The following is a 55,895-nucleotide window of genomic DNA, read 5'->3' as shown; positions in this document are numbered from 1 at the left end:
ATCGCCGCCGCGTCGCCCGGGTCGTATCCGGCCGCCCGCGCCCGCGCCACCTGCGTGGCCAGGCCCTCGGCCCGCAGCGCCCAGGTGACCAGCCGCGGACCGGTCAGCGCGTCGATGCCGAACCAGCGCGGGCCGTCCGGCTCCGGCTGCTCCGGGTCCGGGCCGATCAGCTCCAGATACGCCCCGGCGCCGAGCGGACCGGCCAGCCCCAGCAGGCAGTTGCGGGTGCCCCGGCCCGGATGGCTGCCACCCGCCCGCGCCCGCACCCCGGTCAGCTCCGCCAGCTCCTCGGCGGCGGCCGCCAGGTCCGGCGCCGCGTACACCAGATGGTCGAGGACGACGGCGCTCATCGCGCTCCCGCCGCGGCCCGCACCAGGCGGGTGGCCAGGGACGGCGTCGCCGCCCAGTGGACGTGCAGATACGACGCGTGCACCCCGCCCGCGGTGAAGCCCTCCACCCGGCGCGCCGGGTGGGTGACGCCCCACGCCGGGGACGCGCCCGCGCCCGGCTCCACGGCGGTGCGGTGGAACTCGTGGCCGCGCACCCGGGTGCCCGCCGCGGCCAGCGCGTTGTCGCCCAGCGCGACCGCCTCGCGGTAGCCGAGCGTCAGCCGGTCCGTCATCCGGGCGTCGGCGGGCAGCACCCCGCACATCGGCCGCCCGTCCAGCGAACGCGACAGGTACAGCAGCCCGGCGCACTCCGCCGAGACCGGTGCGCCCGACGCCGCCAGCGCGGCCACCGCCGCCCGCAGCGGCGCGTTCGCCGACAGATCCGGGGCGTGCACCTCCGGGAAGCCGCCGCCGATCACCAGCCCCCGCGCGGCCTGCGGCAACCGCTCGTCGTGCAGCGGATCGAACGGCACGACCTCGGCGCCCGCCGCCCGCAGCAGCTCGGTGTGTTCCGCGTACGAGAAGGTGAACGCGGCGCCGCCGGCCACCGCGACCACCGGCCGGCCGTCGACCGGACCGCCGGCCGCGGCGACCTCCGCGGCCGGGTCCCAGACCTCGTCCGGCAGCTCGCCCGCGCTGCGCGCCAGCGCCAGCAGCGCCTCCAGATCGCAGCCCTCGCGCACCCGCGCCGCCAGCTCCCGTACCGACTCGACCGCCTCGCCGCGGCGTTCGGCGACCGGGATCAGGCCCAGGTGGCGGGAGGGCGCGTGGACCGCGCCGGTGCGGCGCAGCGCGCCCAGCACCGGGACGCCGGACGACTCCATCGCCTCCCGCAGCAGCGCCTCGTGCCGGTCCGAGCCGACCTTGTTGAGGATCACCCCCGCCAGCCGCACCCCGGGATCCCAGGACGCGAAGCCGTGCACCAGCGCGGCCACCGACCGGGACTGCGAGGACGCGTCGACCACCAGCACCACCGGCGCCCGCAGCACCTTCGCGATCTGCGCCGTCGACGCCAGCTCGCCCTGCCCGGACGCGCCGTCGAACAGCCCCATCACGCCCTCGACCACGGCCAGGTCGCAGCCGCGCGCGCCGTGCCGGAACAGCGGCGCGATCCGCTCCGTCCCGCACAGATAGGCGTCGAGGTTGCGGCCCGGGCGGCCGGTGGCCAGCGCGTGGTAGCCGGGGTCGATGTAGTCCGGGCCGACCTTGTGCGGCGAGACCGCGAGGCCCGCCTCGGCGAACGCGGCCATCAGCCCCGTCGCCACGGTCGTCTTGCCCGCGCCGGAGGAGGGCGCGGCGATCACCAGCCGGGGGATCGTCCCGCTCATGCCGCGCTCACCATTCGATGCCCCGCTGGCCCTTCTGGCCGGTGTCCATCGGGTGCTTCACCTTCGACATGTCGGTGACCAGATCCGCGAAGTCCACCAACGCCTGCGGTGCGTTGCGCCCGGTGATCACCACATGCTGGGTGCCGGGCCGCTCCCGCAGCGCCGTGATCACGTCCTCGGTGTCGATCCACCCCCAGTGCAGCGGATAGGCGAACTCGTCCAGCACCAGCAGCTTGTACGTCTCGGCGGCCAGATCCCGCTTGACCTGCTCCCAGCCCTCGCGCGCCGCCTCCTCGCTGGAGGCCAGGTCGCGCTGGACCCAGGACCAGCCCTCGCCCATCTTGTGCCAGGCGACGGTGCCGCCCTCGCCACTCTCGCCGAGCACCTTCAGCGCCCGCTCCTCGCCGACCTTCCACTTCGCCGACTTCACGAACTGGAACACCCCGACCGGCCAGCCCTGGTTCCAGGCCCGCAGCGCGAGCCCGAACGCCGCCGTCGACTTGCCCTTGCCGACGCCGGTGTGGACGAAGACCAGCGGCCGGTTGCGGCGCTGGCGGGTGGTGAGCCCGTCGTTCGGTACGACGGACGGCTGTCCCTGCGGCATTACGCCACCTTCCTGGAGTCCTGGATGTGAGGTGCGGCGGCTGTGCCCCGCCCGCCGCGGAGGTTTCGTACGAGCCCCGAGACGCTGTCCGCGCGCAGCTCGTCGAGGGTGACGGCGGTGCCGCCCAGCTCCCGGGCGAGCGCTCCGGCAAGACCCAGCCGCACCGGACCGCTCTCGCAGTCGACGACGACCGAGGCGACACCTTCGGCGCCCAGCAGCCGCCCGGCGCGCGCCGCCCGCTCCAGCGGCGACGGCGCCCCGGAGCCGGTCGCCCGGCCGTCCGTGACGACCACCAGCAGCGGCCGCCGCGACGCGTCCCGCAGCCGCTCCACCCGCAGCACCTCATGGGCCTTGAGCAGCCCCTCGGCGAGCGGGGTGCGGCCACCGGTCGGCAGCGACGCCAGCCGCGTCGCCCCCGCCTCCACCGACGACGTCGGCGGCAGTGCCAGCTCCGCCTCCCGCCCCCGGAACGTGATCATGCCGATCTTGTCGCGCCGCTGGTACGCGTCGAGCAGCAGCGACAGCACCGCGCCCTTGACCGCGCTCATCCGCTTGCGCGCCGCCATCGACCCGGAGGCGTCCACCACGAACAGCACGAGGTTGCCCTCCCGCCCCTCGCGGACCGCCTCGCGCAGATCGTCGCGGCGCACCACCAGACCCGGGCCGCGCCGGCCGCGCGCCCGCTGGTGCGGCGCGGCCGCCTGGAGCGTCGCCACCAGATGCAGCTTGCCGAGCGCACCGCGCGGCCGCCGCGCCCCGGTCGTCCGGCCGTGCGCGGTCCGCGCCCGCGAGCGGCGGCCGTCCGCGCCCTCGCCCAGACCCGGCACGTCCAGCCGCCGGGTGGCGAACGGCTCGCCCGCAGCGACCGCCGCCTGCTGCGCCGCCGGGGCCCCGGCCGGACGCTCCGCGGGCTCGCCGCCCGGCTCCCCGCCGTCGCCGTCCCGGCCCGGTGCGGGCTCGCTCTCCTGCTCGCGCGGCCCGGGCACGGTCTCCTCCTTCGGCGGCGGCGCACCGCCCCCCTCGGGCCCGCCGCCGTCCGGGCCACCGCCGTCCGGTCCGCCCTCGGGGCCGCCCTCCGGACCCTCGGGACCGCCCTCCGGCCCGCCGTCCTGCGGACCGTCCGGCTCCGGGTCGTCCTCGGGGGCCGACTCCTCCAGGATCCGGTCGAGCTTCTCCTCGTCCAGGCCCGGCGCGTCGAACGGCGCCCGGCGCCTGCGGTGCGGCAGCGCCAGCAGCGCCGCCTGCCGCACGTCCTCGGTGGCCACATCCGTCCGTCCGGCCCAGGCGGCAAGCGCCGTCGCCGTCCGCGCCATGACCAGGTCCGCGCGCATCCCGTCGACCTCGAACCCCGCGCAGACCGAGGCGATCTGCCGCAGCGCCCCGTCGCCGAGCCGCACCGACCCCAGCAGCGCCCGGGCGGCGGCGATCCGCTCCCGCAGCGCCGTCTCCTCCGCCGCCCAGCGCGCCGCGAACGCCGCCGGGTCGTCGTCGAACGCCAGCCGCCGCCGGACCACCTCCACCCGCCGGTCCGGATCCCGGTCCGCGGCGACCTCCACGGTCAGCCCGAACCGGTCGAGCAGCTGCGGCCGCAGCTCGCCCTCCTCCGGGTTCATCGTCCCGACCAGCAGGAACCGCGCCGCATGCCGGACCGACACGCCCTCGCGCTCCACGTACGACGCGCCCATCGCGGCGGCGTCCAGCAGCAGATCGATCAGATGGTCGTGGAGGAGGTTGACCTCGTCGACGTAGAGCAGTCCGCGGTGCGCCCGGGCGAGCAGCCCCGGCTCGAAGGACTTCACGCCCTCGGCCAGCGCCCGCTCGATGTCCAACGCGCCGACCAGCCGGTCCTCGGAGGCGCCCACCGGCAGCTCCACCATGCGGGCGGGCCGGTGCGCCCCCTCGGCCGCACCGTGCGGCCCGTCCGGGCAGCCGGGGTCCGGCGCGGCCGGATCGCAGCTGAACCGGCAGCCGCCGACGACCGCCACCTCGGGCAGCAGATCGGCCAGCGCCCGCACGGCCGTGCTCTTGGCGGTGCCCTTCTCGCCGCGGACGAGGACGCCGCCCACCGCCGGGCTGACGGCGTTCAGCAGCAGCGCCAGCCGCAGGTCGTCCATTCCGACGACGGCGGTGAACGGATAGCGGGCGCTCATGTCGCGATCACTCCTTCGTAACGACCCAGGTCTTGGTTGCGGCCGGCACCGGCCGGCCGGTGGGCGCCGCCGGGCACCCGTGCCGCGCGGCCGCGCGTCCTCACGGCGCCCCCGGCGGGACGAACGGCAGCCCCGGCGGGACGCCCTCCTCGATCAGCCGCAGCAGCGCACCGGTGTCGGCGTGCTCCTCGATCAGATCGCCGAGCCGGTCCAGCTGCTCCTCGCGCAGCGCGCCGAAGCTGGTGTCCGGCGCCGGGACGAACGCCCGCCCCGCATCGGCCGCCACCCGCGCAAGGAACGCCCGCCGGAACGCGTCGCTCTCCAACGAGCCGTGCCAGTGCGTGCCCCACACCGCGCCCGACCGGCAGCCGTCCAGCGGCTGCCCCTCGTCGTCGGTGAAGAACGGCTCGCCGCCGCCCACCTCGGCCACGCCGTGGTGGATCTCGTACCCCTCGGCGGCCGCGCCCAGCGCCGTGCCGACCGGCCTGGCCAGCGTCTTGTCCGCCGCGAACCGCACCCGCAGCGGCAGCAGCCCCAGGCCCGGCACGGTGCCCGCCCGGGACTCCACCTCGTCGTCGATCACCTCGCCGAGCATCTGGTAACCACCACAGATGCCCAGCACCGGACGGCCCTCGGCGGCGCGCCGGGCGATCGCGTCGGCCAGCCCCCGCTCGCGCAGCCAGGCCAGCGCCCGCACCGTGCCGCGGGTGCCCGGCAGCACCACCAGATCCGCGTCGGCCAGCTCCTCGGCGCGGTCCACGAACCGCACCACCACGCCGGGTTCGGCGGCGAGCGCGTCCACGTCCGTGAAGTTCGACATCAGCGGCACCGCCGCGACCGCCACCCGCAGCACATCGGCGCCGTACGGCTGTGCCACCACGCTCTCGCGGACCGCGCCGCGCAGCGACACCCGCAGCCCGTCCTCCTCGTCGATGCCCAGCCCGTGCGCGAACGGCAGCACGCCCAGCGACGGACGCCCCGTCAGATCCCGCAGCATGTCCAGGCCCGGCTCCAGCAGCGCCACATCGCCGCGGAACTTGTTGACGAGATACCCGGCGACCAGCGCCTGGTCCTCCTTCGACAGCAGCGCCGTCGTCCCGAAGAACGAGGCGAACACGCCGCCGCGGTCGATGTCGCCGACCACCACCACCGGCAGCCGGCCGGCCCGCGCGATGCCCATGTTGACGATGTCGGTGCGGCGCAGATTGATCTCCGCCGGGGAGCCCGCGCCCTCGCAGATCACCACGTCGTGGGTGCGCCGCAGCTCCGCCAGACACTCGGTGACGGTGCCCAGCAGCTCCTCGCGGCCACCGGGCCGCGCCCCGCTCCCGGGACGCCCGAAGTACCCCTGCGCGCTCATCTCGCCGACCGGCCTGCCCAGCAGCACCACCTGGCTGCTGCGATCCCCGCCGGGCTTGAGCAGCACCGGGTTCATCAGCGCCGACGGCTCCACCCGGGCGGCCGCCGCCTGCATCGCCTGCGCCCGGCCGATCTCCGCGCCGTCCCGCGTCACGAACGAGTTCAGCGACATGTTCTGCGCTTTGAACGGCGCGACGTCCACGCCCTGCCGCACCAGCCAGCGGCAGATCCCCGCGGTCACCACGCTCTTGCCCGCGTCGGAGGTGGTCCCCGCGATCAGCAGCCCGCCGCCCGTCACCGCATCCTGCCCTTCCGCCGGGCGAGCGCCGGACGCACCGCGCCCGCCAGCAGCCGCCCGGCCACCGTCGTCGTCAACGCCAACGCGCTCACCCGGCGCGAGAGCCGCACCGCCCGCGCGATGTCCTCGGTCGCGACGGGACGGCCCTCGCCGTTCAGCCGCGGCCGGTGCTCGATGCGTCCGCCGTACGCCAGCGTCCCGCCGAGCCGTACGCCGAGCGCGCCCGCGAACGAGGCTTCCACCGGGCCCGCGTTGGGGCTCGGGTGCGCGCCGCCGTCGCGCCGCCAGGCCCGCGCGGCGCCGCGCCGGTCCGGGGCGGCGAGCACGGTGAGCGCGGCGGTCAGCCGGGAGCCGGGCCACCCGGCCACGTCGTCCAGCCGCGCCGACGCCCAGCCGAACCGGCGGTGGCGCGGCGACTTGTGACCCACCATCGCGTCCAGGGTGTTCACCGCCCGGAACGCCACCAGGCCCGGGACGCCGCCGACGGCGCCCCACACCAGCGCGCCCACCACGGCGTCCGAGGTGTTCTCCGCGACCGACTCGACGACCGCCCGCGCCATCTGCGGCCCGTCCAGCGCCTGCGGATCCCGGCCGCACAGATGCGGCAGCCGGCGGCGGGCCCGGTCGAGATCCCCGGCTGCCAGCGCCTCGCCGACGGCCCGCGCCTCGCGGCCCAGCGAGGTGCCGCCCAGCACCGACCAGACGGTCGCGGCGGTCAGCACGGTGGCGGCGGCGGTCCGCGCGGGGGAGGGGACGGGCGCGGCGCCGCGCACCGCGCGCGTCAGCAGCGCGGCGCCGGCGGTCACGCCGCCGGCGCAGAGCAGGGTGTGGACGGCGCCGCGGCCGCGGTGGTCGCGCCAGAGCCGGGCCTCGACGGCCGCCGCACCGCGCCCGAAGGCGGCCACCGGATGGCCGCGCCGCGGGTCGGCGGCGAGCAGATCGCCGAGAAAGCCCAGAGCCGCACCGCACGCGTAGGTGGCGTGTTCGGCACGCATCGGATCAGACCGCCGTCACGCCTCGGCGGAACGGGGAGGGCGCACGGAAGGATCTGAACGGGCGGCCGGGCATGGCGATATGTCCTCACTCAGGGTCCGCGCCCTGGTTCGACGTGACGGCGACAGGAGTCTCCTGGCTCCCGGATCGGCGCTTCCCCCGGCCTTCCGGCCCTGGCGCGCCCGTCGGGCGTGCACGAGGCGGACCGTGACCTTCGTCGGAGGAACGCTCCCCGGTGACAGTGGCGGGACCGCGCCGGATTCACACCGGACTTCCTCTGCTGTCGCCGATTGGCGTGGGAAGTCCACCACGCCCCGCCAACCCCGTCAACTCGCCCGTGACCTGCACCGCCGTGGTATCGCGTGGCGTGTGGCAGAGGCCACAGGGCGGCAACGCAACGGCGCCCGGCCACCGCGGAGCTGCGGTGACCGGGCGCCGGATGCGCTGCGGTACGGGTCAGGCGGCGACGATCAGATAGATGCCGTACGCCACCGCGGCCGCGCAGACCGCGTACGCGGCGAGGCCGCCGATCCGCGCGCCGGTGCTCGGGGCGCCCGCCGTGGCGGCCGCGCCCTCGGTCCGGGTGCGGGCCGTGCCGACGATGCCGACCGTGAACAGGCCCACGATCCCGACCGTCACCACCAGGGTGACGCCGAAGACCTGGCCGAGAGCTGCCCAGTCGATGCTCATGCTGCGGTTCCTCAGGTTCGGGCGGTCAGCCGGCGGCTGTCGCGGTCGTGGCGCGTGCGGCGCTCGCGGCGGGGGCGGCCTCCTCGTCCTCGGCGGGGTTCAGCGAACCGGCCGGGGGAGGGGTGACCGTCTGGAGGGCCGCGGTGACCACACCGGGCGGCTCCGTGGCCTCGATCTCGTTGACGTTGTGGTGGTCGATGGGCTTGCGGCGGGAGGCGGCCCAGATGGCGCCGCAGATGCCGAGCGCGAGGATCGCGACGGCGGTGACGCCCCAGTCGCCCTGGTCGGCCAGGAGCGCGGCACCGGCGGAGACCAGGCCCGCGGCCGGCAGCGTCAGGCACCAGGCGACGACCATCCGCACCGCCGTCGACCAGCGCACCACGCCGCCCTTGCGGCCCAGACCCGAACCCATCACGGAGCCCGAGCAGACCTGGGTGGTGGAGAGCGCGAAGCCGAGGTGGGAGGAGGCCAGGATGGTGGCCGCGGCGCCGGTCTGGGCGGCGAAGCCCTGCGGCGGCTGGATGTCGGTGATGCCCTTGCCCATCGTGCGGATGATCCGCCAGCCGCCCAGGTACGTGCCGAGGGCGATGGCCATACCGGCCGAGGCGATGACCCACAGCGGCGGGTCGGCGTGCGGGGCGACCACACCGCCGGTGATCAGCGCGAGGGTGATCACACCCATCGTCTTCTGGGCGTCGTTGGTGCCGTGCGCCAGCGAGACCAGCGCCGCCGAGGCGATCTGCCCGGCGCGGTACCCCTTGGCCGTCTCCTGCTCGTCGCGGCCCCGGGCCAGCCGGTACGTCAGCCGGGTCGCGGCCATCGACGCGATACCGGCGACCACCGGGGCGGCCACGGCCGGGATGAGGACCTTCATCACGACGGCGTCGCCGTGCACGCCGTTGGTGCCCACGGACACCAGCGTCGCGCCGATCAGACCGCCGAACAGGGCGTGGGAGGAGCTGGAGGGGAGGCCGGCGAGCCAGGTGAGAAGGTTCCAGACGATCGCGCCGACCAGACCGGCGAAGATCACTTCAGGTCTGATGCCGGCGCTTTCGTCGATGATCCCGCCGGAGATGGTCTTGGCGACCTCCACGGACAGGAACGCGCCGACGAGGTTGAGGACCGCCGACATCGCCACCGCGATTTTGGGCCGCAGCGCGCCGGTGGAGATGGTGGTGGCCATGGCGTTGGCCGTGTCGTGGAAGCCGTTCGTAAAGTCGAACACCAAGGCCGTGACGATCACGATCCCGATGAGAAGCGTGATGTGTTCCATTCACCCAGGCAATCAGTTCGATGGTCAGTGACGCCGGAAACGTACGAAGGGTGGGTGAACGGGAGGTGAACGCGGCCGGGCCCGGCAATGACGTGGCCGCAGTGTTCGAGAGGAGGTATCTCACACGTCACTTGCGCCCCATCTGTATGTGGCTCGAATGTGCCGCCGCGCGGCCCGAATCCGGCTTGTTCCCCGCCGCGTGCACGGCATCCGAACCACCCCGTCGCGGTGCGTCACCCCGCTGGTGAACGGCGCGTCCGCCGCCTCGCGCCCGCCCGGACCTGGCGCGATCCCACGGCCGCCGCCCGGTCCGCAACACCTGGCCGGATCCCCCGCACCCGCGCACGCCCCCGAGGTGCCCCGCTGTTCGAGCGCGGCGCACGCCGCACCGCGCCCCGCGCTTCCACACGCCCGCCCCGTACCGCACCGGACCACCGCGCACACGGGCCTCCGCGACGGCCGTGCCGGCCCCCGCGGCGACGAGTCCGCGCACGCACCGGCCGCCCGGCCCGTCCGCACCGCCAGGCCCGTACCGTGACGGCACCTCGACCGTTCGCCCGCCCACGCCCCGGAGGAACCCGTGACCCGAACCGGCGCTCCCGCCCCGCACCCGGACCGGCCCGGCGCCGACGCGCTCGCGGCCGCCTGGGAGGAGGTCGTCGCCACCGCCCGCCGCACCGTCGCCGACGGCCTCGTCGTCGGCACCTCCGGCAACGTCTCGGCCCGCGTCGGCGACACCGTCCTCGTCACCCCCAGCGGCGTCCCCTACGACCGCCTCGGCCCCGGCGACCTCACCGCCGTCGGCCTCGACGGCCGGCAGTGCGCGGGCACCCTCCCGCCCACCAGCGAACTCCCCATGCACCTCGCCGTCTACCGCGCCACCGACGCCACCGCGCTCGTCCACACCCACGCCCCGCACGCCACCGCCGTCTCCGTCCTCGTCGACGAACTCCCGCCCGTCCACTACATGACCGCCGCCCTCGGCGGCCCCGTCCGCGTCGCCCCCTACGCCCCCTACGGCAGCGACGAACTGGCCGCCCACGCCCTCGCGGCGCTGCGCGAGCGCACCGCCTGCCTCCTCGCCCACCACGGCACGCTCGCCCACGGCGCCACCCTCGGCCAGGCCCTGGACCGCACCGCCCAACTGGAGTGGATGTGCCGCGTCTGGCTCCTCGCCTCCGCCGTCCCCGGCCGCACCCCGTCCCTGCTGACCACCGCCGACCTCGCCGAGACCGCCACCCGCCTCCGCGGCTACGGACGCCACCCGCAGGAGTAGCCCGCGGCGGCGGGCCCGGCCGGCCGCGTCACCCGCTCGCCCGGCCCGCTGGCCGCCCCCGCCACCCCGTCCCACACTGAAGGGGTGCGCCTGGCTACTGCGGCGGCTGCGGCCGCCACCACCGTGATCGGTGCCGGGGCGGCCGCGGTGGCGGCCGGCCGGTACGCCGGGGGCGTCGCCCTCCGGCCCTCCCCCCAGGTGCCGTTCCCCGGGGACGCACGCCTGACCGTCCACGCCACCGGCGAGGACACCGTCACCCTGACCCGCAGCCTGGCGTCGCTGCGCCCCGGCACCTACGGCCTCGCCGGCCCCGGCTGCCACGCCATCGTCGGCCCGGTGGTGCCGCACGCCCCGCACCCCGCCGACACCGTCGTCCGCCGCCTGGAGCGGATCACCCACGGCACGCTCCCGCCCGGCACCCGGGTGCGCATCACCCCCCAGGTCCACGCCGGGAACCCCCGCGACGCCCTCGGCCTGACCTGCGCCGACGTCGACGTCCCCGGCGAACTCGGGCCGCTGCCCGCATGGTTCCTGCCGGGCGTGCGCGACACCTGGGTGATCGCCGTGCACGGCATCGGCACCACCCGCGAACACCCGATGGTCGTCATGCCCTTCCTCCACCGCCACCGGCTGCCGGTCCTCTGCCTCGCCTACCGCAACGACGCGGGCGCCCCGCAGACCCCGGACCGGCTCCACCACCTCGGCGACTCCGAATGGCGCGACCTGGACGCCGCGATCCGCTACGCCGTCCGCTACGGCGCCCGCGACGTCGTCCTGCACGGCTGGTCCGCCGGGGCCACCATGGCGCTGCGCGCCGCCGCCCGCTCCGGGATGCGCGACCGCATCCGCGGCCTCGTCCTGGACTCGCCGGTCCTCGACCGGCACGCCACCGTCCGGGCCCTGGCCGCCGCCCGGCACGTCCCGCGCGCCCTGCTGCCGCTCGCGGTCCGCGCCGCCGAGGGCCACACCGGACTCCCCGTCGACCGCCCCGGCGACGCCGTCGACCCGGACACCCTCGCCGTCCCCACCCTCCTCTTCCACGGCCCGGACGACACCCTCGCCCCCTGGTCCGCCTCCCGCGCCCTCGCCGCGCGCCGCCCGGACCTCGTCACCCTCCGCCCCGTGCCGCACGCCCCGCACGCCGCCATGTGGAACGCCGCCCCCGCCGCCTACGAGGAGGCGCTGCGCCGCTTCCTGACCCCGCTGATGTGACCGCCCGCGCCGACACCCCCTTCTGCGCGCGCGTACGAGGAAGCACGACGCGCGGGCGTACGGGGGGACAACTCCCCACAACCGTGATGGGTCGCCTGGATGAACCCCGCTGAGCGGGCCTTTTCCTGTCGTCCGATTGGGTTTTCGGGCCGTCAGCGGCAAGACTGCTCCTGTGACGTCCCGTACTCCGCGCGACTCCCGGCTCCGACTCGTCCCCAGGCAACCGATTGCCGCCGCCCGCCGGGCGGTGAGCACCCGGGCCGCCCGTCCGGCCCCACGCCCGCCCGAGGGCACCCCGCCGCCCGCGGAACTGGCGCGCCAGGCCCGCGCCGCACTCTCCGGTGCGGCCCGGCTGGCCCACTGGGCCGACGGCGCCGGCGACGGACTACGGGCCGGGCGCGACGGCGCCCTCCCGGCGGCCGACGTGGACCGTGCCGCCGAGGCCCTGGGCCTGCCCGCCGCGCAGGTGCGCGCCGACTGGGACCGCGCCCGCCTCGCCGGACTGATCGAGCTGCACGGCGGCCTGGCCCGCGCCGGCTGGCGGCTGCGCGCCTGGGACCGCGACGACACCGCCGCCCTCCGCGGCTGGGTCGCCCTCTTCGACGCCTGGTCGCTGGCGCTGCCGTCCCCGGAGGGCGCCGGCCCCGCCATCGTCGGCGAGGTCGTCGAGGCCGTCCCGCAGCTGCTGTCGCTGCTCCACCTCTCGGCCGGCCCGGTACGGCTCCAGGCGCTGCTGGACATGCTCGAACAGCGCGTCGCCGAGCTGCGCACCGAGCGCTGCGAGGTGCCCTACGGCCCCCGCACCGAGTCCGCGGACGGCGACGCGGAGGAGGCGCAGGCCCCGCTCACCGCGCTGCTGGACTGGGCGCTCGCCGCGCTGACGGCCGTCGGCGCACTGGAGCCCGCCGACGCCCCGGCCCCCGCCCCGGACGGCGGCGGCGACGCCCGCGAGGCGCAGCTGACCCCGCTGGGCCACTGGTCGGTGTGGGTCAAGCTGGAGCAGATCTGCGTCGCGGCGCAGAGCCCGGCGGGCAACATCGAGCAGACCGCCGCCGCCATGCTCCGCGGCTGCGCCCGGCTCACCCCGGGCCCGGCCCGCGCGGAGTACCGCGCCTGGCTCGCGGCCCGCTCGGTCGGCTCGGCCGTCGAGGAGCTGCTGACCGTGGCGCGCGGCGAGGACGCCCTGCTGCGCGGGCTGGCCTTCGAGGCGCTGCGCGCCGTCGGCGCCCCGGCCGAGGCCGCCGTCCGCGGCGCCGCCGACGAGGCGGCGCTGCGCCCGTACGTCCTGCTGTGGCTCTTCGAGCACGAGGGCGGCGACCCGGAGGACGCCGTCGACGTGCTCACCCGCGAGGAGTCGACCTGGCTGTGGGTGGACACCGCCGCGGCCGTCGCCGACCACGGCGAGAGTCAACTGCTCATCCGCCACCTCGACTCGGCGGTCCAGGGCTCCGTCCCGCGCCTGCTCGAAGAGGTACGCGCGGTGGGCCATCCGCGCACCGTCCAGGTCCTGGTGGCGCTCGCCGCGGCGCACCCCGACCCGGCGCTGGCCAAGGCCGTCCGCCGGGCGGCGTTCCAGGTGCACACCGGCGGTGTCTGACCCGGCGGCCGCCGGACCACCACGGCCCGGCGGCCCGCCACCGGCCCGGGCCCGGTGGCCGCCCCTCCCGAAAGCGCACGTCCCGTCCCGCGCGCCGCTCGCGCGGACGTCCGTGAGATCTGCCTCACAGTCCGCCGGGGGCCGCCGGCACCGCCCCCGCGGCGGCCGGGAAAAGCTGTTGCGCGGCACCGTTAGACTGCCCGCATGGCAGTTCTCCTCTGGGTTCATTAGACGGCGTAGACCGCTCTCGGACCGTCCGTCCAATCCGCCGTCACCCCTGCCCTGGAGTTTTTCCGTGATCACCGCTTCCGGCCTTGAGCTGCGCGCCGGCGCCCGCGTTCTCATCGATTCCGCTTCCTTCCGCATCGCCAAGGGCGACCGCGTCGGCCTGGTCGGCCGCAACGGCGCGGGGAAGACCACCCTCACCAAGGTCCTGGCCGGTGAGGGCATCCCCGCCGCCGGTTCCGTCGCCCGCTCCGGCGAGGTCGGCTACCTCCCGCAGGACCCGCGCACCGGCGACATGGACGTCCTCGCCCGCGACCGCATCCTCTCCGCCCGCGAACTGGACACCGTCCTGCGCAAGATGCGCGAGAACGAGGACCGGATGGCGAACGGCAAGGGCGCCACCCGTGAGAAGGCGATGCGCAAGTACGAGCGCCTGGAGACGGAGTTCCTGACCAAGGGCGGGTACGCCGCCGAGGCGGAGGCGGCCACCATCGCCGCCAGCCTGGGCCTGCCCGACCGGATCCTCGCCCAGCCGCTGCACACCCTCTCCGGCGGTCAGCGCCGCCGCGTCGAGCTGGCCCGGATCCTCTTCTCGGACGCCGACACCCTGCTGCTCGACGAGCCGACCAACCACCTCGACGCCGACTCCATCGTCTGGCTGCGCGACTACCTCAAGACGTACCGCGGCGGCTTCATCGTGATCTCCCACGACGTCGACCTCGTCGAGACCGTCGTCAACAAGGTCTTCTACCTCGACGCCAACCGCGCCACCATCGACGTCTACAACATGGGCTGGAAGCTCTACCAGCAGCAGCGCGAGGCCGACGAGAAGCGCCGCCGCCGCGAGCGGCAGAACGCCGAGAAGAAGGCCGCGGCCCTCAACTCGCAGGCCGACAAGATGCGCGCCAAGGCCACCAAGACGGTCGCCGCGCAGAACATGGCCAAGCGCGCCGAGCGCCTGCTGGCCGGGCTTGAGGACGTCCGCGCCGCCGACAAGGTCGCCAAGCTGCGCTTCCCCGACCCCGCGCCGTGCGGCAAGACGCCGCTCACCGCCGAGGGCCTGTCGAAGTCGTACGGCTCGCTGGAGATCTTCACCGACGTCAACCTCGCCATCGACAAGGGCTCCCGCGTCGTCATCCTGGGCCTGAACGGCGCCGGCAAGACCACGCTGCTGCGGCTGCTGGCCGGGGTGGAGACCCCCGACACCGGCGAGGTCCGCCCCGGTCACGGCCTCAAGCTCGGCTACTACGCGCAGGAGCACGAGACGCTCGACCCGGACCGCACGGTCCTGGAGAACATGCGCTCCGCCGCCCCCGACATGGACCTCGTCGCCATCCGCAAGACGCTGGGTTCCTTCCTGTTCTCCGGCGACGACGTCGACAAGCCCGCCGGGGTGCTCTCCGGCGGCGAGAAGACCCGCCTGGCGCTGGCCACGCTGGTCGTCTCGTCCGCCAACGTCCTGCTGCTCGACGAGCCGACGAACAACCTCGACCCGGCCAGCCGCGAGGAGATCCTCGGCGCGCTGCACACCTTCACCGGCGCCGTCGTCCTCGTCTCCCACGACGAGGGCGCGGTGGACGCCCTGGAGCCGGAGCGGATCATCCTGCTGCCGGACGGCGTCGAGGACCTGTGGGGTCAGGAGTACGCGGACCTCGTCGCGCTGGCGTGACCGGTGGCGGGCCACCAGGTCCGCGCATCGATCATTCGGCCGATGGGTGATCCATCATCTGAGTGAGAGCGGCTCGTACACCGGCGAGCCTCCGAGACGGAGCCGGGCCCTTGTGGCCCGGCTTCCGTCATTTCCGCCGCGCCCGCGCTGACCTGCGGTTTCCCCGGCATCGAACAGGAGGGTGCGGTGATTTCGGTAGGTGTCGGAGACCCTCGGCCGGATTGTCCGGACACGGACGGTCTCGGACGCCTCGCCACAGACCTTGCCGAATGGGTGGCCAGGAACGCGAGGAGGGGTGATCATGAGAGTCCAGAGCGCACTTCCCATGAGGAGGCACGGGTGGCCGAGACTCTGAAGAAGGGCAGCCGGGTGACCGGCGCCGCGCGCGAAAAGCTCGCGGCAGACCTGAAGAAGAAGTACGACTCCGGAGCGAGCATCCGGGCGCTGGCCGAAGAGACCGGTCGCTCCTATGGATTCGTCCACCGGATGCTCAGCGAATCCGGTGTGTCCCTGCGCGGTCGGGGCGGAGCAACGAGGGGCAAGAAGGCCACCTCGGCCTGACGACCGCGACTCCGACGGGTAGTCCCCCCGGTCGGTCGGGCAGACGACCGGGAGGTTACCGTTCAGTCACTTACGCACGCTGGTGTGCGACGGCTGACTCGGAGGCATTCTCATGACTCTGCTCGACAAGGACGGTGTGCGGCTCACCGTGGACGACACGCTCGCCACGGTGACCCTCACGGGCGCGGCCAAGCGCAACGCCCAGTCGCCCGCCATGTGGCGGGCGCTGGCCGAGGCCGGCGCGCTGCTCCCGGGGAGCGTCCGCGTCGTGGTGCTGCGGGGCGAGGGCAAGTCCTTCTCCGCGGGCCTCGACCGGCAGGCCTTCACGCCCGAGGGATTCGACGGCGAGCCGTCGTTCCTCGACATGGCGCGCGGCCCGGAGCACGAGATGGACGCGCTCATCGCCTCGTACCAGGAGGCTTTCACCTGGTGGCGGCGGAACGACCTGGTGTCGATCGCCGCCGTCCAGGGCCATGCGATAGGCGCCGGCTTCCAGCTGGCGCTCGCCTGTGACCTGCGGGTCTGTGCCGAGGACGCACAGTTCGCGATGCGCGAGACCAGCCTGGGGCTGGTGCCGGATCTGACGGGCACCCATCCGCTGGTCCAGCTCGTCGGCTACGGCCGGGCGCTGGAGATCTGCGCCACCGGGCGCTTCGTCCACGGCGACGAGGCGGGCCGGATCGGCCTGGCCAACCTCGTCGTTCCCGGCGAGGAGCTGGACGCCGCGGTCGCCGACCTGGTCACCGCGCTGCTGGCGCCGCCGCGCGACGCCGTCATCGAGACCAAGGCGCTGCTCGCCGGTGCCGCCGGCCGTGATCTGGACGAGCAGCGCGCCGCCGAGCGCGCCGCCCAGGGCCGTCGCCTGCGGGATCTGGCGGGCCTCGGCGAGTGACCCCGCGGGCCGCCCGCGACGCCGCGGCGGATACCGGACGGCGTCGCGGGCGATCCCGTTTCATCCCTCGTCCACGGCCGTGACCAGCACCGCCACCGGGGTACCGGCCGCGCCCGCCGCCGCGCGAGCCGCCCGGGCGACCTCCGACGCCCGGTGCCCCGGGCCGGTCATCAGCTGAACCAGCAGCCCGCCCGGCACCTGCCGCACCGGCCGGGACGTCCCGCCGAGCGTGGCGGCGAGCCGCACCACGCCGGGCACCGCCAGCACCGCACCGGCCACCGGGTCGGGCACTCCCGCCTCCTGCGGGCTGAGCCCGATGCCCGGCCCCGGCGGCGCGGGGCGCTCCCGGGCCGCCGTCCCGGCCGCGTCGAGTACGCCGGTGACCTGGAGGTCCACCGCCGCCACCGGCAGTCCGAGCGCCCGGTCGGCGGTCTCCAGCAGGGCCGTGCGCAGCTCCTCGGCGGCCCGCGGGAGCGGGCGGTCCGGGGCTGCCGCGAGGTCCGCGGTGATCCGCAGCGGGCCCGGCGGCAGCGCGCTCGGCGGCGCCGGTGCGGACGGCCGCGGCCCGTGGTGGTCCGCGAGGCCGATGCGCAGCGCGCCGAGACGCAGTCCGGGCAGGGCGGCGGCGCGGGCCCGCAGCACCCGCGCCGCCGCCTCCTCGGTGATCCAGCAGCCGTCCGCCGGTCCGCCCAGCGGCAGCACCCGGCCGCACCCCAGCTCCCGGCGCACCCTGTGCGCCCACTCCGTCGCGGCCACCGCACCGCCCCCAAGGCTCTGTCGTCCGGCTGTCCCTTCAGCCTGCCGCAGCCGGGGCCGTACGGCAGCGCGGTGCGGCCGGGGGCGCGGTGGCGCAACCCGGGTGCCGCAGCAGGCCGGGCGGGCCCGGGCCGGCGCCCCTAGCGTGGGTGGGAGCGGTCACGTCTCCCCCGGAAAGGGACGATCGGCGATGTCGGACGAACAGCGGAACCGGACCGAACCCGCCACGAGCGGGGCAACGGAGGCCAGGGCCCCGGGCGGCAAACGCGGCGGGGGCGATCCCGCGTCCCGCGGGCGCACCACCATCGCCGACGGCGTGGTGGAGAAGATCGCCGGGCTCGCCGCCCGGGACGTGGTGGGCGTCCACGCCATGGGCAGCGGCTTGGCCCGCACCCTCGGCGCGGTCCGCGACCGGGTGCCGGGCGGTTCCCGCTCCGCGCCCGTCGCCCGCGGCGTGAAGGCCGAGGTCGGCGAGGTGCAGACCGCGCTCGACCTGGAGATCGTGGTGGAGTACGGCGTCGCCATCGCCGAGGTGGCCCGCGACGTACGGGAAAACGTGATCTCCGCCGTGGAGCGGATGACCGGTCTGGAGGTCGTCGAGGTCAACATCGCGGTCAGCGACGTCAAGCTGCCCGACGAGGAGGACGAGGACGAGGAGTCGGAGACCCGGCTCCAGTAGACGGACGTGACCGGCGGCGGCTTCGGCCGGAGCGGGCAGCGAAGGAGCGCACGATGAGCATGGCCGTGGTCGGTCTTCTGGCCGGTATGGCGCTGGGATTCGCCGGGTACTTCGGCGGCTTCGGGGCCTTCGTCCTGGTGGCGGCGCTGGGCGCGATCGGATTCGTCGTCGGACGGTTCCTCGACGGGGACCTGGAGGCCGGGGACTTCTTCCGGCCCCGGGCCCGCGACGACCGGCGGCGGTGAGCGTGGCGACGGCAGCGACGGCGCCCGGCGCGGCGGCCGTCGCCGAGGTGGAGCCGGGGGAGCGGGGTGCCACCCGCGTCGCGGACCGGGTGGTCGCGAAGATCGCCGCGGCGGCGGCCCGCGAGGCGCTGCGCGCCGCGGCCGACGGCGCCCGCACCGGCGCCCATGCGACCGTCACGGTCCGGCGGCGGGACGGGCGGCTGCCGTTCGGCGAGGCGCATGTGCAGGTCACCGTCGAGCTGGGCTACCCCACCGCGATCGGCGCGCGGTGCGGCGAGGTGCGCCGTCAGGTCACCGCACGGGTGCGGGAGCTGGCCGGCATGACGGTGTCCGAGGTGGCGGTCGAGGTGGAGCGGCTGCACTCACCGCTCCAACGCGACCGGGAACGCGTGCGATGAGCGCCGGCGAACCCGCCGACGCGCGGACGGTGACCCTGGAGAAGGCACCGGCGCCCGCGCCCGCCGCCCGCGGCAGGGCGCGCCGCTTCTGGTCCACCCGCCGCCTCCCGGCCGCCGTGGTGGCGCTGCTCGCGCTGGCCGGGGCGGGGCTGCTGCTCTACGACGTGGCGGCGGTGCGCGCCGACCGGCCCGCGATGGCCTGGCGCCGCCGCCTCGCCGGCGAACTGGCCACCCGTCCGCTCGACGACCCCTGGGTGCTGGGCGGCGCCGCGGCGGCGATGGCGATCGGCCTGTGGCTGCTGGTGCTGGCGCTCACGCCCGGGCTGCGCACGGTGTTGCCGATGCGCCGCACCACCCCGGACGTCCGGGCGGGTCTCGACCGGGCGGCCGCCGCGCTCGTGCTGCGGGACCGGGCGATGGAGGTGTCCGGCGTCCAGTCCGTCAAGGTGTTGGCCGGGCGCCGCAAGGTGAAGGTGGCGGCCGTTTCGCACTTCCGGGAGCCGGAGCGGGTGCGGGCGGATCTCGACGTGGTGATCGGCGAGGGGATGCACGGGCTGGGGCTGGCCCGGCCGTTGCGGCGTTCCGTCCGCGTGCGCCGCCCGAGGAAGAGGTGAGCGAGGATGCGCAGGGTCCGGCGCGGCGTCAACCGCGTACTGCTGGGGCTGACCGGCGCGGCGTTGCTGGGCGGCGGCGCCGCGGTGCTCATCGCCGGTCTCGGGTTGCCGTCGGCGTGGCACTTCGCGCTGCCCGACGGCTGGCCCTGGACGCGCCGCGACGCGGTGCTGCTGCCGGCGGCGGACCGCACCCGCTTCACGGACCGCGGCTGGTGGTGGCCGGTCGTCATCGCCGCGCTCGCCGTCGTGGTGCTGCTGCTCCTGTGGTGGCTGCTGGCGCAGCTGCGGCGGCGCCGGCTGCGGCAGCTGCTCGTCGACAGCGGGGACGGCGAGGGCGCGACGGTCCGCGGCCGGGCGCTGGAGGACGCGGTGGCGGTGGAGGCGGGGGCGCTGGACGGGGTGGAGCGCGCGGACGCGCTGCTCTGCGGCCGCCGGACCGCGCCCCGGCTGCGCGCCGTGGTGGCGCTCGCCCCGCACGCCGACCCCGGCGCCGTCCTGCTGCGCCTGTCGGACGGGGCGGTGACGGACGCCCGCACCGCCACCGGGCTGCCCCGGCTGCCCGCCGAGATCCGGCTGCGGGCGGTGCGGCACCGGGCGGAGCGGGTGAGCTGAGGGCGGGCGGTCCGGGCGGACGGGGCGGGAGCCGTGCGGCCCGCCGCCCCGTCCCGCCGTCAGAAGCCCCGCATGGCCCCGCCGTCCACCGGCACCATCACACCGGTGACGTACGACGCGGCGGGCGACAGCAGGAACGCCGCGGTGCGGCCGAACTCGTCGGGCTCGCCGTAGCGGCCGAGCGGGATCGTCGCGCAGTTACGGGCGCGGTTGGCCTCGGGGTCGCCGAAGGCCGCGTCGAGCTGGGCCATCCGGTCGGTGGCGATCTGTCCGGGCAGCACCCCGACGACGCGGATGCCGCGCGGCCCGACCTCGTCGGCGAGCGACTTGGCGAACCCGGCGAGCCCGGGGCGCAGCCCGTTGGAGATGGTCAGCCCGCCGATCGGCTCGTACACCGAGCGGGAGAGCACGAAGCCGATGACGCCGCCCTCGCCCAGCTCGGCGGCGACCGTGCGGGCCAGCCGGACCGCGCCGAGGAAGACGGTCTCGAAGCTGTCGCGCCACTGGTCGTCGGTGAGGTCGGCGGCGGCGCCGGGCGGCGGGCCGCCGACGCTGATGAGGACGCCGTCGAGGCGGCCGAAGTGCTCGCGGGCGGTGGCGATCAGCCGCTGCGGGGTCCGGGGGTCGGCGTTGTCGGCGGCGACGCCCACGGCCCGTTCGCCCAGTTCGGCGGCGGCCGCGGTGGCGCTCTGCGCGGTGCGGCCGGTCAGCACGACGCGTGCGCCGTCGGCGGTCAGCGCCCGGGCGCTGGCGAAGCCGAGTCCGCGGGTGGCTCCGGTGACGAGGTACGTCCGGTCGGTGAGTCCAAGGTCCATGGGCCCTAGTCTGCCCTCGGCCCGCCGAAGAGTGTGAAGGCGGTTCCGACCAGGCCGATGTGGCTGAACGCCTGCGGGAAGTTGCCGAGTTGCCGGCAGGCCGCCGGGTCGTACTCCTCGGCGAGCAGCCCGACGTCGTTGCGGAGCGCGAGGAGGCGGGAGAACAGATCGCGGGCCTCGCGCCGGCGGCCCGTCAGATGGAGCGCCTCGGCCAGCCAGAAGGAGCAGGCGAGGAACGCGCCCTCGTCGCCGGGGAGGCCGTCGACCGCACTGTCGCCGGTGGCGTAGCGGCGCACCAGCCCGTCCTGGGTGAGCGAGGCGCGGACCGCGTCGACGGTGCCGATGACGCGGGGGTCGTCGCCGGGCAGGAAGCCGAGGCGGGGGATGAGCAGGGTCGCGGCGTCCAGCGCGGTGGAGCCGTAGAACTGGGTGAAGGTGGACCGCGTGGCGTCGTAGCCGCGCTCGCAGACCTCGCGGTGGATGGTGTCCCGCAGCTCCCGCCAGCGCCGCAGGTCGCCGCGGGCCCCGGGCACGGCTTCGAGGGTGCGGACCGCGCGGTCGACCGCGACCCAGGCCATGACCTTGGAGTGGACGAAGTGGCGGCGCGGGCCGCGGATCTCCCACAGGCCCTCGTCCGGTTCGCGCCAGGTGGTGGCGAGGTACTCCACCAGCGCGCGCTGGATGTTCCAGGCGTGCGGCTGGGACGGCAGCCCGGCGACGCGGGCGCCGTGGAAGGCGTCCAGCACCTCGCCGTAGACGTCGAGCTGCCGCTGGTCGACGGCGGCGTTGCCGAGCCGGACGGGCGCGGAGGCGGCGAAACCGGACAGCCAGGGCAGCTCGGCCTCCGGCAGCCGCCGCTCGCCCGCCACGCCGTACATGATCTGCAGGTCCTCGGGGGCGCCGGCCACCGCGCGCAGCAGCCAGTCCCGCCAGGCGGCCGCCTCGTCGAGATAGCCCGCGCCGATCAGCGAGGTGAGGGTCAGCGAGGCGTCGCGCAGCCAGCAGTAGCGGTAGTCCCAGTTGCGGACCGAGCCGAGCGCCTCGGGCAGCGAGGTGGTGGGCGCGGCGACGATGCCGCCGGTGGGGCCGTACGTCAGCGCCTTGAGGGTGATCAGCGACCGCAGGACGGCGTCGCGGTGCGGTCCGGTGTAGCGGCACCGCGCCGACCAGGCGTGCCAGTCGTCGAGGGTGCAGTCGAGGGCGTCGTACGGGTCGATGATCCGCGGGCGCGGATGGTGCGAGGGGTGCCAGGTCAGGACGGAGGCGTACCGCTCGCCGGGCGCGACGGTGAACTCCGAGCGGGTGCTGAAGTCCTTGCCGTACGTGGTGACCTGGGGATCGGTGCGCAGCCAGACGGCGTCCGGACCGGCGACGGCGGAGCGGCAGCCCTCGGCCCGGCGCATCCACGGCACCACCCGGCCGTAGTCGAACCGCAGCCGCAGCACCCCGCGCATCGGGACGCGGCCGGTCAGTCCCTCGACGATGCGGACGACGTCGGGGGCGCGGTCGCGTTGCGGCATGAAGTCGGTGACCTTGACGCTGCCGTCCGGGGTGTCCCAGAAGGTGTCGAGGACGAGGGAGTCGCCGCGGTAGGAGCGGGTGGCGCGGGCCTCGGGGTGGACGGGCGCCATCCGCCAGTGGCCGTTGTCCCGGTCGCCGAGGAGGGCGGCGAAGCAGGCGCCGGAGTCGAAGCGCGGCAGGCAGAGCCAGTCGATCGATCCGTCGCGGCCGACGAGCGCGGCGGTCTGCAGATCGCCGATGAGCGCGTAGTCCTCGATGCGTGGGGGCACCCAGCGGGCTTTCCCGCCGGGCGGCGGCGCTATTCGGGGGCTGCGGCCGTCCGGGCTACAGGGGCGTCCGCCGGACCGTCGTCCGCCGGGTTCACGTCCGCCGGGTCGGTGTCCGCCGGGGCCGCCCCCGTCCCGGGGGCCGCCGCGTCCGTCCCGGCTGCCGCCGCGGCCGCCTGGTCCCGGCGCTCCCGGCGGGCGAGGACGACCCAGCCGACCGGCACCGCCGCGGCGAACAGCCACCACTGCACGGCGTACGCCATGTGCGGGCCGATGCTGCTGTAGTCCGGGTCCGGAACCAGCTCGGGGGTGTTGTGCGGGGTCTTCGGCGCGGTCTGCTCGATGTACCCGGCGAGGACCGGGCGGTGCAGCGCCTTCGCCTGCTGCGCGCTGTTGATCAGCATGACCTGGCGGTCGGGCAGGCCCTGCCGGTCCTTGATCCCGCTGCCCTCGGTGGTCTCGTCGGCCATCATCCGGCCGGTCACGGTGACCGTGCCGCGGGGCGCGGCGGGCACGTCGGGGAACTTGGTGAGGTCGCCGCCGGCCGGGATCCAGCCGCGGTTGACCAGCACCGTCCGGCCGCCGTCGAGGTCGAGCGGGGTGAGGACGTAGTAGCCGATGGTCGACTCGTCGGCGGCGGTGCGCTGGCGGACGACGACCTCGTGGGCGGCGTCGTAGGTGCCGGTGGCGGTGACCGTGCGCCACATGTCGGCGCGGGGCAGCGGGCGTCCGGGGGAGGTCAGCTCGGTGACCGGTACCGCCTTCGCGTGGAGGCTGCGGTCGATCAGCTGGTTCTGCGCGACCCGGTGCTCATGGCGATGGAACTGCCAGAAGCCCAGCTTGATCATGACCGGGATCAGGACGAGGCCCACGAGGGTGAGGATCACCCACTGCCGGGACAACAGGAAGCGGTACACGGCTTCGACGGTACCTGGCGGGCGCACGCCCCCGAGCGGCGGGGCCGCCCGGGGCGGCGGCGATGCTCACACCCGGTCGACGATGCCCTGCTTCCCCGCGGCGCGGGCGCAGTGGGCGCCGCAGAACCACTGCCCCTCGGCCTCGACGCCCTGCCCGATGATCTGGACCCGGCAGTGATCGCAGATCGGCGCCATGCGGTGGATGGCGCAGGCGAAGGAGTCGAACGTGTGCCGCGCGCCGTCTTTGGTCTCCACATGGAAGGCCAGGTCGTAGTCGTTTCCGCAAACCTCGCAACGAGTCATGCGCCGCATCGTGCGGACCGCGGCGGGGCGGGGCAAGGCCATCGGCGCCGGGTCGGGGCAGCGGCACCCGACCGGCGCACGGCCGGCCGGCGGCCGCGTCACCCGGAGGCGGGCCGGACGTCCTGGAGGAGCTGCATGAAGGCCGCCTCGTCGATGACGGTGGTGCCGAAGGTGCGGGCCTTGGCGGTCTTGGCGGTCTGCGCGTCCGGGTCGTTGGTCACCAGCAGGCTGGTCAGGCGCGACAGGCTCGTCGCGACGTGCAGCCCGGCCTCGATCGCGCGGTCCTCCAGCAGCTCCCGGTCGACGGAGGTGTCGCCGGAGAACGCCACCCGCATCCCCTGCACCAGCTTGCCCCCGGCCTCGTACCGCCCCGGGTTGGGATACGGGCAGGCCGGGCGCTTGCGGGCGGGCCGCCAGGAGGTGGGGCGGTACGAGGAGGCGCCCGGGTACTGCCGGGGCGCCGGGGTGTCGGACCACTCGGTGAGCGGCTGGCAGGCGAGCAGCGGGAGCCGCAGGTTCTCCCGGGCGGCGCGGCGCAGGCTGGGCCGGAACGTCTCGGCCAGCACCCGGGCGTCGTCCAGCGCGTGGTGGGCCTGCTCCTGGACCACGCCGTAGTGGGCGGCGAGGGTCTCCAGCTTGTGGTTGGCGAGCGGCAGGCCCAGCTCCTTGGAGAGGGCGATGGTGCACAGTCGCCGGCTCACCGGGGCGACCGCCGTGGCGCGGGCGTACTCGCGGGCGATCATCGACCAGTCGAACATGGCGTTGTGGGCGACCAGGACGCGGCCCTCAAGGCGCCGGGACAGCTCGGGCACGATCTCCGGGAAGAGTGGTGCGTCGGCCAGCACCTCGCTGGTCAGGCCGTGGATCCACACCGGCCCGGGGTCGCGCTCGGGGTTGACGAGGGTGTACCAGCGGTCCTGGAACTCGCCCCGGGCGTCGAGCTGGTAGACGGCGGCGGAGATGATCCGGTCGTCACGGGCGAGGCCGGTGGTCTCGACGTCGACCACGGCGTACCCCTCGGGGTAGGCGTCCGGCCAGGGGACCGGCGGGGTCTGCGGGCCCGGCTGCTGCCCGATCCTCGGCGCGATCGGGTCGGCTGCTGTGTGGTCTTCGAGCATGGTCCCTGAGGATACGGGCCGCCACTGACAGCCACCGCACCGCCGTCGCCCCGGTGGCCGGACTTTGCCCGTCGGCGCGGACGGCGGACCAACGGCCGCCACTGCGAAGGGAAACGGGCAAATGCGCATCAAGAGGGATGTTTTCCCGACGGTTCGTTACCGGCGGTATCCCCGAAGCGGAAACTGACACCCCGTCTCACATACTTATCGGTAACCACCTCTAGCCGCACCCCCGGCGCCGCGCCTATCGTGCCGGACATGCCGCACCTTCCCGATGTCGTGCTGTGGTCCGTCCCCGCCTTCGCCCTGCTCACCGCCGTCGAGGTGGTGAGCTACCGGCTGCGCCCCGACGAGGGCGCCGCGGGCTACGAGGCCAAGGACGCGGCCACCAGCGTCGGCATGGGCCTGGGCAGCCTCGTCTTCGACGCGCTGTGGAAGATCCCGATCGTGGCGATCTACTCCGCCGTCTACGCGCTGACCCCGCTGCGGGTCCCGGTGCTGTGGTGGACGCTGCCGCTGATGCTCCTGGCGCAGGACTTCTTCTACTACTGGTCGCACCGCGGGCACCACGTCATCCGCGTCCTGTGGGCGTGCCACGTCGTCCACCACTCCAGCCGGAAGTTCAACCTCACCACCGCGCTGCGGCAGCCCTGGACCAGCTGGACGGTCTGGCCGTTCTACCTGCCGATGATCGTGCTCGGCGTCCACCCCGCGGCCGTCGCCTTCTGCTCCGGCGTCAGCCTCGTCTACCAGTTCTGGGTGCACACCGAACGGATAGGCACGCTGCCCCGGCCGCTGGAGTTCGTCCTGAACACGCCCTCCCACCACCGGGTGCACCACGCCTCGCAGGGCGGCTACCTGGACCGCAACTTCGGCGGCATCCTCATCGTCTGGGACCGGATGTTCGGCTCCTTCGTCCCGGAGACCGAACGGCCCGTCTACGGCCTCACCAAGAACATCGCCACCTACAACCCGCTGCGCGTCGCCACCCACGAGTACGCCGCCATCGCCCGCGACGTCCGCGCCGCCGCCGGCTGGGGCGAGCGCGCGGGCCGCATCTTCCGCGGCCCGGGCTGGCAGCCCGCGGCCCGCCGGGCGGCCGCTTCGGACGCGGCCGCTCCCGGGAACGGCGCGACATCCACCGGCGGCGCCACATCCACCGGTGGCGCCGCACCCACCGGTGGCGCGGCGCCCCGGCCCGCCGACCGCCCGGCCCCCGACCCGTCCGCCCCCGCCGCGCCCACCGTCGAGAGAGGTGCCGCGTGAACCCGACGCAGCCCCGGCCCCGCGCCGCCCGCGCACTGCTCCTCGCGTTCGCCGCGTTGGCCGCCGTCCATCTCGTCGCGCTGCTCGTCCGTACCGCCACCGGATCCGGCGGCGGCGCCCATGCCGTCGCCGATGCCGCGGTGCTGGCCACCAAACCGGCCCTGATGCCGGTCCTCGCCGGGTACGCCCTCACCCGGGGCGGGCCGCCGCTGATGGCCGGTGCGCTGCTCCTCGGCTGCTGCGGCGACACCCTGCTGCAGATCGGCGGCGACCTCCCCTTCCTGCTGGGCATGGCCGCGTTCGCCGCCGGACACGTCTGCTACCTCGTCCTCTTCGCCCGGCGCGGCACCGCGCCCACCCGCGCCCGCACCGCCTCCGCGGCCGGGGCGTACGCCGTGGCCTGGGCCGTCCTCGTCGCCCTGCTGTGGCCCGGCCTCCCGGCGGACCTGCGCGGTCCGGTCGCCGGGTACAGCCTGCTGCTGACCGGCATGGCCTTCGGGTCCCTGCGGGCCGGGCCGCTCGCCGCCGCGGGCGGGCTGCTCTTCCTGCTCTCCGACACCCTCATCGCCACCGGCATCGCCGACTGGCCCCAGGCCCCCGCCCCGCAGTTCTGGGTCATGCTCACCTACATCGCCGGCCAAGCCGCCCTGACCGCGGGCCTGTTGCGGACCACCGGCCACCCGGCACAGGCCGCCACCACCGGGCCGCAGCCGGTCCGCGTCTGACCACACCGGCACCGACCGCCGACCTCGCACCGGGCGGGCCGCACCGGCACCGGCCCCGTACCGGTCGGGCCGCACCGGCACCGACCGCGCGCCCACCCGGCACGCCGCCCGCCCGGGGCGTGCCCCCTCGCCGTCAACGCCCCCTGCGCGGCGCCCTGATGCCCGGCGCCCTGATACCCGGCGCCGGCAGCGGGGCCCGGGGCCGCAGCACCGGCCGGGGCTCACGCCCGCCCCGAGTCGGCGCCCGCCGCGCCCCGAGCGCCCCCTATCCGTGCGAATTTCAACGAACAACCCCTGTCGCCGCGCCCGCACCCCCTCTACGATGCGTGATCCACATCACTTACCTCCCCTTTACCAACGGGTCCGCCGTCGGACCACGCGTCAGGAGCATCCGTGAGCAGCGCACCGCCCACCGGCCCCGGGCCACAGGAACCCCCCGGCCCCCCGGCCGCCACCGCACCACCCGCCGGCGACGCGGCCCCGGCCCGCGCCCCGCACCCGTACGCCGAGGTCCAGCGGAGCGCGGAATTCGGCGAACTGCGCCGCGGCCACCGCGCGTTCGCCTTCCCCCTCACCCTCGCCTTCGTCCTCTGGTACCTCGTCTACGTCCTGCTGTCGAGCTACGCGGGCGGCTTCATGGCGGTCAAGCTCGCCGGGAACGTCAACGTCGCCCTCGTCCTGGGCGTCGCACAGTTCCTGACGACGTTCCTCATCGCCTGGTGGTACTCCCGCCACGCCGCGAGGCGCCTCGACCCGAAGGCCGAAGCCATCAAGAACCGCCTGGAGGGCGACGCATGACCGCCGCGCACCCGCTCGCCCTGCCGCTCGCCGCCGGCGGCGCGGGCGAGCACCGCACCCTGATCATCAGCCTCTTCGCCCTCTTCGTCGTCGCCACCTTGGCCATCACCCTGTGGGCCGGCCGGCAGACCCGCGGCGCCGACGACTTCTACGCCGGGGGACGCCAGTTCAGCGGCTTCCAGAACGGCCTCGCCATCTCCGGCGACTACATGTCCGCCGCGTCCTTCCTCGGCATCGCCGGAGCCATCGCCCTCTCCGGCTACGACGGCTTCCTCTACTCCATCGGCTTCCTCGTCGCCTGGCTCGTCGCCCTGCTCCTGGTCGCCGAACCGCTGCGCAACTCCGGCCGCTACACCATGGGCGACGTCCTCGCCTACCGGATGCGCCAGCGCCCGGTCCGCACCGCCGCCGGGACCTCCACCATCGTCGTCTCGATCTTCTACCTGCTCGCCCAGATGGCCGGCGCCGGCGCCCTCGTCACCCTGCTCCTCGGCATCACCAGCGAGACGGGCAAGATCCTCGTCGTCGTCCTCGTCGGCATCGTGATGATCCTCTACGTCACCATCGGCGGGATGAAGGGCACCACCTGGGTGCAGATGGTCAAGGCGGTCCTGCTGATCGCCGGGACGCTGCTCATCACGTTCCTCGTCATGCTGAAGTTCCACTTCAACATCTCCGCGCTGCTCGGCGCCGCCGCCGAGAACAGCGGCAAGGGCGCCGCCTTCCTGGAGCCGGGCCTCAAATACGGCGTCACCGCCACCTCGAAGATCGACTTCATCTCGCTCGGCCTCGCCCTGGTCCTCGGCACCGCCGGACTGCCGCACATCCTCATCCGCTTCTACACCGTCCCCACCGCCAAGGCCGCCCGGAAGTCGGTGAACTGGGCGATCGGCATCATCGGCGTCTTCTACCTGATGACCATCGCCCTCGGCTTCGGCGCCGCGGCCCTCATCAAGCCCGCGGAGATCACCGCCGCCAACAAGGCGGGCAACACAGCCGCCCCGCAGCTCGCCGAGGTCATCGGCGGCGGCGCCGGCTCCACCGGCGGCGCGATCCTCCTCGCCGTCATCTCCGCCGTCGCCTTCGCCACCATCCTCGCCGTCGTCGCCGGCCTCACCCTCGCCTCGTCCTCCTCGTTCGCCCACGACATCTACGTCAACGTGATCCGCAAGGGGAACGCCACCGAGAAGGAGGAGGTCGGCGCGGCCCGGTGGGCGACCGTCGGCATCGGCGCCGTCGCCATCGTCCTCGGCGTCTTCGCCCGCGGCCTCAACGTCGCCGGGCTCGTCGCCCTCGCCTTCGCCGTCGCCGCCTCCGCCAACCTCCCCACCCTCCTCTACAGCCTCTTCTGGAAGCGGTTCACCACCCAGGGCGCCCTCTGGTCCATCTACGGCGGACTGACCGCCTCCGTGCTCCTGGTCCTCTTCTCACCCGTCGTCTCCGGCAAGGAGACCTCGATGTTCCCCGCCGCCGACTTCGCCTTCTTCCCCCTGGAGAACCCCGGCCTGATCTCCATCCCGCTGGGCTTCCTCCTCGGCTGGCTGGGCTCCCTGCTCTCCACCGAGAAGCCGGACGCCGACAAGTACGCCGAACTGGAGGTCCGCTCCCTGACCGGCACCGGAGCACACTGACCAGCCGCGGGGGCGGCGGCATCGTAGATCCCTACGACACCGCCGCCCCCGCCTCGTGCGCCTCGCGGCTGCTCGCTGTCACCCCCATCGCGTAGGCTCGACGGAGCGACGAACACCACAGGACCGCACCCGGGGAGGGGGTCTCGTGCTCATCGACACCTTCGGACGTGTCGCCACCGACCTGCGCGTTTCCGTGACGGATCGCTGCAATCTGCGGTGCACGTACTGCATGCCCGAAGAGGGCCTGCAGTGGCTCGCCAAGCCCGATCTGCTCACCGACGACGAGATCGTCCGCCTGATCACCCTCGCCGTCGACCGCCTCGGCATCGACGAGGTCCGCTTCACCGGCGGCGAGCCCCTGCTGCGCCCCGGGCTGACCGGCATCATCGACCGCGTCGCCCGCCTGGCCAACCGCCCCCGGATGTCCCTGACGACCAACGGCATCGGCCTGGAGCGCACCGCCGAGGCCCTCCGCGACGCCGGGCTCGACCGCGTCAACGTCTCCCTGGACACCCTCCGCCCGGACGTCTTCCAGGCGATGACCCGCCGCAAGCGCCACGCCGACGTGCTGCGCGGTCTGGCCGCCGCGCACGCCGCCGGGCTCACCCCCGTCAAGATCAACGCCGTGCTGATGCCCGGCCGCAACGACGACGAGGCCCCCGACCTCCTCGCCTGGGCCGTCGAGCACGACTACGAGCTGCGCTTCATCGAGCAGATGCCGCTCGACGCCCAGCACGGCTGGCAGCGGGACGGCATGATCACCGCCGGGGACATCCTCGCCTCGCTGCGCACCCGCTTCACCCTCACCCCCGAGGCCGCGGAGGAGCGCGGCGCGGCCCCCGCCGAGCGCTGGATCGTGGACGGCGGTCCGCACCGCGTCGGCGTCATCGCCTCCGTCACCCGCCCGTTCTGCCAGGCCTGCGACCGCACCCGCCTCACCGCCGACGGCCAGATACGCACCTGCCTGTTCGCCACCGAGGAGACCGATCTGCGCGCCGCCCTGCGCGCGGGCGCCTCGGACGACGACCTCGCGCGGATCTGGGCGCACGCCATGTGGGGCAAGAAGGCCGGGTCGGGGCTGGACGATCCGGCCTTCCTCCAGCCGGACCGCCCCATGTCCGCGATCGGCGGCTGACCCGCGCGGCCGCCCGCCGGGCCGCGCGGCGCACTCAGCCGTCGCGGTCCGCGGACTCCCAATCCTCCAACGTCACCACGTCCTTGAGGAATCCGCGGACGCCGAGGAACTGCGACAGATGCTCCCGGTGCTCCTCGCAGGCGAGCCAGGTCTTACGGCGCTCGGGCGTGTGCAGCTTCGGGTTGTTCCAGGCCAGCACCCACACGGCGGGCGCACGGCAGCCCTTCGCGGAGCAGATGACGGCGCTGTCGCCGGAGTCCGGCACGTTCGGGGAGTTCACGCTTCTCACCCTACGTTCCGAGGGCGGCGGCGGTGGCGGCGCACCGGGCGGGAGGCGCCGGAGGGCGTCAACTCCCGTGCCACGGCGGCGAATACAGGACGACGCCGGGCAGCCACGGGGGGAGCCGCCCGGCGTCGGTCCATCGCTCCGACGGGGGATGCGGAGCGCGTACGCAGTATGTCACGCGCCGGTCGCCGAGGTGCCCCGGAACGGATGAATTGATCTGAGGTTTTCTTGAGCTTGCCCGCGGCGCAACGGCGCCGTCCCGGCTCCCTCGCAGGTCAGCCGGTAGAGGCATCCCGGCCGGCGGTGTCCGACGGCGGCGCGGCGTCGCCCGGATCGGCCGCCGGCGCACCGCTGCCACCGGCCGCGAGCGCCGGCCGGGACGGCGCGGCGACGAACGTCGACGGCAGCGAGGTCACGTTCTCCCGGCCCGCGTTGGCGACGACCACCGCGACGTAGGGGAGCGCGAAGCCCAGGATCAGCGTGGCGACGGCCACCGGCCGCTCGACGTTCCACAGCACGACGGTGAGGACCACGGCCAGCGTCCGCACGGACATCGAGATCACATAGCGCCGCTGCCGCCCGCGCACATCCTCGGACAGCCCCCGCCGGGCACCCGTGATCCGGAAGGTCTCACCGCTGCTCTGCTTCCGCATCCCGCTCCACCATCTGCTCCGGCCAGTGTCCGTGTGTCCCGTCGGACGCCGTGGCGCCGCGGGGCGGGCGGGGCGGTGCGGACGCGACCGGGCTCCCGCCGGATTCTCCCCGATTCCGGACACTGATACGTTACGCCGCCCCCGCGCCGCCGACGAGACCGGGGCCGCCACCGGAGTCCGGTCCGCGCCGCCCGGGCCCGGGCTCCGCGTGCGGCGCGGCGGGGGCGGCGTGACACTGGCGGGGCACGGTCCGCTCCCGCGCCGAACCAGGAGGCGACATGAATTGGTTGTGGGCCCTTATCGTCGGTCTGATCCTGGGGCTGATCGCCAAGGCCATCCTCCCCGGCAAGCAGCAGATCCCGCTCTGGCTGACGGTGATCTGCGGTCTGATCGGCAGCGTCCTGGGCAACTGGGCCGCCACCGGCCTCGGCGTCAACGAGACCCGGGGCATCGACTGGATCCGCCACCTCCTCCAGCTGATCGGCGCGATCATCGTCGTCGCCATCGGTGACCGCGTCTGGGTCGCCGTACGCGGCAAGCGCAGCCACCGCACCTGACCGGCCCGCCCGGCCCCGCGGGCCCCCGGAACGCGCGAACGGCCGGTACGCGCACTGCGTACCGGCCGTCCGGAGCGGCGGGGGGGGGGGGAGAGGCCCGTCAGACGCCGTCGACCTTGGCGAGCTTGCGGCCGGCCTTGAGGTACACGCCCGCACCGGCCGGAGCCTCGGCCACCACCTCGGCGAGCGGACGCACCGCATCCGCCTCGGCGATCACCACCGTCTGCTGTCCGTCGGCACCCTCGACGACCAGCTTCAGCGCGTTCTGCTTCGCCAGCCGCCGGGCCGCCGAGGCGCTCGGCGTGAACTCCAGGACCTTCGTCAGCACCGCCGCGACGGTCTCCGCGCCGTGCGCCGCGAGGTCCACCGACGGCAGCGAACCGACGTCCGTGAACGACTTCTTGGAGAACTGCGCGGTGAAACCGGCGCGCGCGGCCATCGCCGCCTCCAGGCCGTAGAGCGCGGTCACGACCTCACCCGCGAGGATCTTCTTCAGATCCATCGGGTGCAGCGACCGCTCCTCGACCCGCTTCAGGGCGAGGGTGATCTCGTCGTCGGTCCACTCCGTCCACGCCTTGAGGTACGGCTCCATGAGCCGGTCCGGCACCGACATGATCTTGCCGAAGACGTCGTCGGCGGGGGAGCTGAGGCCGACGTAGTTCCCCTTCGACTTCGACATCTTGGCGCCGGTGCCGTCCGTGCCCTCGATCAGCGGCATCGTGACGACCAGCTGCGGCTGCTGCCCGCGCAGCTCCATCAGCTTGCGGCCCATCTGCAGGTTGAGCAGCTGGTCCGAGCCGCCCAGCTCGACGTCGCACTCCAGCGCCACCGAGTCCAGGCCCTGCGCGATCGGGTACAGCAGCTCCGTCATCGTCAGACCGGAACCGGCCGCCAGCCGGTTGCGGAAGTCCTCGCGCTGCAGCAGCTGCGACGCCGGGACCTGCGAGAGCAGCGCCAGCAGCTCCGGGAAGGTGTACGGCGCCAGCCACTCGCTGTTCTGCCGGAAGCTGACGTGCTCGAAGTCGAAGAACGGGCGGACCTGTTCGCGGTAGGTGGCGAGGTTGGCCGCGATGTCCTCGTCGGTCAGCGGCGGCCGCTCGGCGGTCCGGCCCGACGGGTCACCGATCTTCGCGGTGAAGTCGCCGATGATCAGCGTGACGGAGTGGCCCAGCCGCTGGAACCGGCTCAGCACGATCAGCGGCACCGCGTGCCCCAGGTGCACATCGGTCGCCGTCGGGTCGATACCCAGCTTGATGTGGAGACCGCGGCCCGCGGCCCGGCGCTCCTCGATCCGCTCCGCCAGCTTCTCCACGCCCGGCAGCACCTCGACCGCGCGCCCGGCGATCAGCGCCGCCTGCTCCTTCGGCGGCAGGTCCGTCAGGTCGAGATAGCGCCGCGCGCCCGTCTCGCGGAGCAACTCCTGGACGGTGGCGTCCGTGGAGAGGTCGGCGGAGAGCAGGGTCGTGGCGCGGGCGACGGATTCGCCGAGGCGTGTCATGGCGTTCCTGATCGGTTGTGGTTCCCGTACGGGAGGACGAGGCGACAGTCTATTCGCTGCCCGTCCACCGCCCTCGCCTGCCCGGACCGGCCTCCCCGCGGGCCCGGGACCGGCGCCGCCGCCCGCCCCGCGGCGGGGCCCGCCCGGCGGCGCGCCCCGTCGTTCGTACGCCCGCCGGGTGACGATTGGAGGGATCCACCACACGGCCGTCCGCACGGGGCGCCGGAGGGGCGGCGCGACGGTTGCCGCAGGCGGTGCGGACGGCCGTTTCTGTAGGGATCCGACAGGGACGGCGCACCGCCCCTGTGCGGCCTCGATTCTCCGTACGGGCCCGGTGACCGATAGTTTCGTACCGAACGCAGGACGGATCAGGAAACGAAAGGGTGATCTCGTGAGCCGCTCGGTTCTGGTCACCGGAGGCAACCGCGGCATCGGCCTCGCCATTGCCCGCGCCTTCGCCGAGGCCGGCGACAAGGTCGCCATCACCTACCGATCTGGCGAGCCCCCCGAGGGGTTCTTGGCCGTGAAGTGCGACATCACGGACGCCGAACAGGTGGAGCAGGCGTACAAGGAGATCGAGGAGAAGCACGGCACGGTCGAGGTGCTGGTGGCCAACGCCGGCGTCACCCGCGACCAGCTGCTGATGCGGATGTCCGAGGAGGACTTCACCTCCGTCCTCGACACCAACCTCACCGGCGCCTTCCGGGTGGTCAAGCGCGCCAACCGCGGCATGCTGCGGGCCCGTAAGGGACGCGTCGTGCTGATCTCGTCCGTGGTCGGCCTGCTCGGCGGCGCGGGCCAGGCGAACTACGCCGCCTCCAAGGCGGGCCTGGTGGGCTTCGCCCGTTCGCTCGCCCGGGAGCTGGGCAGCCGTAACATCACCGTCAACGTCGTCGCCCCCGGGTTCGTCGACACCGACATGACCCGTGCGCTCACCGACGAGCAGCGGGAGGGCATCGTGAAGCAGGTGCCGCTGGCGCGCTACGCCCAGCCCGAGGAGATCGCCGCCTCGGTTCGCTTCCTGGCCTCCGACGAGGCCGCGTACATCACCGGAGCCGTCATTCCCGTGGACGGCGGATTGGGCATGGGTCACTGATCAGCATGAGTGGAATCCTCGCAGGCAAGCGCATTCTGGTCACCGGCGTGCTGACCGAGTCGTCGATCGCGTTCCAGGCCGCCAAGGTCGCCCAGAACGAGGGCGCCGAGGTCATCCTCACCGGCTTCGGCCGTCTCTCCCTCGTCGAGCGGATCGCCAAGCGGCTCCCCAAGGAGGCGCCGGTCATCGAGCTGGACGTCACCAACCAGGAGCACCTGGACGGCCTCGCCGACAGGATCCGCGAGCACCAGGGCGAGGACGCCCGCCTCGACGGCATCGTCCACTCCATCGCCTTCGGCCCCCAGGGCGCCTTCAACTTCCTGGAGGCGAGCTGGGAGGACGTCAGCACCGCCGTCCATGTCTCCGCGTACTCCTACAAGGCGCTGGCCATGGCCTGTCTGCCGCTGATGGAGAAGGGCGGCGCGCTCGTCGGCCTCACCTTCGACGCGCAGATCGCCTGGCCGAAGTACGACTGGATGGGCGTGGCCAAGGCGGCGCTGGAGGGCACCAACCGCTACCTGGCGCGCGACCTCGGCCCCAAGGGCATCCGCTGCAACCTGGTCTCGGCCGGTCCGATCAAGTCGATGGCCGCGAAGTCCATCCCCGGCTTCGAGGAGCTGGCGGACGTGTGGAACCACCGCGCCCCGATCGGCTGGGAGCTGACCGACCCGGAGCCCGCCGGCCGCGGCGTCGTCGGCCTGCTGTCCGACTTCTTCCCCCGCACCACCGGCGAGATCGTGCACGTCGACGGCGGCGTCCACATGATGGGTGCCTGACACACCCGCCCGCGCCACCCGGCGCCCGGACGGGCCCTGACCACGCGTCAGCCGTCGGTGCGCGCCGAGCCTCCTGCCCGTTCCGGTCCGCCGGGGCGGGCAGGCGGCGTTCACGGGGCGGTTTCGGCCGGTGCCCCGCACGCCGCCCGGCAGCCGAACGGCAGGGCGCTCGCCTCGGCGGCGGCCCGCTCGGCGTCGCCCGCCCGGATCGCCGCGACCAGCCGCGCATGGTCCATGCGGGACTCGGGGCGCAGCTCCGCACCGACGTCCGCACGCAGGAAGTCGCGCAGCACACCGCCGAGGTCGGCGTAGATCTCGGCCAGTACGTCGTTGTGCGAGGCGGCCACCACCGCCATGTGCAGCGTCGCGTCCGCCTCGACGAACGCGTCCGCCGCCCCCGACTCCCAGGCCCGCTCCCGGCGTTCCAGCAGCGCATCGAGCTGCCGCAGATCGTGCGCGGTGCGATGGCGGGCGGCCAGCCGCGCCGCCGACGCCTCCAGCGCGCTGCGCACCTCGGCGACGTGCCCGGGGTCGGCGTCGGCGAACCGGCGATTCATCACCCCGGCCAGCTCACTGGTGGCCACCACGAACGTGCCGGAACCCTGCCGGATGTCCAGCAGCCCGTTGTGCGCCAGCGCCCGTACGGCCTCCCGCACGGTGTTGCGGGCCACCCCGAGCTGCTCGACCAGCTCCGGTTCGGTGGGGATGCGTGCGCCGACGGGCCATTCGCCCGAGGTGATCTGGGCACGCAACTGCGCGATCACCTGATCCGCCAGCGCGGAGCGGCGGGGGGAGGTCAGGGGCATGGCTGCGCTCCGGGGTGCGAGGAGGGGACGGCGGCGGGCGGCGCCACCGGGGCCGTGCCGGGCGGGATGCCCGGGGAGGGGCGACTGCCGGCGACTGGACAGGCAATCATCCTATGATTCTATGATGTGGCCATGGCAGACGACGACCTGGCGACACTCCGCGCCGCCACCCGCCCCGCCCCGGACGGCGCCCCCGCACCGGCCCCCGCCCCCACCACCGACGACGACCGCCCCGCACCGGCCGCCGCACCCCGCTGGCTCAACGGCGTCGTCATCGCCGGACTCGTCCTCGCCGCCCTCAACCTCCGCCCCGCCATCACCAGCCTCGGCGCCCTCATGGAAGAGGTCCGCGCAGGCCTCGGCATGAGCGGCACCGTCGCCGGACTCCTCACCTCCGTCCCCGCGCTCTGCTTCGCCGCCTTCGGCATCGCCGCCCCCCGCCTGGCCAGGCGACTGGGCCCCGGCGCCGTCGTCTGCGCCGGCATGGCCGCCATCGCCGTCGGCGTCGCCGTACGTCCCTTCACCGGCACCACCGCCGGCTTCCTCACCGCCAGCGCCCTCGCCCTCGCCGGCATCGCGGTCAGCAACGTCCTCCTGCCCGTCGTCATCAAGAGCTGGTTCCCCGACCGCGTCGGCCCGATGACCGGCATCTACTCCATGGCCCTGGCCCTCGGCACCTCCCTCGCCGCCGCCACGGCCGTCCCCCTGACCGCCGCGGTCGGCGGCTGGCGACCCGGCCTCGCCGTCTGGGCCGCACTCGCCGTCGCCGCGGTGGTGCCGTGGGCCCTGGTCCTGCGCCGCCGCGCCACCACCCCCGCACCCGGCGACGCCACCCGCACCGAGGACCGGCCGATCCGCATCGCCGCCTCCCCGACCGCCTGGTCCCTGGCCGTCTTCTTCGGCCTCCAGGCCACCGCCGCCTACATCACCATGGGCTGGATGCCGCAGATCTTCCGCGACGCCGGGGTCTCCGCCGGCACCGCGGGCCTGCTGCTCGCCGTCACCATGGCCCTCGGCGTGCCGCTCTCCTTCGTCCTGCCGCGCCTCGCCACCCGGATGCGCCACCAGGGACCGCTCGCCGCGGGCCTCGGCCTCTGCGGACTCGCCGGATACACCGGCCTCTGGCTCGCCCCCGCCTCCGGCGCCTGGCTCTGGGCCCTCCTCATGGGCATCTCCAACTGCGCCTTCCCGCTGGCCCTCACCATGATCGGGATGCGCGCCACCAGCGCCGCCGGCGTCGTCAAGCTCTCCGCCTTCGCCCAGTGCGTCGGCTACCTCATCTCCATCCCCGGCCCCCTCCTCGTCGGCGCCCTCTACCAGCACAGCGGCGGCTGGGGCCTCCCGATCGCGCTGATGGCCGGCCTGATGGTGCCGCAGATCGCGGTCGGCGTGCTCGCCGGACGGGACCGCCGCATCGAGGACGAGACCTGAGTGCGACACTGACCCCATGCCTGTACTCGAACCCAATCCCCAGGGCGGCCAGAAGAAGCTGCTCACCGTCCTCGGCGTGATGCTCGCCGTGACCGCCGTCATCGCCATCGTGGCCAGCATCGCCGCCAACTGACGGAACGGGCGCGGCCCGCGGATGTGCCTTGGCGTGCGGTCGGGCCGGGCCTGCGGGTGTGCCTGAGTGTGCGTGCGGGCCGGTGCCTGCGCGGATGCCGGGCCGCGGTTTTCTGCTCGCGTCGTGCTGCTCGCGCCGCTGTGTTCGGGGCCGGGCTTGGACACGGTGGCGGGGCGTGGCGGGGCGTGCGGCTCGGCGTGGCGGGTGTGTGGCTCGCTCACCCGAACGCCGGTGGACGAGTCCCGGCCCTGGCCTCGGCTTGTCCGGTCCGGTCCATCCGGTCCGGATCGGTCGGTGCCCGTCCGCGGACGAGGAGCCGGCCCGCCGGAGAACGAGATCCCCTAGGGGATCATCCTCAGGGATCAGTGGGGGCTTTCCCGGATAGGAACGCCCGCCCGTCCCCCCGTACCTTCGAAGAACACCGCACCCCGCGGTCACGCACCGCCACCCGCGGCGCGCTTCGATCCGTCACGGAGGCGACCATGTCCACCGCGTCCCGCCGCACCGCCGGCCCCGTGTCCCGGCACGACGCCGTCCGGCCCGCGCCGCGCACCGGGGCCGTGCGCAGACAGCTGCCGTGGTGGGCGCTGGTACTCCCCGTCGCCACCTTCGTGTCCCTGCTCGCCCTGCCGGCGACCTCCGCCGCACCGGCACCCACCGCGGTGACGCGCCTGCTGGAGATAGCGGCCCGCGCCCTCTCCGCCTGACCCGCTGCGGACCGCCGTCACACCCCGGAGGGAGCCTCCCAACACCCCGCGCCCCGCGCCGCCTTTCATGCGAAGCTGGGACGCATGAGCGCCGATACACCTCGCCGGATCGTCCTCCTCCGACACGCAAAAGCCGAATGGACACAAGAGAGCGACCATGAGCGCCCGCTCGCCGACCGTGGCCGGAAGGACGCCCCGGCAGCCGGACGACGGCTGGCCGGAGCCGGTATCACCCCCGACCTCACTCTCTGCTCAACCGCCGCCCGCACCCGTGAGACCTGGAAGCTCTTCGTCGGCGAGCTGCCCCAACGCCCCAAGACCGTGTACGACGAGCGGCTCTACGAGGCATCGCTCGGCGAACTGATCGCGGTGCTCAACGAGACCTCCGACGAGGTGGCCGACTTGCTCGTGGTCGGCCACAACCCGGGAGTGCACGCCCTCGCCGATGCGCTGGCGGGCGAGGCGGAAGGAGACCTGCTGGCGCGCATGAACCGCGGCGGGTTCCCGACGTCGGCGATGGCCGTCATCGAGTTCAACGGTTCCTGGAAGTCCGTCGAGCACGGCGTGGGACGCCTCACCGCGTACTGGCCGCCCCACGAGTGACCTCCGCGGGGCCCTGACCTGCGGGAGCCAGGCCTTGCCGCTGGGGGAGCAACGGGTGCTGAGCCGCTGCGGGAGCAACCGTTGCTGAGCCCCTACGGGTGCGGCACGGTCACTGGGCCTGGCGGGTGCAACCGCGCCAGAGCTTCCGCGGGAGTGGCGGGGCAGAGCTTCCACGGGAGTGGTGCCTGAGAGAAGTACGGGCTGCGCGCCCGAGAAGCGCATATGGCCAGGTCGTCGGCCCTACGTACCACCGGCGCCGACGACCTGACCCACTTGGGGGGAGGGAGGGGAGGGCGGGGGGAGGGGGAGGCCCCCCAAGCGGCAAGCGGGCGAGAAAGCCCCCCAGCAGCCTCCAAGTGGAAAGCAGCACGGGCCCCAAGCAGCCCCAGCGCAGAGCGGGCGGGCCCCAAACGGCCCCCAAGCGGCAAGCGGCCCCCGAGCGGGAGCAGCCCCCGAGCGGGAGCAGCCCCCAAGCAGACAACCGGAAAGCCCCTAAGCCCCTAAAGCCCCTAAAGCCCCTCAAGCTCTGAAGCCCCAAGCCCCGCCCTACCCCTCACTCCACATGCGTCTCCGCCGCCTCCACCTCTTCGCGGGTGATCCCCAGCAGGTAGAGCACGGTGTCGAGGAACGGCACGTTCACGGCCGTGTGGGCCGCCTCGCGGACGACCGGCTTGGCGTTGAAGGCGACGCCGAGGCCCGCCGTGTTGAGCATGTCCAGGTCATTGGCGCCGTCACCGATGGCGACGGTCTGCGCCAGCGGTACCCCGGCCTGCTGCGCGAAGCTGCGCAGCAGCCGTGCCTTCCCGGCCCGGTCCACGATCTCGCCGGTCACCTTGCCGGTGAACTTCCCGTCCGCGATCTCCAGGGTGTTGGCGGCGGCGAAGTCCAGCCCCAGCTCCTCCTGGAGCGCGTCGGTGACCTGCGTGAATCCGCCGGAGACGACGCCGACCTGGTAGCCGAGCCGCTTGAGGGTGCGCACGAGGGTGCGGGCGCCCGGCGTGAGCCGGACCTCCTTGCGTACCGCCTCCACGACGGACGCGTCGAGGCCGGCCAGCAGTGCGACGCGGGCGTGCAGCGACTGCTCGAAGTCCAGCTCGCCGCGCATCGCCTGCGCGGTGACCTCGGCGACCTCCGCCTCGCATCCGGCGTGCGCCGCGAACAGCTCGATGACCTCGTCCTGGATCAGCGTCGAGTCGACGTCCATGACGACCAGCCGCTGCGCCCGGCGCTGGAGCCCCGCCGACACCACGGCGACATCGACGCCGAGGAGGGCCGCCTCCGGCGCCAGCACGGAGCGCAGGGCGTCCGTGGCGGCGCCGGACACCGCGAACTCCACGGCCGTCACCGGGTACTTGGCGAGCCGGAAGATCCGGTCGATGTTGCCGCCGCAGGACGTTATGGCGGCGGTGATCGCGGCGGTGCACTCGGCGGTCAGCGGATGGCCCAGCACGGTGATGTGGGAGCGGCCGGTGCCGCGCGGACGGTTGTCGCCCCGGCCGGAGATGATCTCGGCCTGGAGGTTCAGCGAATCGGCCCAGCTGTGGACGGTGGCCCGCAGGCCGCCCTCGGAGGCCCCTTCGGCCCCGGTGGCGGGCGCCGTGATCAGTGCGCACAGCACTATGCGGCCACGGGTCACGACCTGTTCGATGTCGACGACGTCGACGGAGTAGGCGGCGAGGGTGTCGAAGAGACCTGCGGTGATGCCGGGCCGGTCCTTCCCGAAGATCTTCACGAGGAGGGTCGGTACGTCATCGCCCGGTACGGCGGTGGCAGGCGGGGTCTGCGATGCGCTCATGGTGCCTTTACGGTAACCGCCCGGCGCGTTCGCCCGTACACCTGTCCGTGGTGCGGACCGCCGTGCCCGGCGCCCCGTTCACGCTCCCGGCCCCGCGGCGACCAGCCGTTCAACCGGCTCCCCGACCCCGTCCGGACGGCCCCGGAACCGCCCCGCGGATGATCGTTATGGACTCGTGTCCGCACCCCTGTCCGGCTCGTTCCGGACCCTCCGGGCGGCTGGAACAGGGCGCTCCGAGGCCGGTTGCGGTGCACGGTTTCGCCGCTCCCGTGTGGTTTGACGGGTGCCGTCCGGGCGCTCGTACGGAGATCGCGTACGCGGTCCGTGCCGGCCCCGCGTCCCGGTTTCCGGTAGGCGGGCCGAGCCTGAAATAGTTCCCCACGATGTTCGCCATCCCTGGATTCCCATACAGGGCGTCACTCGGGGGACTATGTAATGGGGCGTGGAGTGCCTGAACTCGTACTGGAATTGAACGGTAGGACCTGGACCCTCGATCCGTCCCGGTCCTACACCGTGGGCCGTGATCCGCAGGGCGACATGGTGCTCGACGACGCCAGGGTCTCCTGGCGTCACGCCGTCGTGCGGTGGGCCGGACACAGCTGGGTCATCGAAGACCAGGGCAGCACCAACGGCACCTATGTCCAGGGTCAGCGGATCCAGCAGACGGAGATAGGTGCCGGTTCGGCCGTCCACCTGGGCAATGCCACCGACGGCCCGCGGATCACCCTGTCGGGCGCCGCCGCACCCGCCGCCGCCCAGGGCGCCGGCGGCTACGCCGCGCCCGCCGCGGCGCCGCAGCAGGCCGCCGCGCAGGGCTGGCAGCAGCCGCCCGCCGCCCAGCAGCAGCCGCCCGCTGCGCAGGGCCACCAGCCGCCCGCCGGCGCCGGCGGCGCCTACGTCCCGCCGCAGCAGGACCGGCAGCCGCCGCAGCGGCCCGCCCCGCAGGCGGGCGCCGCCCGTCAGCAGTCGCAGGGCGACCGCAACCCCACCACGTTCCACCGCCTGGAACTCGACCGGGTGATGCGCATCGGCCGTGCGCTGGAGAACGAGCTGGTCGTCTCGGACCTCCAGGTCTCCCGCCACCACGCGGAATTCCACGCCACCCCCGACGGCCGCTTCGAGATCCGTGACCTCGGCAGCCACAACGGCACCTACGTCAACGGTCAGCCGGTCCCCAAGTCGGGCACCGCCAGCATCGGCCCGAACGACATCATCGGCGTCGGCCACTCCACGTTCCGCCTGGTCGGCGACCGGCTGGAGGAGTTCGTCGACACCGGCGACGTCTCCTTCTCGGCCCGCCACCTCACGGTCACCGTCGACGGCGGCAAGCAGATCCTCAAGGACGTCTCGTTCGGCGTCCCGGAGAAGTCGCTGATCGCCGTCATCGGCCCGTCCGGCTCCGGCAAGTCGACGCTCCTCAAGGCGCTCACCGGCTACCGCCCCGCCAACGAGGGCGACGTCCTCTACGACAACCGGAACCTCTACAAGCAGTTCGCCGAGCTGCGCCAGCGCATCGGTCTGGTCCCGCAGGACGACATCCTCCACAAGGAGCTGACCGTCCAGAAGGCGCTGCGCTACGCCGCCAAGCTCCGCTTCCCCGGTGACACCGCGGAGGCCGAGCGCGAGGCGCGGATCGACGAGGTGCTGCACGAGCTGAAGCTCCATGTGCACCGGGACAAGAAGGTCACCTCGCTCTCCGGTGGTCAGCGCAAGCGCGTCTCGGTCGCCCTGGAGCTGCTGACCAAGCCGTCGCTGATCTTCCTCGACGAGCCGACCTCCGGCCTCGACCCGGGCATGGACCGCGACGTCATGCAGCTGCTGCGCGGCCTCGCCGACGACGGCCGTACCGTCCTGGTCGTCACGCACTCCGTCGCCGAGCTGGGCATCTGCGACAAGCTGCTGGTCATGGCGCCGGGCGGCGGCGTCGCCTACTTCGGCCCGCCCGAGGAGGCGCTGAACTTCTTCCAGTACGACACCTGGGCCGACGTCTTCTCGGCGTTCGAGAACTACCGCGACTACGACTGGATGGGCCGCTGGCGCGGTTCCCCGCACTACCAGATGTACGCGGCGGACATCGATGCGGTCGCCCCGCAGTCGGTGCAGATCCAGTCGCCGCCCGCCCGGATGCAGAAGTCGCAGAGCTGGGGCTCCCAGCTGTGGACGCTGATGCGCCGCTATGTCTCGGTGCTCGCCTCCGACCGCGGCTTCCTGGTCCTGATGCTGGCGCTGCCCGCGGTCCTCGGCATCGTCTCGATGCTGATCCCCAGCGACTACGGCTTCGGGTACGGGCCGGAGAACCGGCACGGCGCGAACCGCGACGCCTCCACGATCATGCTGATCCTCGCGGTCGGCATGTGCTTCTCCGGCGCCGCCAACTCCGTACGTGAGCTGATCAAGGAGCGGGTCATCTACGAGCGCGAACGGGCCACCGGCCTGTCGCGGTCGGCGTATCTGATGTCCAAGGTGATCGTCCTGGGCGTGGCCACCGCCTTCCAGGGCGTGATCATCTCGGCGATCGGCTTCTCCACGCGGACGATGCCCGCCGAGGGCGTGATCTTCCGCAACATGCCGGGCGTCGAGATGACGCTGGCGATCATCGCGCTCGGCTTCACCTCGATGATGTTCGGCCTGATCATCTCCGCGCTGGTCAAGACCGCCGAGAAGACCATGCCGCTGCTGGTCATGTTCGCCATCGTCCAGGTCGTCTTCACCGGCGTGCTCTTCCAGCTGTTCGACACGATCGGCGTCGCGCAGTTCTCCTGGCTGATGCCGTCGCGCTGGGCCGTCGCCGCGATGGGCGCGACCGCCGACATGAACCGCCTGCTGCCGTGGGAGCCCGCCAACCTGGCCAAGGGGACGCCCGCCAACCCCGATCCGCTGTGGCAGCACCAGGCGAGCGTCTACACGATGGACATGATCATCCTGATCACGCTCGGCGTCGCCCTCGCCTTCGTCGTGGCCCGCCTGCTGCGCCGCCACGAGCCGGAGGTCATGCGCAAGTGACCCGGCGCCCGTAGCGCACACCGCCGAGGGGCGGCACCCGTGATCGGGTGCCGCCCCTCGGCGTTCGGACGCGGTCCGCTCAGTAGGCGGAGTTGACGTTGTCCATCGAGCCGTACTTGTCGGCCGCGTAGTTGCAGGCGGCGGTGATGTTGGCGACCGGGTCGTAGATGTCCCAGGAGGTGCCGTCGACGTGGTACGCCTGGAAGGTCGGGGCGATCACCTGGAGCAGGCCCTTGGAGGGCACGCCGTTGATGGCGTTGATGTCCCAGTTGTTGATGGCCATCGGGTTGCCCGCGGACTCCCGGATGATGTTGCGGTGGATGCCGTCGTACGAGCCGGGGATGCCCTTGGCGGCCATGATGTCGAGCGACTGGCGGATCCAGCCGTCGAGGTTGTCCGCGTAGGTCTTGACCGGGGTCTTCGCGGCGACGGGCAGCGCGGCGCGGTCGGTGGACCGGCTGGCGGTCTGCTGCGCGGCGCGCTCCTTGGCGGCCTTCGCCTTCGCGGCGGCCTCGGCCTTCGCCTTCGCGGCAGCCTTCGCCTTGGCGGCGGCCTCGGCCTTGCCGGCCTTGGCGGAGGCGTCCGCCTGCTTGGCGATGGTGGCCTGCTGGGTCTGCGCCGCGGTGCCGACGGTGCTGCTGAAGGCGACCGGCTGGACGTGGGCGGCCGTGGCCTGTCCGGTGCTCTGCCCGGCCTCCGCGCCCGGTACGACGGTGAAGGCGAGGGCGGCGGCGCCGGCCGCGGCGATGCCGGCGGCAGAGAGCTTGTGGGTCCGCGTCAGGCGGTCAAGGCCGAAAAGGGCGTGCTTGGGCATGGCGAAGTAGACCTTCCGAAAAGGGGGACGTCGCAGGGAGCCGTTGGTGGCGGAGAACGCCGGGTGGGGACCGCGGCGCCGAGCGACGGGAGCCATTCTTAGCGGCCGTAAATTCGCCGGGCAACGAGGTGACATACGACCGGGAATAGTGGAACCGGGGTGCCGACTCCTGCGTCCCCCGGGAAAGAACCCCAGCTCATGAAGGTCTGTCGGGCGACTAAAGCCGGTCGTAGGTGACCTGTGCCCTATGGGTGGCGTCACACCCGGACAAGGTTTGCCTCGCCGGGTGTGATCGCAGTTGCACAGAACGTATGAGGCGAATGTGCCTCAGACCTCGACCAGGACCTGGTCAAGGGACTTTCGGATCAAATCCGGCACTTCGCACTTATCGGCGGGGTAGCCCACGGGGATCACGGCGAACGCCTTCTCGTTGGCCGGCCGCCCCAGAACCTCCTGCAGGAACCGCATCGGGCTCGGCGTGTGCACCAGCGCCGCCAGCCCCGACAGATGCAGCGCGGACAGCAGCATCCCGACCGCGATCCCCACCGACTCGTCGACGTAGTAGTGCTTGCGCTTGCTGCCGTCCTCGCCCAGCCAGTGCCGCTGCTGGAACACCACGATCAGATACGGCGCATCGGTCAGATGGGGCTTGACCTCGTCCGTCCCCAGCGGGCGCAGCGCGGCCAGCCACTCCTCGCCCAGCCGCCCGCCGTACGAGACGCGCTCCTCCTCTTCCGCGGCCGCCCGGATCCGCCGCCGCACCTCGGCGTCCTTGACCAGCACGAACGTCCACGGCTGCTGATGCGCCCCGGACGGCGCGGTCGCCGCGCAGGCGATGGCGTCCCGTACGACCTGCTCGGGCACCGGGTCGGTGGAGAACTGCCGCACGGTCCGCCTGCCGTCCATCCGCTCCCGCAGCTCCGCCGCGCGGGCGAGCGACTCCGCCGCCGGTATCCGCGCGGGGCGGTAGGGAACGCCTCGGTAGGGGTCGCCGTGGGTCGGGGTCCAGGTCCTCGTCGCTTCTGTCATGCGCCGAGTCTGGAACCCGGCGCGTCCCACCGGGGCGCGGACCGCCGAATCCGCCGACTTCGGCGCGATCCGCACCTCGGGGGAGAGGTGTTGGAGGGGGTGTGCACACAGTGCCCCTATATAGGGGACTAGAAGCTATTTGCCTCGAGTGCGAAAAATGACCGTTACGCCGGAAATGGTGATGGCTCGTCCTAGGTCCGCAGACCGAGGACCGGCGCGGCGGCGGACCGATACACCCCTCGCCGGGCGCCGGTACGGTGAAACGTATGACCAACGGACCGGGAGCCGGAATCCCCGCGGTGAGCAGCGCGATCCTCGCGATGAGCCGGCATCTGGAGGTGCGGGACGTCCTCAAGACGATCGTCGCCTCGGCCCGGGAACTGCTCGACGCCGAATACGCCGCCCTCGGCGTGCCCGACGATCACGGCGGCTTCGCGCAGTTCGTGGTCGACGGCGTCAGCGAGGAGCAGTGGAAGGCCATCGGCCCGCTGCCCCGCCAGCACGGCATCCTCGCCGCGATGCTCCACCACGCCACCCCCGAGCGCCTCGCCGACGTCCGCCAGGACCCCCGCTTCGGCGGCTGGCCCGCCGCCCACCCCGACATGTCCGACTTCCTGGGCCTGCCGGTCGCCGACGGCGACGAGATCCTCGGCGCACTCTTCCTCGCCAACAAGCGCTGCCCCAAACCGGCCGGCGGCTGCGGTTTCACCGCCGAGGACGAACGCCTCCTGGGCATCCTCGCCCAGCACGCCGCCATCGCCCTCACCAACGCCCGCCTCTACGAACGCAGCCGCGAGCTGACCATCGCGGGGGAGCGCGCCCGCCTCGCCCACGAACTGCACGACGCCGTCGCCCAGAAGCTCTTCTCGCTCCGGCTCACCGCCCAGGCGGCCACCGCGCTCGTCGACCGCGACCCGGACCGGGCCAAGTGCGAGCTGCACCAGGTCGCCGCGCTGGCCGCCGAGGCGGCCGACGAGCTGCGCGCCGCCGTGGTCGAGCTGCGGCCCGCCGCCCTCGACGAGGACGGCCTGGTCGCCACCCTCCGCTCACAGGCCCAGGTCCTCGACCGCGCCCACAGCGCCCGCGTCACCTTCGACGCCCAGGGCGTCCGCGCCCTGCCCTCCTCCCAGGAGGAGGCGCTGCTGCGCGTCGCCCAGGAGGCGCTGCACAACGCGCTGCGGCACAGTGGCGCCGGGCACGTCGAGGTCACCCTCACCCGGCACGGGCAGGGCGCACTGCTCCGCGTCGCCGACGACGGCTGCGGCTTCGACCCCGGCGCGGTCCGGACGGCCGGCCGTCACCTGGGCCTGGTGTCGATGCGCGACCGCGCCAACGGCGTCGGCGGCATGCTCACCGTGAAATCGGAGCCCGGCCAGGGCACCGCTGTAGAGATGGAGGTGCCCGGTGGCTGAGAACGCCGGAACCGGCAACCGAGACGAGCGGGCCGACGGCCGCGCGCCGCGCAGCGTCCCCCCGGGCGGCGCCCCCGCGCCCGCCGCCGAGGCCGCCACGGACCCCGCGGGCGGCACCGGCACCATCCGGGTGCTGCTGGTCGACGACCACCAGGTGGTCCGCCGCGGTCTGCGGACGTTCCTGGAGATCCAGGACGACATCGAGGTCGTGGGCGAGGCAGCCGACGGCACCGAAGGCATCGCCGCCGCCGAACGGCTGCGCCCCGACGTCGTGCTGATGGACGTCAAAATGCCCGGCACGGACGGCATCGAGGCGCTGCGCACCCTGCGCGAACTGGCCAACCCCGCCCGGGTGCTGATCGTCACCAGCTTCACCGAACAGCGCACCGTCGTCCCCGCCCTGCGCGCCGGGGCCGCCGGCTATGTCTACAAGGACATCGACCCGGAGGCGCTGGCCGGCGCCATCCGCTCCGTCCACGCCGGGCACGTGCTGCTCCAGCCGGAGGTGGCCGGCGCCCTCCTCACCCAGGACGAGGGGGGCGGCGGGCAGGGACGCGGCACCACGCTCACCGAGCGGGAGAGCGAGGTGCTCGGCCTGATCGCCGACGGCCGCTCCAACCGCGAGATCGCCCGCGCACTCGTCCTGTCCGAGAAGACCGTCAAGACCCATGTCTCCAACATCCTCATGAAGCTGGACCTCGCCGACCGCACCCAGGCCGCCCTCTGGGCCGTCCGCCACGGCATCGGCGCCTGACTCGCCCGCGGCGGCCGGCCCGGTACGGGGGACCGGTCCGGTACGCGGATCCTGTCCGGGCCGGGGCCACCGCGCACCCCGGCCCGGACCGGCCCTCACCCCCGCCGCTCCCGCTCCTCCACCGCCGCGTTGTACGCCGCGACCTGCGCCCGCCGGGCCGTACGCTCCACCGGACGCAGCGCCTCCGTGCGGGCCGCGATCTCCGAGGAGCTGACCGCGCCGCCGTGCTCCCGGCCGTCCCCGCCCGCGCCCCGCGCGATGGCGAGCAGCGCCCCCACCCGCTGCGCCAGCTCCAGCACCCGCACCGCACGCGGCGGATAACCGGGCGCCAGCACCTGCCGTCCGGCCTCGGCCCGCGCCCGGTACGCCGCCAGCGCGGCCTGCGCCACCGGCCCGGAACCGGCCACGTCCAGCCGCGTCAGCGCCTCGGTCGCCTCCCGCAGCGCCTCCGCCAGCTCCCGCTCCGCCTCGCCCAGCGACGGCACGTCGGCCGGCGGCGCCTCCCGTACCGGCAGGCACTCCCACACCACCTCGACATGCACATCCGGCCCGGAGCCGCCGTCCGGCCCCGCCCGGTGTATCTCCGGGATCAGCCCGACCCCGGCACCCGTGGCCAGCACCGCCTCCCCGGCGTCCAGCGCCCGGGCGTTGAACTCGGGCGGCCCGCTCAGCCCCAGGGGATGCCCCGGCGCGGGCAGCGCGACCCGCAGCCCCACCGCGCCCATCGCCCGCAGGCGGCCGAGCGCCAGCGTCAGCCCCACCGGCGCGGCCTCGCCCGGCAGGCCCCGCACCCGGTGCACGGCGTCGTCGTCCGCGATCCGCTCCGCGGCATCATCAAGCGAGACAAGTCCGGCCAAAAGGGCATTTCCCCATGCCGCCAGCCGTCCCGAACGAGGTTCATCGAGCATGGCCCCCAGCCTAGGGAACGGCACTGACATCGAGTGGCGTAGGTTTGCACGGGGGAGGCGCCCACAGGCGCACGTGACGACCGAGAAGCAATGGGAGACAGGGCACTCATGAGCGATGTGCTGGAGCTGGTGGACGTATCCGTGGTCCGCGAAGGGCGGGCTCTGGTGGACCAGGTCTCCTGGTCGGTGAAGGAGGGTGAGCGCTGGGTCATCCTCGGCCCCAACGGCGCCGGCAAGACCACCCTGCTCAACCTCGCCTCCAGCTACCTCTTCCCCACCCAGGGCAGCGCCACCATCCTCGGCGAACGCCTCGGCAAGGTCGACGTCTTCGACCTCCGCCCGCGCATCGGCATCGCCGGTATCGCCCTCGCCGAGAAGCTCCCCCGCAGCCAGACCGTCCTGCAGACCGTTCTCACCGCCGCCTACGGCATGACCGCCCACTGGCAGGAGAACTACGAGGACATCGACGAGCAGCGCGCCCGCGCCTTCCTCGACCGCCTCGGCATGACCGAGTACCTCGACCGGAAGTTCGGCACCCTCTCCGAGGGCGAGCGCAAGCGCACCCTCATCGCGCGCGCCATGATGACCGACCCCGAGCTGCTCCTCCTCGACGAGCCCGCCGCCGGCCTCGACCTCGGTGGCCGCGAGGACCTCGTCCGCCGCCTGGGCCGCCTCGCCCGCGACCCGTACGCCCCCTCGATGGTGATGGTCACCCACCACGTCGAGGAGATCGCCCCCGGCTTCACCCACGTCCTGATGATCCGTCAGGGCAAGGTCCTCGCCGCCGGCCCCCTCGACCTCGAACTCACCTCCGCCAACCTCTCCCGCTGCTTCGGTCTCCCCTTGATCGTCGAGCGGAACGGCAGCGACCGCTGGACCGCCCAGGGACTGCCCCTTTCCTGACGCTTTACGCCCTGTTCCCGCGCAGCGCCCCCGCCCTACCATGAAGCGGTGGACGCATGGGTGTGGTGGCTGATCGCCGCCGTGGGGCTGGGAATTCCGCTCGTCGTGACCGCGATGCCCGAGTTCGGGATGTTCGCGGTCGGCGCCGTCGCAAGTGCCGTCACCGCAGCGCTCGGTGGCGGCACCGTCATACAGTTCCTCGTCTTCGCCGCGGTCTCCGTCGCGCTCGTCGCGGTCGTCCGCCCCCTCGCCAACCGCCACCGCACCCAGCGGCCCGTCCTCGCCTCCGGCATCGACGCCCTCAAGGGAAAGAGCGCCACCGTCCTGGAACGCGTCGACGGCGCCGGCGGCCGCATCAAGCTCGGCGGCGAGATCTGGTCGGCCCGCGCCCTCGACGGCGACCGTGCCTACGAACCGGGATCCCAGGTCGACGTCGTGGAGATCGAAGGCGCCACCGCCGTGGTGATCTGACCGGAAAGCGTTGTGGTCATCTGACCGGAACGCGCTGACGACGCACCACGAGTCTGAAAGACTCGATCAACACCCAAGCCGGCCACGGCCGGAGGACCAGACGAAGGGCACGGGAGTCGCAGTGGCACCGATCATCATCGTCCTGATCATCCTGGTGGTGCTCGTGTTCATCGCACTCATCAAGACGATCCAGGTCATTCCCCAGGCGAGCGCCGCCATCGTCGAGCGCTTCGGCCGCTACACCCGCACCCTCAACGCGGGCCTCAACATCGTCGTCCCGTTCATCGACTCGATCCGCAACCGCATCGACCTCCGCGAACAGGTCGTGCCGTTCCCGCCGCAGCCGGTGATCACCCAGGACAACCTCGTCGTCAACATCGACACCGTCATCTACTACCAGGTCACCGACGCCCGCGCCGCGACCTACGAAGTCGCCAGCTACATCCAGGCGATCGAGCAGCTCACCGTCACCACGCTCCGCAACATCATCGGCGGCATGGACCTGGAGCGCACCCTCACCTCCCGTGAGGAGATCAACGCGGCGCTGCGCGGCGTCCTCGACGAGGCCACCGGCAAGTGGGGCATCCGTGTCAACCGCGTCGAACTGAAGGCCATCGAGCCGCCGACCTCCATCCAGGACTCGATGGAGAAGCAGATGCGCGCCGACCGTGACAAGCGCGCGGCCATCCTCCAGGCCGAGGGCACCCGCCAGTCCCAGATCCTCACCGCCGAGGGCGAGAAGCAGTCCGCCATCCTCCGTGCCGAGGGTGAGGCCAAGGCCGCCGCGCTCCGCGCCGAGGGCGAGGCCCAGGCGATCCGTACGGTCTTCGAGTCCATCCACGCCGGCGACCCGGACCAGAAGCTGCTGTCGTACCAGTACCTCCAGATGCTCCCGAAGATCGCCGAAGGCGACGCCAACAAGCTCTGGATCGTGCCCAGCGAGATCGGCGACGCCCTCAAGGGCCTCGGCGGCGCCCTCGGCAACTTCACCCCCGGCGGCGGCAAGGACCCGCTCGTCAAGACCCCCACGCCCCGCCAGGCACCGCCCATCGACTGACGCCTCTGCCCTCAGGGGGTGTCCCGCCGGTCACACCGACCGGCGAGGCACCCCCTGTTGCATGATCGGACGCATCCGCACCGGACGACCACGGGGGATCGCGTGACCACCTGGGAAGCACTCGCCGTCCTCGCCGCGGGCCTCGGCGCCGGGACCATCAACACCGTCGTCGGCTCCGGCACCCTCATCACCTTCCCGGTGCTGCTGGCCGTCGGACTCCCGCCCGTCACCGCGAACGTCTCCAACTCCCTCGGCCTGGTGCCCGGTTCGCTCAGCGGCGCCATCGGCTACCGCCGCGAACTGACCGGCCAGCGCCCCCGCCTCCTCCTCTTCGGCACCGCCGCCCTCCTCGGCGGCGCCACCGGCGCGGCCCTGCTCGTCGCCCTGCCGTCCGACGCCTTCGACGCGATCGTCCCCGTCCTCGTCGGCGTCGCGCTCGTCCTCGTCGTCATCCAGCCCCGCCTCGCCCGGGCCCTTCGCGCCCGCCGGTCCCGCAACGGCACCGCACCCCGCCGCCACGGCGGCCCCGTCCTCTTCACCGGACTGCTGCTGGCGAGCGCCTACGGCGGCTACTTCGGCGCCGCCCAAGGCGTCCTCTACCTTTCCATGACGGGCCTGGCGCTCGACGAGAGCCTGCAGCGGCTCAACGCCCTCAAGAACGTCCTCACGCTGCTCGTCAACGCCGTCGCCGCGGTGCTCTTCCTCTTCATCGCCCGCTTCGACTGGACGGCAGTCGCCCTCCTCGCCACCGGCGCGGCCCTCGGCGGCCGCATCGGCGCGACCATCGGCCGCCGGCTGCCGCCCGCCGTCCTGCGCGCCGTCATTGTCCTCGTCGGCGTGGCGGCCATCGTCCAACTCGTCCGCTGAGGCAGCCGTCCCGCGGAAGAGCCGGACGATGCCCACCCCCGCCCGGACGTCACGCCGCAGGCGACGCCCATCCCGGCAACTCCTCCCGGACGGACACCCCGAGCGCCGACAGCATCGCCTCCGCGGGCGTCGGCTCGAACGGCCGCCGCAACAGCCGCATCCCGGCCTGCTCCGGCGTACGGTCCGCCTTCCGGTGGTTGTCCTCGGCACAGGAAGCGACGGTATTCAGCCACGTGTCGCCACCCCCGTGCGACCGCGGTACGACGTGATCGACGGTCGTCGCCCGCCGCCCGCAGTACGCGCACCGGTGCTGATCCCGCACCAGCACGCCCCGCCGCGACCACGGCGCCCATCTTCGGAACGGCACCCGTACGTACCGGCTGAGCCGGATCACCTGCGGCACCGGCATCTCCACCGAAGCCGCCCGGATCCGCAGCCCCGGATGCGCGTGCTCGACGACGGCCTTCTCCTGCATCACCAGCACCACGGCCCGACGCGACGTCACCGTCGACAGCGGCTCGAAGCTCGCGTTGAGCACCAGCGTCTCGCGCATCCCGCCCACCTCCCGGACCGTTCGCCCCCGCGGCGAAGTGGCTCCACTGTGCAGGGGAAGCATTTCCCGCCACAACGCAATTTCCCCATGCCACAAGGGAAATGACGGGTAATCGGCGAGGGAAGGGAAGGCGACCCGCCCGGGTGCGCGAAAGGCCCGGAACACCACGGGCGACCAGGACGTACGACATCCCGGAAACGGCCCCGGCACAGGGCCCGCAAGGAGAGCGAAGGGAAAAGGGGGAGTGCGCCCCGGATCCCACCCCCGTGTACCACCCGGATCCGGAGCGTACGGCGACCGGCGAGGCGACCGGGCGCACCACGCGCCCGGCCCCCGGCGAGCGGGGGCGACACACCTGCGCCCCGGTGCTCCCGCGTGGCGGTACCGGCTGCCCGGCGGCCCGAACGAGCCGCCGACCGAAACCACCCTGCGTGCGAGGAACACCGGGGCGCAACGCAATTACGGGCTCAGCCCTCCGCGGGCACCTCGTACTCGGCCACCAACTGGGCCCGCCCGAGCGTGTGGAACCGCAGATTGAAACCGACCACCGCGGGCGACGCATCGCCGTCGGGACCGAGCTTCTCCTGGTCGACGGCGTACACCGTGAAGACGTACCGGTGCGGACCGTCCCCGGGCGGCGGCGCGGCACCGCCGAAGTCCCGCGTCCCGTAGTCGTTACGGACGTGGACCGCGCCCTCGGGCAGCCCCGGCATCGCCCCGGACCCGGCACCCGCCGGCAGCTCCGTCACCGACGCCGGGATGTCGAACACCGACCAGTGCCAGAAACCGCTGCCGGTCGGCGCATCCGGATCGAAGCAGGTGACGGCGTAACTCTTCGTCCCCGCGGGCGCACCCTCCCACCGCAGCTGCGGCGAGCGGTTGCCCTCGGCGTACACCTGCGCGGAACCCAGCGTCCCGCCCGGCGCCACCTCGTCGCTCGCCACCGTGAACTCCGGTACCTGCGGGTGGAAATCGTGCGGGAGCGGCCGCCGCTTCAGCTCGGACACCTCGACACCTCCTGGTCGCTTGCTGACACCTGTCGGGCCAGGTTAGAGCCAGTTCCGCTTCCCGCCGACCTCGGCCAGCCAGTGGTTCAGATACCCCGCCCAATCGGTCTGCTGGAAGTCGTGCAGCCCCACCGTGAACGACCGGTACGTGTCCGACCCGTCGCTGATCAGCCCGCCCTTCTTGTCCATCTCCAGCACCACGTCCATCTCCCGGTCGTCGGCGACGAACGACAGCTCGACCTCGTTGAGCCCGCGGTACTGCTGCGGCGCGGAGAACTCGATCTCCTGATAGAAGGGCAGCTGCTGCCGCGTCCCCCGGATGTGCCCCTGCTCCAGATCCGCCGCCTTGAAGCGGAAACCGAGCTGCCCGAACGCGTCCAGGATCGCCTGCTGCGCCGGAATCGGGTGCACGTTCACCGGATCGAGGTCCCCGGAGTCCACCGCCCGCGCGATGGCCAGCTCCGTCGTCACCCCCACGCTCATCCCGCGCAGATGCTGCCCGAGGAACGTGGTGATCGGCGTCTCCCAGGGAATCTCCAGCCCGAACGGAACGGTGTGCGCCGCACCCGCCTGCACCTGGAACGCCCCGCCGAGCTGCACCGAAGTGAACTGGACGTTGCGCTTGACCTCCTCCTCGCCGCTCTCCACCTCGACGCGCGCCTGCAATCCGACCGACAGCCCCTGGATGTCCTGGGCCACCGACCCGCCCTGGATCCGCACCTCACCCTGAACGACGCCACCGGGCACGACGTTCTCCTCGAAGAGAACCGTCTCCACCGACGCGCCTCCGGCCCCCAAGCTCGCCAGCAGCTTCTTGAACCCCATGTCCGTCCTCCCCAGGCCGACGCCTGACCTCACTCCGGCAGCCGCGATCACGGCTCGCCTGCTGTCAACGGAAACCGGCGGCAGCCGGTTCCCCCGCCCTAGCCTCCCAAGGGCGCCCATCCGCACCGCGCCGACCCCCTCCCCACTGCACTACTCTCGGCGCACATGACCGACGTACCGGAACGTATGCCGCTCACGCATGCCTTCTTCGACCGTCCCGTCCTGGAGGTCGCCCCCGATCTCCTCGGCCGCACCCTCGTGCGCACCACCCCGGACGGCCCGATCGAACTGCGCCTCACCGAGGTGGAGGCATACGCCGGCGAACGCGACCCCGGCTCCCACGCGTACCGCGGCCGCACCCCGCGCAACGCCTCGATGTTCGGCCCGCCCGGCCATGCCTACGTCTATTTCATCTACGGCATGTGGTTCAGCCTGAATTTCGTCTGCGGCCCCGAGGACCACGCGAGCGGAGTCCTGGTACGCGCCGGCGAGATCCTCACCGGCACCGAGCTGGCCCGAGCCCGCCGCCCCAAGGCCCGCCGTCCCCACGAACTGGCCCAGGGCCCGGCCCGCCTCGCCACCGCCCTCGACATCGACCGCACCCTCGACGGCACCGACCTCTGCACCGGCCCCGGCGCCCCCCTCTCCGTCCTCCACGGCCGTCCGCCCGCCCCCGAGCTGGTACGGAGCGGCCCCCGCACCGGGGTAGGAGGTGACGGCGCGGCCCATCCGTGGCGCTACTGGATCGAGGGCGAGCCGACGGTCAGCCGCTACCGCCCGCACGTACCGCGCCGCCGCCCCGCCAGGGCTACGTGACGCACACCGCAGCTCCTTGACTCGGGGCACCGGAACGTCTAACGTGGCCCGAGCCGCTGGAGATGGGCAGCGCTATCTGCGCAGCCGGACGGCGGCACCACCACTACTCAGGCTGGATTCTCCCTAACGGGGCCACTTTCGCATTGCCGAAATTCGACCGCGTTGCTCAATTATGAGTCAACCGGGAATTCCGCTAAAGTAGCGACTCGCCAAGGCGCCGCAAACGAAAGTAAGCAGCCCGAGGCAAACCCCTCCGACGGGTAATCGGAAGCGAATTCGGGCCGGAAACGGCGAGAATCGGATCTGATAGAGTCGGAAAAGCCGGAAAGCGAAAGCCAGACGGCAAACCCCGCTCCAACAGGGGGCCGGAAACGCCCAGCGGATCTGGTAAGGTTGGAACCGCGGAAAAGCCGAAAGGCCGGACCGCGCCGGCGAAAATCAGAACCGAAAGGATCTGATAGAGTCGGAAACGCAAGACCGAAGGGAAGCGCCCGGAGAGCCTGGTGAAACAGGCACAAAGGAAGCGTCCGTTCCTTGAGAACTCAACAGCGTGCCAAAAGTCAACGCCAGATATGTTGATACCCCGTCTCCAGCATCACGCTGGGACGAGGTTCCTTTGAAAGCCCACCGCACCCACGGGTGACGGTGGCACACACAGCGAGGACGCTGTGAACCGAGGGACTATTCCTCTCTCGGTTCCGCTCCCGTGTGTGTTGACCCGGAGTACCGGGAAACATTCACGGAGAGTTTGATCCTGGCTCAGGACGAACGCTGGCGGCGTGCTTAACACATGCAAGTCGAACGATGAAGCCGCTTCGGT

General features: G+C 73.5%; 56 protein-coding genes, 1 rRNA gene and 1 riboswitch (1 of these 58 running past the window's edge). Of the genes, 32 read left to right on the top strand and 25 right to left on the bottom strand.

Features of this window, described 5'->3' with window-relative positions; all coding sequences use genetic code 11:
* From ABT345_RS00285 to ABT345_RS00250, 8 genes are all read right to left on the bottom strand, one after another.
* Positions 1–350, bottom strand: partial view of a VOC family protein gene (locus tag ABT345_RS00285; RefSeq protein WP_345082735.1) — the 5' portion only. 310 nt of this gene lie to the left of the window's left edge; only the first 350 of its 660 coding nucleotides appear in the window; it begins with the start codon at positions 348–350; the stop codon falls past the left edge of the window.
* Complete coding sequence (locus ABT345_RS00280) at positions 347–1,717, bottom strand: cobyrinic acid a,c-diamide synthase CobB (RefSeq protein ID WP_345082732.1); 1,371 nt, start codon at positions 1,715–1,717, stop codon at positions 347–349. Before ABT345_RS00280 ends, ABT345_RS00285 begins: the two co-directional genes overlap by 4 nt.
* Positions 1,718–1,724: 7 nt before the next feature.
* Positions 1,725–2,321 carry a cob(I)yrinic acid a,c-diamide adenosyltransferase gene (gene cobO / locus ABT345_RS00275; RefSeq protein WP_345082729.1) on the bottom strand — a complete coding sequence of 199 codons (597 nt, stop codon included), beginning with the start codon at positions 2,319–2,321 and terminating at the stop codon, positions 1,725–1,727.
* A complete protein-coding gene (locus tag ABT345_RS00270) occupies positions 2,321–4,471 on the bottom strand; it encodes a putative cobaltochelatase (protein ID WP_345082726.1) in 2,151 nt (716 codons plus the stop codon). Before ABT345_RS00270 ends, cobO begins: the two co-directional genes overlap by 1 nt.
* 100 nt (positions 4,472–4,571) lie before the next feature.
* Complete coding sequence (locus tag ABT345_RS00265; protein ID WP_345082723.1) at positions 4,572–6,128, bottom strand: cobyric acid synthase; 1,557 nt, start codon at positions 6,126–6,128, stop codon at positions 4,572–4,574.
* Positions 6,125–7,123 carry a cobalamin biosynthesis protein gene (locus ABT345_RS00260; protein WP_345082720.1) on the bottom strand — a complete coding sequence of 333 codons (999 nt, stop codon included), beginning with the start codon at positions 7,121–7,123 and terminating at the stop codon, positions 6,125–6,127. The genes ABT345_RS00265 and ABT345_RS00260 overlap by 4 nt, the downstream gene beginning before the upstream one ends.
* A 127-nt stretch (positions 7,124–7,250) precedes the next feature.
* Positions 7,251–7,398, bottom strand: a riboswitch (cobalamin riboswitch).
* A 179-nt stretch (positions 7,399–7,577) separates the two neighbouring features.
* A complete protein-coding gene (locus ABT345_RS00255; RefSeq protein ID WP_345082718.1) occupies positions 7,578–7,811 on the bottom strand; it encodes a hypothetical protein in 234 nt (77 codons plus the stop codon).
* Between the two features lie 25 nt (positions 7,812–7,836).
* Positions 7,837–9,084 (bottom strand): inorganic phosphate transporter, encoded by a 1,248-nt coding sequence (locus tag ABT345_RS00250; RefSeq protein WP_345082715.1) that lies wholly within the window; start codon positions 9,082–9,084, stop codon positions 7,837–7,839.
* A gap of 580 nt (positions 9,085–9,664) precedes the next feature.
* Between ABT345_RS00250 and ABT345_RS00245 the strand changes: the two genes are divergently transcribed.
* The 6 genes from ABT345_RS00245 (at position 9,665) to ABT345_RS00220 (ending at position 16,516) form a co-directional block, all read left to right on the top strand.
* Positions 9,665–10,360 (top strand): class II aldolase/adducin family protein, encoded by a 696-nt coding sequence (locus ABT345_RS00245; RefSeq protein ID WP_345082712.1) that lies wholly within the window; start codon positions 9,665–9,667, stop codon positions 10,358–10,360.
* Positions 10,361–10,444: 84 nt separating this feature from the next.
* Complete coding sequence (locus tag ABT345_RS00240) at positions 10,445–11,572, top strand: alpha/beta hydrolase (RefSeq protein ID WP_345082710.1); 1,128 nt, start codon at positions 10,445–10,447, stop codon at positions 11,570–11,572.
* A gap of 172 nt (positions 11,573–11,744) precedes the next feature.
* Positions 11,745–13,169, top strand: coding sequence for a hypothetical protein (locus tag ABT345_RS00235; protein ID WP_345082708.1), 1,425 nt, complete (start codon positions 11,745–11,747; stop codon positions 13,167–13,169).
* Positions 13,170–13,464: 295 nt separating this feature from the next.
* On the top strand, positions 13,465–15,063 hold the full coding sequence (abc-f, locus tag ABT345_RS00230; protein ID WP_345082706.1) for a ribosomal protection-like ABC-F family protein: 1,599 nt from the start codon (positions 13,465–13,467) through the stop codon (positions 15,061–15,063).
* Positions 15,064–15,402: 339 nt separating this feature from the next.
* Positions 15,403–15,624, top strand: coding sequence for a helix-turn-helix domain-containing protein (locus tag ABT345_RS00225; protein WP_030283073.1), 222 nt, complete (start codon positions 15,403–15,405; stop codon positions 15,622–15,624).
* 112 nt (positions 15,625–15,736) lie between these two features.
* Complete coding sequence (locus ABT345_RS00220; RefSeq protein ID WP_345082701.1) at positions 15,737–16,516, top strand: enoyl-CoA hydratase/isomerase family protein; 780 nt, start codon at positions 15,737–15,739, stop codon at positions 16,514–16,516.
* A 60-nt stretch (positions 16,517–16,576) separates the two neighbouring features.
* Here the strand turns inward: ABT345_RS00220 and ABT345_RS00215 are convergent, their stop codons facing one another.
* Positions 16,577–17,272, bottom strand: coding sequence for a hypothetical protein (locus ABT345_RS00215; protein ID WP_345082698.1), 696 nt, complete (start codon positions 17,270–17,272; stop codon positions 16,577–16,579).
* A gap of 190 nt (positions 17,273–17,462) precedes the next feature.
* Here ABT345_RS00215 and ABT345_RS00210 point away from each other — a divergent pair, with 190 nt between their 5' ends.
* From ABT345_RS00210 to amaP, 5 genes are read left to right on the top strand one after another with little or no spacing between them, the layout of a single operon-like run.
* Positions 17,463–17,951, top strand: coding sequence for an Asp23/Gls24 family envelope stress response protein (locus ABT345_RS00210; RefSeq protein WP_345082695.1), 489 nt, complete (start codon positions 17,463–17,465; stop codon positions 17,949–17,951).
* Between the two features lie 53 nt (positions 17,952–18,004).
* The gene (locus ABT345_RS00205) at positions 18,005–18,196 is read left to right on the top strand and encodes a hypothetical protein (protein WP_030283085.1); all 192 of its coding nucleotides are present in this window, start codon (positions 18,005–18,007) and stop codon (positions 18,194–18,196) included.
* 2 nt (positions 18,197–18,198) lie between these two features.
* Entirely contained in the window at positions 18,199–18,594 is a 396-nt protein-coding gene (locus ABT345_RS00200) for an Asp23/Gls24 family envelope stress response protein (protein WP_345082690.1), read from the top strand.
* Positions 18,591–19,208: a DUF6286 domain-containing protein gene (locus tag ABT345_RS00195; protein ID WP_345082687.1), complete on the top strand. Its 618-nt coding sequence runs from the start codon at positions 18,591–18,593 to the stop codon at positions 19,206–19,208. Before ABT345_RS00200 ends, ABT345_RS00195 begins: the two co-directional genes overlap by 4 nt.
* A 6-nt stretch (positions 19,209–19,214) precedes the next feature.
* Entirely contained in the window at positions 19,215–19,820 is a 606-nt protein-coding gene (gene amaP, locus ABT345_RS00190; RefSeq protein WP_345082684.1) for an alkaline shock response membrane anchor protein AmaP, read from the top strand.
* Positions 19,821–19,879: 59 nt separating this feature from the next.
* Here amaP and ABT345_RS00185 read toward each other — a convergent pair whose 3' ends face one another.
* From ABT345_RS00185 to ABT345_RS00165, 5 genes are all read right to left on the bottom strand, one after another.
* Positions 19,880–20,635 (bottom strand): SDR family oxidoreductase, encoded by a 756-nt coding sequence (locus tag ABT345_RS00185; RefSeq protein WP_345082681.1) that lies wholly within the window; start codon positions 20,633–20,635, stop codon positions 19,880–19,882.
* A 5-nt stretch (positions 20,636–20,640) separates the two neighbouring features.
* Entirely contained in the window at positions 20,641–22,425 is a 1,785-nt protein-coding gene (locus ABT345_RS00180; protein ID WP_345082678.1) for a glycoside hydrolase family 15 protein, read from the bottom strand.
* A gap of 29 nt (positions 22,426–22,454) precedes the next feature.
* Positions 22,455–23,339: an SURF1 family cytochrome oxidase biogenesis protein gene (locus tag ABT345_RS00175; RefSeq protein WP_345082675.1), complete on the bottom strand. Its 885-nt coding sequence runs from the start codon at positions 23,337–23,339 to the stop codon at positions 22,455–22,457.
* A 66-nt stretch (positions 23,340–23,405) separates the two neighbouring features.
* On the bottom strand, positions 23,406–23,642 hold the full coding sequence (locus ABT345_RS00170; RefSeq protein ID WP_345082672.1) for a metallothionein: 237 nt from the start codon (positions 23,640–23,642) through the stop codon (positions 23,406–23,408).
* 98 nt (positions 23,643–23,740) lie between these two features.
* A complete protein-coding gene (locus ABT345_RS00165; RefSeq protein WP_345082669.1) occupies positions 23,741–24,760 on the bottom strand; it encodes a DEDDh family exonuclease in 1,020 nt (339 codons plus the stop codon).
* Positions 24,761–25,018: 258 nt separating this feature from the next.
* On the opposite strand from ABT345_RS00165, the gene ABT345_RS00160 reads away from it, so the two are divergent.
* From ABT345_RS00160 to moaA, 5 genes are all read left to right on the top strand, one after another.
* On the top strand, positions 25,019–26,026 hold the full coding sequence (locus tag ABT345_RS00160; protein WP_345082666.1) for a sterol desaturase family protein: 1,008 nt from the start codon (positions 25,019–25,021) through the stop codon (positions 26,024–26,026).
* A complete protein-coding gene (locus ABT345_RS00155; RefSeq protein ID WP_345082663.1) occupies positions 26,023–26,751 on the top strand; it encodes a lysoplasmalogenase in 729 nt (242 codons plus the stop codon). The genes ABT345_RS00160 and ABT345_RS00155 overlap by 4 nt, the downstream gene beginning before the upstream one ends.
* 393 nt (positions 26,752–27,144) lie before the next feature.
* Positions 27,145–27,549 carry a DUF485 domain-containing protein gene (locus ABT345_RS00150; protein ID WP_345082660.1) on the top strand — a complete coding sequence of 135 codons (405 nt, stop codon included), beginning with the start codon at positions 27,145–27,147 and terminating at the stop codon, positions 27,547–27,549.
* Positions 27,546–29,180 carry a monocarboxylic acid transporter gene (locus ABT345_RS00145; RefSeq protein ID WP_345082658.1) on the top strand — a complete coding sequence of 545 codons (1,635 nt, stop codon included), beginning with the start codon at positions 27,546–27,548 and terminating at the stop codon, positions 29,178–29,180. The genes ABT345_RS00150 and ABT345_RS00145 overlap by 4 nt, the downstream gene beginning before the upstream one ends.
* Before the next feature lie 145 nt (positions 29,181–29,325).
* Positions 29,326–30,315: a GTP 3',8-cyclase MoaA gene (moaA, locus tag ABT345_RS00140; protein WP_345082656.1), complete on the top strand. Its 990-nt coding sequence runs from the start codon at positions 29,326–29,328 to the stop codon at positions 30,313–30,315.
* A gap of 34 nt (positions 30,316–30,349) precedes the next feature.
* Here the strand turns inward: moaA and ABT345_RS00135 are convergent, their stop codons facing one another.
* Together ABT345_RS00135 and ABT345_RS00130 are read right to left on the bottom strand one after the other, a co-directional pair.
* Complete coding sequence (locus ABT345_RS00135; protein WP_345082653.1) at positions 30,350–30,595, bottom strand: hypothetical protein; 246 nt, start codon at positions 30,593–30,595, stop codon at positions 30,350–30,352.
* Positions 30,596–30,876: 281 nt separating this feature from the next.
* Positions 30,877–31,254, bottom strand: a complete 378-nt coding sequence (locus tag ABT345_RS00130) for a DUF3099 domain-containing protein (RefSeq protein WP_345082650.1) — start codon at positions 31,252–31,254, stop codon at positions 30,877–30,879.
* 278 nt (positions 31,255–31,532) lie between these two features.
* On the opposite strand from ABT345_RS00130, the gene ABT345_RS00125 reads away from it, so the two are divergent.
* Positions 31,533–31,811 carry a GlsB/YeaQ/YmgE family stress response membrane protein gene (locus ABT345_RS00125; protein ID WP_345082647.1) on the top strand — a complete coding sequence of 93 codons (279 nt, stop codon included), beginning with the start codon at positions 31,533–31,535 and terminating at the stop codon, positions 31,809–31,811.
* A 100-nt stretch (positions 31,812–31,911) separates the two neighbouring features.
* On the opposite strand, the gene tyrS is transcribed toward ABT345_RS00125, so the two are convergent.
* Positions 31,912–33,309: a tyrosine--tRNA ligase gene (gene tyrS / locus ABT345_RS00120; RefSeq protein ID WP_345082644.1), complete on the bottom strand. Its 1,398-nt coding sequence runs from the start codon at positions 33,307–33,309 to the stop codon at positions 31,912–31,914.
* Between the two features lie 391 nt (positions 33,310–33,700).
* Between tyrS and fabG the strand changes: the two genes are divergently transcribed.
* The gene (fabG, locus tag ABT345_RS00115) at positions 33,701–34,405 is read left to right on the top strand and encodes a 3-oxoacyl-[acyl-carrier-protein] reductase (RefSeq protein WP_345082641.1); all 705 of its coding nucleotides are present in this window, start codon (positions 33,701–33,703) and stop codon (positions 34,403–34,405) included.
* A 5-nt stretch (positions 34,406–34,410) separates the two neighbouring features.
* On the top strand, positions 34,411–35,181 hold the full coding sequence (gene fabI, locus ABT345_RS00110; protein ID WP_345082638.1) for an enoyl-ACP reductase FabI: 771 nt from the start codon (positions 34,411–34,413) through the stop codon (positions 35,179–35,181).
* Positions 35,182–35,291: 110 nt separating this feature from the next.
* Here fabI and ABT345_RS00105 read toward each other — a convergent pair whose 3' ends face one another.
* Positions 35,292–35,987, bottom strand: coding sequence for a FadR/GntR family transcriptional regulator (locus tag ABT345_RS00105; protein WP_345082636.1), 696 nt, complete (start codon positions 35,985–35,987; stop codon positions 35,292–35,294).
* A 132-nt stretch (positions 35,988–36,119) separates the two neighbouring features.
* Between ABT345_RS00105 and ABT345_RS00100 the strand changes: the two genes are divergently transcribed.
* From ABT345_RS00100 to ABT345_RS00085, 4 genes are all read left to right on the top strand, one after another.
* Positions 36,120–37,418 (top strand): CynX/NimT family MFS transporter, encoded by a 1,299-nt coding sequence (locus tag ABT345_RS00100; RefSeq protein WP_345082634.1) that lies wholly within the window; start codon positions 36,120–36,122, stop codon positions 37,416–37,418.
* 16 nt (positions 37,419–37,434) lie between these two features.
* Complete coding sequence (locus tag ABT345_RS00095; protein ID WP_345082630.1) at positions 37,435–37,551, top strand: SGM_5486 family transporter-associated protein; 117 nt, start codon at positions 37,435–37,437, stop codon at positions 37,549–37,551.
* 482 nt (positions 37,552–38,033) lie between these two features.
* Positions 38,034–38,258 carry a hypothetical protein gene (locus tag ABT345_RS00090; protein WP_345082627.1) on the top strand — a complete coding sequence of 75 codons (225 nt, stop codon included), beginning with the start codon at positions 38,034–38,036 and terminating at the stop codon, positions 38,256–38,258.
* 84 nt (positions 38,259–38,342) lie between these two features.
* Positions 38,343–38,861 carry a SixA phosphatase family protein gene (locus tag ABT345_RS00085; protein ID WP_345082624.1) on the top strand — a complete coding sequence of 173 codons (519 nt, stop codon included), beginning with the start codon at positions 38,343–38,345 and terminating at the stop codon, positions 38,859–38,861.
* Positions 38,862–39,414: 553 nt separating this feature from the next.
* On the opposite strand, the gene serB is transcribed toward ABT345_RS00085, so the two are convergent.
* Positions 39,415–40,656: a phosphoserine phosphatase SerB gene (gene serB, locus ABT345_RS00080; protein ID WP_345082621.1), complete on the bottom strand. Its 1,242-nt coding sequence runs from the start codon at positions 40,654–40,656 to the stop codon at positions 39,415–39,417.
* 435 nt (positions 40,657–41,091) lie between these two features.
* Between serB and ABT345_RS00075 the strand changes: the two genes are divergently transcribed.
* Positions 41,092–43,659, top strand: coding sequence for an ABC transporter ATP-binding protein/permease (locus ABT345_RS00075; RefSeq protein ID WP_345082618.1), 2,568 nt, complete (start codon positions 41,092–41,094; stop codon positions 43,657–43,659).
* Between the two features lie 79 nt (positions 43,660–43,738).
* On the opposite strand, the gene ABT345_RS00070 is transcribed toward ABT345_RS00075, so the two are convergent.
* Together ABT345_RS00070 and ABT345_RS00065 are read right to left on the bottom strand one after the other, a co-directional pair.
* Positions 43,739–44,473, bottom strand: a complete 735-nt coding sequence (locus ABT345_RS00070) for a transglycosylase SLT domain-containing protein (RefSeq protein ID WP_345082615.1) — start codon at positions 44,471–44,473, stop codon at positions 43,739–43,741.
* 327 nt (positions 44,474–44,800) lie between these two features.
* The gene (locus tag ABT345_RS00065; protein ID WP_345082613.1) at positions 44,801–45,502 is read right to left on the bottom strand and encodes a nitroreductase family protein; all 702 of its coding nucleotides are present in this window, start codon (positions 45,500–45,502) and stop codon (positions 44,801–44,803) included.
* Between the two features lie 266 nt (positions 45,503–45,768).
* Here ABT345_RS00065 and ABT345_RS00060 point away from each other — a divergent pair, with 266 nt between their 5' ends.
* Positions 45,769–46,914 (top strand): GAF domain-containing sensor histidine kinase, encoded by a 1,146-nt coding sequence (locus tag ABT345_RS00060; RefSeq protein WP_345082611.1) that lies wholly within the window; start codon positions 45,769–45,771, stop codon positions 46,912–46,914.
* Between the two features lie 124 nt (positions 46,915–47,038).
* Positions 47,039–47,668 (top strand): response regulator, encoded by a 630-nt coding sequence (locus tag ABT345_RS00055; protein WP_345085013.1) that lies wholly within the window; start codon positions 47,039–47,041, stop codon positions 47,666–47,668.
* A gap of 95 nt (positions 47,669–47,763) precedes the next feature.
* On the opposite strand, the gene ABT345_RS00050 is transcribed toward ABT345_RS00055, so the two are convergent.
* Positions 47,764–48,576 (bottom strand): Rv1486c family protein, encoded by an 813-nt coding sequence (locus ABT345_RS00050; RefSeq protein WP_345082608.1) that lies wholly within the window; start codon positions 48,574–48,576, stop codon positions 47,764–47,766.
* Positions 48,577–48,684: 108 nt separating this feature from the next.
* Between ABT345_RS00050 and ABT345_RS00045 the strand changes: the two genes are divergently transcribed.
* From ABT345_RS00045 to ABT345_RS00030, 4 genes are all read left to right on the top strand, one after another.
* On the top strand, positions 48,685–49,479 hold the full coding sequence (locus ABT345_RS00045) for an ABC transporter ATP-binding protein (RefSeq protein ID WP_345082605.1): 795 nt from the start codon (positions 48,685–48,687) through the stop codon (positions 49,477–49,479).
* 60 nt (positions 49,480–49,539) lie between these two features.
* Positions 49,540–49,950 (top strand): NfeD family protein, encoded by a 411-nt coding sequence (locus tag ABT345_RS00040; protein ID WP_345085010.1) that lies wholly within the window; start codon positions 49,540–49,542, stop codon positions 49,948–49,950.
* Positions 49,951–50,071: 121 nt separating this feature from the next.
* Positions 50,072–51,007 carry an SPFH domain-containing protein gene (locus tag ABT345_RS00035; protein ID WP_030289488.1) on the top strand — a complete coding sequence of 312 codons (936 nt, stop codon included), beginning with the start codon at positions 50,072–50,074 and terminating at the stop codon, positions 51,005–51,007.
* Positions 51,008–51,109: 102 nt separating this feature from the next.
* A complete protein-coding gene (locus tag ABT345_RS00030; RefSeq protein ID WP_345082600.1) occupies positions 51,110–51,874 on the top strand; it encodes a sulfite exporter TauE/SafE family protein in 765 nt (254 codons plus the stop codon).
* A gap of 49 nt (positions 51,875–51,923) precedes the next feature.
* Here the strand turns inward: ABT345_RS00030 and ABT345_RS00025 are convergent, their stop codons facing one another.
* The 3 genes from ABT345_RS00025 to ABT345_RS00015 all read right to left on the bottom strand — a co-directional run bounded on the left by ABT345_RS00025 (position 51,924) and on the right by ABT345_RS00015 (position 54,259).
* Positions 51,924–52,427 carry an HNH endonuclease gene (locus ABT345_RS00025; protein ID WP_345082598.1) on the bottom strand — a complete coding sequence of 168 codons (504 nt, stop codon included), beginning with the start codon at positions 52,425–52,427 and terminating at the stop codon, positions 51,924–51,926.
* A gap of 467 nt (positions 52,428–52,894) precedes the next feature.
* Positions 52,895–53,434, bottom strand: coding sequence for a YbhB/YbcL family Raf kinase inhibitor-like protein (locus ABT345_RS00020; protein WP_345082595.1), 540 nt, complete (start codon positions 53,432–53,434; stop codon positions 52,895–52,897).
* A gap of 42 nt (positions 53,435–53,476) precedes the next feature.
* Positions 53,477–54,259, bottom strand: a complete 783-nt coding sequence (locus ABT345_RS00015; protein ID WP_345082592.1) for a sporulation protein — start codon at positions 54,257–54,259, stop codon at positions 53,477–53,479.
* Between the two features lie 165 nt (positions 54,260–54,424).
* On the opposite strand from ABT345_RS00015, the gene ABT345_RS00010 reads away from it, so the two are divergent.
* Positions 54,425–55,075 carry a DNA-3-methyladenine glycosylase gene (locus ABT345_RS00010; protein ID WP_345082589.1) on the top strand — a complete coding sequence of 217 codons (651 nt, stop codon included), beginning with the start codon at positions 54,425–54,427 and terminating at the stop codon, positions 55,073–55,075.
* Between the two features lie 736 nt (positions 55,076–55,811).
* Positions 55,812–55,895 (top strand): 16S ribosomal RNA (locus ABT345_RS00005); the annotation flags it as partial.

It is taken from the genome of Streptomyces sp. NPDC000404, from assembly GCF_040300365.1.
In the GTDB taxonomy this organism is placed as follows: domain Bacteria; phylum Actinomycetota; class Actinomycetes; order Streptomycetales; family Streptomycetaceae; genus Streptomyces; species Streptomyces ramulosus.
The sequence above is the reverse complement of the archived record's forward strand: the minus strand, read 5'-3'. Positions and strand labels throughout refer to the sequence as shown.

Coding starts and splice junctions, on each gene's coding strand:
- ABT345_RS00160 (WP_345082666.1), top strand. CDS start 25,019: ATGCCGCACCTTCCCGATGTCGTGCTGTGGTCCGTCCCCGCCTTCGCC.
- ABT345_RS00050 (WP_345082608.1), bottom strand. CDS start 48,576: ATGCTCGATGAACCTCGTTCGGGACGGCTGGCGGCATGGGGAAATGCC.
- ABT345_RS00260 (WP_345082720.1), bottom strand. CDS start 7,123: ATGCGTGCCGAACACGCCACCTACGCGTGCGGTGCGGCTCTGGGCTTT.
- ABT345_RS00085 (WP_345082624.1), top strand. CDS start 38,343: ATGAGCGCCGATACACCTCGCCGGATCGTCCTCCTCCGACACGCAAAA.
- amaP (WP_345082684.1), top strand. CDS start 19,215: ATGCGCAGGGTCCGGCGCGGCGTCAACCGCGTACTGCTGGGGCTGACC.
- fabI (WP_345082638.1), top strand. CDS start 34,411: ATGAGTGGAATCCTCGCAGGCAAGCGCATTCTGGTCACCGGCGTGCTG.
- ABT345_RS00205 (WP_030283085.1), top strand. CDS start 18,005: ATGAGCATGGCCGTGGTCGGTCTTCTGGCCGGTATGGCGCTGGGATTC.
- ABT345_RS00060 (WP_345082611.1), top strand. CDS start 45,769: ATGACCAACGGACCGGGAGCCGGAATCCCCGCGGTGAGCAGCGCGATC.
- tyrS (WP_345082644.1), bottom strand. CDS start 33,309: ATGACACGCCTCGGCGAATCCGTCGCCCGCGCCACGACCCTGCTCTCC.
- ABT345_RS00145 (WP_345082658.1), top strand. CDS start 27,546: ATGACCGCCGCGCACCCGCTCGCCCTGCCGCTCGCCGCCGGCGGCGCG.
- ABT345_RS00130 (WP_345082650.1), bottom strand. CDS start 31,254: ATGCGGAAGCAGAGCAGCGGTGAGACCTTCCGGATCACGGGTGCCCGG.
- ABT345_RS00095 (WP_345082630.1), top strand. CDS start 37,435: ATGCCTGTACTCGAACCCAATCCCCAGGGCGGCCAGAAGAAGCTGCTC.
- serB (WP_345082621.1), bottom strand. CDS start 40,656: ATGAGCGCATCGCAGACCCCGCCTGCCACCGCCGTACCGGGCGATGAC.
- ABT345_RS00270 (WP_345082726.1), bottom strand. CDS start 4,471: ATGAGCGCCCGCTATCCGTTCACCGCCGTCGTCGGAATGGACGACCTG.
- ABT345_RS00100 (WP_345082634.1), top strand. CDS start 36,120: ATGGCAGACGACGACCTGGCGACACTCCGCGCCGCCACCCGCCCCGCC.
- ABT345_RS00165 (WP_345082669.1), bottom strand. CDS start 24,760: ATGCTCGAAGACCACACAGCAGCCGACCCGATCGCGCCGAGGATCGGG.
- ABT345_RS00025 (WP_345082598.1), bottom strand. CDS start 52,427: ATGCGCGAGACGCTGGTGCTCAACGCGAGCTTCGAGCCGCTGTCGACG.
- ABT345_RS00255 (WP_345082718.1), bottom strand. CDS start 7,811: ATGAGCATCGACTGGGCAGCTCTCGGCCAGGTCTTCGGCGTCACCCTG.
- ABT345_RS00070 (WP_345082615.1), bottom strand. CDS start 44,473: ATGCCCAAGCACGCCCTTTTCGGCCTTGACCGCCTGACGCGGACCCAC.
- cobO (WP_345082729.1), bottom strand. CDS start 2,321: ATGCCGCAGGGACAGCCGTCCGTCGTACCGAACGACGGGCTCACCACC.
- ABT345_RS00105 (WP_345082636.1), bottom strand. CDS start 35,987: ATGCCCCTGACCTCCCCCCGCCGCTCCGCGCTGGCGGATCAGGTGATC.
- ABT345_RS00170 (WP_345082672.1), bottom strand. CDS start 23,642: ATGACTCGTTGCGAGGTTTGCGGAAACGACTACGACCTGGCCTTCCAT.
- ABT345_RS00010 (WP_345082589.1), top strand. CDS start 54,425: ATGACCGACGTACCGGAACGTATGCCGCTCACGCATGCCTTCTTCGAC.
- ABT345_RS00075 (WP_345082618.1), top strand. CDS start 41,092: ATGGGGCGTGGAGTGCCTGAACTCGTACTGGAATTGAACGGTAGGACC.
- ABT345_RS00185 (WP_345082681.1), bottom strand. CDS start 20,635: ATGGACCTTGGACTCACCGACCGGACGTACCTCGTCACCGGAGCCACC.
- ABT345_RS00250 (WP_345082715.1), bottom strand. CDS start 9,084: ATGGAACACATCACGCTTCTCATCGGGATCGTGATCGTCACGGCCTTG.
- ABT345_RS00090 (WP_345082627.1), top strand. CDS start 38,034: ATGTCCACCGCGTCCCGCCGCACCGCCGGCCCCGTGTCCCGGCACGAC.
- ABT345_RS00015 (WP_345082592.1), bottom strand. CDS start 54,259: ATGGGGTTCAAGAAGCTGCTGGCGAGCTTGGGGGCCGGAGGCGCGTCG.
- ABT345_RS00280 (WP_345082732.1), bottom strand. CDS start 1,717: ATGAGCGGGACGATCCCCCGGCTGGTGATCGCCGCGCCCTCCTCCGGC.
- ABT345_RS00195 (WP_345082687.1), top strand. CDS start 18,591: ATGAGCGCCGGCGAACCCGCCGACGCGCGGACGGTGACCCTGGAGAAG.
- ABT345_RS00125 (WP_345082647.1), top strand. CDS start 31,533: ATGAATTGGTTGTGGGCCCTTATCGTCGGTCTGATCCTGGGGCTGATC.
- ABT345_RS00045 (WP_345082605.1), top strand. CDS start 48,685: ATGAGCGATGTGCTGGAGCTGGTGGACGTATCCGTGGTCCGCGAAGGG.
- ABT345_RS00210 (WP_345082695.1), top strand. CDS start 17,463: ATGTCGGACGAACAGCGGAACCGGACCGAACCCGCCACGAGCGGGGCA.
- ABT345_RS00065 (WP_345082613.1), bottom strand. CDS start 45,502: ATGACAGAAGCGACGAGGACCTGGACCCCGACCCACGGCGACCCCTAC.
- ABT345_RS00220 (WP_345082701.1), top strand. CDS start 15,737: ATGACTCTGCTCGACAAGGACGGTGTGCGGCTCACCGTGGACGACACG.